This is a genomic window from Citrobacter sp. TBCS-15 (assembly GCF_005280815.1).
Lineage (GTDB): Bacteria > Pseudomonadota > Gammaproteobacteria > Enterobacterales > Enterobacteriaceae > Citrobacter > Citrobacter werkmanii.
In genome coordinates this window covers 341524-399194 of sequence record NZ_SZWK01000313.1, presented here as the reverse complement: position 1 = coordinate 399194, position 57671 = coordinate 341524, and the positions used below count along the sequence as shown (strand labels likewise).

The 57671-nt window shown below is 53.3% G+C and carries 48 protein-coding genes (2 of these 48 only partly in view); 26 read left to right on the top strand and 22 right to left on the bottom strand.

Annotation, left to right across the window (positions count from 1 at the left end; all coding sequences use genetic code 11):
• From mgtE to FDW96_RS24730, 6 genes are all read right to left on the bottom strand, one after another.
• Positions 1-653, bottom strand: the start of a protein-coding gene (mgtE, locus tag FDW96_RS24760; RefSeq protein ID WP_042307178.1) for a magnesium transporter. It extends 784 nt beyond the left edge of the window; only the first 653 of its 1437 coding nucleotides appear in the window; the start codon lies at positions 651-653; its stop codon lies off the left edge, out of view.
• 105 nt (positions 654-758) lie between these two features.
• Positions 759-2402, bottom strand: coding sequence for a multidrug ABC transporter permease/ATP-binding protein (locus FDW96_RS24755; protein ID WP_042307175.1), 1644 nt, complete (start codon positions 2400-2402; stop codon positions 759-761).
• A 75-nt stretch (positions 2403-2477) separates the two neighbouring features.
• Entirely contained in the window at positions 2478-3128 is a 651-nt protein-coding gene (alkB, locus tag FDW96_RS24750) for a DNA oxidative demethylase AlkB (protein ID WP_042307174.1), read from the bottom strand.
• Positions 3128-4192 (bottom strand): bifunctional DNA-binding transcriptional regulator/O6-methylguanine-DNA methyltransferase Ada, encoded by a 1065-nt coding sequence (gene ada, locus FDW96_RS24745; RefSeq protein ID WP_042307171.1) that lies wholly within the window; start codon positions 4190-4192, stop codon positions 3128-3130. The genes alkB and ada overlap by 1 nt, the downstream gene beginning before the upstream one ends.
• A 79-nt stretch (positions 4193-4271) precedes the next feature.
• On the bottom strand, positions 4272-5324 hold the full coding sequence (gene apbE, locus FDW96_RS24740) for an FAD:protein FMN transferase ApbE (RefSeq protein ID WP_137366487.1): 1053 nt from the start codon (positions 5322-5324) through the stop codon (positions 4272-4274).
• Positions 5325-5439: 115 nt separating this feature from the next.
• Positions 5440-6540 carry a porin OmpC gene (locus FDW96_RS24730; RefSeq protein WP_137366485.1) on the bottom strand — a complete coding sequence of 367 codons (1101 nt, stop codon included), beginning with the start codon at positions 6538-6540 and terminating at the stop codon, positions 5440-5442.
• A 742-nt stretch (positions 6541-7282) separates the two neighbouring features.
• On the opposite strand from FDW96_RS24730, the gene rcsD reads away from it, so the two are divergent.
• Both rcsD and rcsB read left to right on the top strand, forming a co-directional pair.
• The gene (gene rcsD, locus FDW96_RS24725; RefSeq protein ID WP_137366484.1) at positions 7283-9952 is read left to right on the top strand and encodes a phosphotransferase RcsD; all 2670 of its coding nucleotides are present in this window, start codon (positions 7283-7285) and stop codon (positions 9950-9952) included.
• Between the two features lie 16 nt (positions 9953-9968).
• Positions 9969-10619, top strand: a complete 651-nt coding sequence (gene rcsB / locus FDW96_RS24720; protein WP_003027592.1) for a response regulator transcription factor RcsB — start codon at positions 9969-9971, stop codon at positions 10617-10619.
• Between the two features lie 70 nt (positions 10620-10689).
• On the opposite strand, the gene rcsC is transcribed toward rcsB, so the two are convergent.
• Positions 10690-13536, bottom strand: a complete 2847-nt coding sequence (gene rcsC / locus FDW96_RS24715) for a two-component system sensor histidine kinase RcsC (protein WP_137366483.1) — start codon at positions 13534-13536, stop codon at positions 10690-10692.
• A 168-nt stretch (positions 13537-13704) separates the two neighbouring features.
• On the opposite strand from rcsC, the gene atoS reads away from it, so the two are divergent.
• From atoS to FDW96_RS24685, 6 genes are all read left to right on the top strand, one after another.
• A complete protein-coding gene (gene atoS / locus FDW96_RS24710; protein ID WP_137366482.1) occupies positions 13705-15543 on the top strand; it encodes a two-component system sensor histidine kinase AtoS in 1839 nt (612 codons plus the stop codon).
• A complete protein-coding gene (gene atoC, locus FDW96_RS24705; RefSeq protein ID WP_137366481.1) occupies positions 15540-16925 on the top strand; it encodes an acetoacetate metabolism transcriptional regulator AtoC in 1386 nt (461 codons plus the stop codon). The genes atoS and atoC overlap by 4 nt, the downstream gene beginning before the upstream one ends.
• 198 nt (positions 16926-17123) lie before the next feature.
• On the top strand, positions 17124-17783 hold the full coding sequence (atoD, locus tag FDW96_RS24700) for an acetate CoA-transferase subunit alpha (RefSeq protein ID WP_038642220.1): 660 nt from the start codon (positions 17124-17126) through the stop codon (positions 17781-17783).
• Positions 17784-17785: 2 nt separating this feature from the next.
• Entirely contained in the window at positions 17786-18436 is a 651-nt protein-coding gene (locus FDW96_RS24695; RefSeq protein ID WP_038642222.1) for a 3-oxoacid CoA-transferase subunit B, read from the top strand.
• Positions 18433-19755 (top strand): TIGR00366 family protein, encoded by a 1323-nt coding sequence (locus FDW96_RS24690; protein WP_137366480.1) that lies wholly within the window; start codon positions 18433-18435, stop codon positions 19753-19755. Before FDW96_RS24695 ends, FDW96_RS24690 begins: the two co-directional genes overlap by 4 nt.
• 30 nt (positions 19756-19785) lie before the next feature.
• Complete coding sequence (locus tag FDW96_RS24685) at positions 19786-20970, top strand: acetyl-CoA C-acetyltransferase (protein ID WP_042307156.1); 1185 nt, start codon at positions 19786-19788, stop codon at positions 20968-20970.
• Positions 20971-21012: 42 nt separating this feature from the next.
• Here FDW96_RS24685 and gyrA read toward each other — a convergent pair whose 3' ends face one another.
• Positions 21013-23649 carry a DNA topoisomerase (ATP-hydrolyzing) subunit A gene (gene gyrA / locus FDW96_RS24680; RefSeq protein WP_079223335.1) on the bottom strand — a complete coding sequence of 879 codons (2637 nt, stop codon included), beginning with the start codon at positions 23647-23649 and terminating at the stop codon, positions 21013-21015.
• A gap of 158 nt (positions 23650-23807) precedes the next feature.
• On the opposite strand from gyrA, the gene ubiG reads away from it, so the two are divergent.
• The 4 genes from ubiG (at position 23808) to yfaE (ending at position 28738) form a co-directional block, all read left to right on the top strand.
• The gene (ubiG, locus tag FDW96_RS24675) at positions 23808-24536 is read left to right on the top strand and encodes a bifunctional 2-polyprenyl-6-hydroxyphenol methylase/3-demethylubiquinol 3-O-methyltransferase UbiG (protein WP_038642230.1); all 729 of its coding nucleotides are present in this window, start codon (positions 23808-23810) and stop codon (positions 24534-24536) included.
• A gap of 420 nt (positions 24537-24956) precedes the next feature.
• Positions 24957-27242 (top strand): class 1a ribonucleoside-diphosphate reductase subunit alpha, encoded by a 2286-nt coding sequence (gene nrdA / locus FDW96_RS24670; RefSeq protein WP_137350039.1) that lies wholly within the window; start codon positions 24957-24959, stop codon positions 27240-27242.
• A 111-nt stretch (positions 27243-27353) separates the two neighbouring features.
• Positions 27354-28484: a class Ia ribonucleoside-diphosphate reductase subunit beta gene (gene nrdB, locus FDW96_RS24665; protein WP_003027605.1), complete on the top strand. Its 1131-nt coding sequence runs from the start codon at positions 27354-27356 to the stop codon at positions 28482-28484.
• Positions 28484-28738 carry a class I ribonucleotide reductase maintenance protein YfaE gene (gene yfaE, locus FDW96_RS24660; protein WP_042307150.1) on the top strand — a complete coding sequence of 85 codons (255 nt, stop codon included), beginning with the start codon at positions 28484-28486 and terminating at the stop codon, positions 28736-28738. Before nrdB ends, yfaE begins: the two co-directional genes overlap by 1 nt.
• A gap of 3 nt (positions 28739-28741) precedes the next feature.
• On the opposite strand, the gene FDW96_RS24655 is transcribed toward yfaE, so the two are convergent.
• Complete coding sequence (locus FDW96_RS24655) at positions 28742-29932, bottom strand: MFS transporter (protein ID WP_042307149.1); 1191 nt, start codon at positions 29930-29932, stop codon at positions 28742-28744.
• 161 nt (positions 29933-30093) lie between these two features.
• On the opposite strand from FDW96_RS24655, the gene FDW96_RS24650 reads away from it, so the two are divergent.
• On the top strand, positions 30094-30972 hold the full coding sequence (locus FDW96_RS24650; RefSeq protein WP_042307148.1) for a LysR family transcriptional regulator: 879 nt from the start codon (positions 30094-30096) through the stop codon (positions 30970-30972).
• A gap of 60 nt (positions 30973-31032) precedes the next feature.
• On the opposite strand, the gene glpQ is transcribed toward FDW96_RS24650, so the two are convergent.
• Both glpQ and glpT read right to left on the bottom strand, forming a co-directional pair.
• On the bottom strand, positions 31033-32100 hold the full coding sequence (glpQ, locus tag FDW96_RS24645) for a glycerophosphodiester phosphodiesterase (RefSeq protein WP_061382104.1): 1068 nt from the start codon (positions 32098-32100) through the stop codon (positions 31033-31035).
• A 3-nt stretch (positions 32101-32103) separates the two neighbouring features.
• Complete coding sequence (gene glpT, locus FDW96_RS24640; RefSeq protein ID WP_042307146.1) at positions 32104-33462, bottom strand: glycerol-3-phosphate transporter; 1359 nt, start codon at positions 33460-33462, stop codon at positions 32104-32106.
• A gap of 270 nt (positions 33463-33732) precedes the next feature.
• On the opposite strand from glpT, the gene glpA reads away from it, so the two are divergent.
• The 4 genes from glpA (at position 33733) to FDW96_RS24620 (ending at position 38392) form a co-directional block, all read left to right on the top strand.
• A complete protein-coding gene (gene glpA, locus FDW96_RS24635) occupies positions 33733-35361 on the top strand; it encodes an anaerobic glycerol-3-phosphate dehydrogenase subunit A (RefSeq protein ID WP_137366479.1) in 1629 nt (542 codons plus the stop codon).
• A complete protein-coding gene (gene glpB, locus FDW96_RS24630; RefSeq protein ID WP_137366478.1) occupies positions 35351-36610 on the top strand; it encodes a glycerol-3-phosphate dehydrogenase subunit GlpB in 1260 nt (419 codons plus the stop codon). The genes glpA and glpB overlap by 11 nt, the downstream gene beginning before the upstream one ends.
• Entirely contained in the window at positions 36607-37797 is a 1191-nt protein-coding gene (gene glpC / locus FDW96_RS24625) for an anaerobic glycerol-3-phosphate dehydrogenase subunit GlpC (protein WP_137366477.1), read from the top strand. Before glpB ends, glpC begins: the two co-directional genes overlap by 4 nt.
• 151 nt (positions 37798-37948) lie before the next feature.
• Complete coding sequence (locus FDW96_RS24620) at positions 37949-38392, top strand: hypothetical protein (protein ID WP_137366476.1); 444 nt, start codon at positions 37949-37951, stop codon at positions 38390-38392.
• Positions 38393-38430: 38 nt separating this feature from the next.
• Here the strand turns inward: FDW96_RS24620 and FDW96_RS24615 are convergent, their stop codons facing one another.
• Together FDW96_RS24615 and FDW96_RS24610 are read right to left on the bottom strand one after the other, a co-directional pair.
• Positions 38431-39627 (bottom strand): nicotinamide mononucleotide deamidase-related protein YfaY, encoded by a 1197-nt coding sequence (locus FDW96_RS24615; protein ID WP_137350044.1) that lies wholly within the window; start codon positions 39625-39627, stop codon positions 38431-38433.
• 79 nt (positions 39628-39706) lie between these two features.
• Complete coding sequence (locus FDW96_RS24610; RefSeq protein WP_038642254.1) at positions 39707-40249, bottom strand: YfaZ family outer membrane protein; 543 nt, start codon at positions 40247-40249, stop codon at positions 39707-39709.
• A 317-nt stretch (positions 40250-40566) separates the two neighbouring features.
• Here FDW96_RS24610 and nudI point away from each other — a divergent pair, with 317 nt between their 5' ends.
• From nudI to arnF, 8 genes are all read left to right on the top strand, one after another.
• Positions 40567-40992 (top strand): nucleoside triphosphatase NudI, encoded by a 426-nt coding sequence (nudI, locus tag FDW96_RS24605; RefSeq protein WP_042307139.1) that lies wholly within the window; start codon positions 40567-40569, stop codon positions 40990-40992.
• Positions 40993-41284: 292 nt separating this feature from the next.
• Positions 41285-42424 (top strand): UDP-4-amino-4-deoxy-L-arabinose aminotransferase, encoded by a 1140-nt coding sequence (arnB, locus tag FDW96_RS24600; protein WP_042307136.1) that lies wholly within the window; start codon positions 41285-41287, stop codon positions 42422-42424.
• Positions 42425-42426: 2 nt separating this feature from the next.
• Entirely contained in the window at positions 42427-43410 is a 984-nt protein-coding gene (gene arnC / locus FDW96_RS24595; protein ID WP_042307134.1) for an undecaprenyl-phosphate 4-deoxy-4-formamido-L-arabinose transferase, read from the top strand.
• Positions 43407-45389 carry a bifunctional UDP-4-amino-4-deoxy-L-arabinose formyltransferase/UDP-glucuronic acid oxidase ArnA gene (arnA, locus tag FDW96_RS24590; RefSeq protein WP_137366475.1) on the top strand — a complete coding sequence of 661 codons (1983 nt, stop codon included), beginning with the start codon at positions 43407-43409 and terminating at the stop codon, positions 45387-45389. Before arnC ends, arnA begins: the two co-directional genes overlap by 4 nt.
• Entirely contained in the window at positions 45386-46288 is a 903-nt protein-coding gene (arnD, locus tag FDW96_RS24585; protein ID WP_137350046.1) for a 4-deoxy-4-formamido-L-arabinose-phosphoundecaprenol deformylase, read from the top strand. The genes arnA and arnD overlap by 4 nt, the downstream gene beginning before the upstream one ends.
• Positions 46285-47940 carry a lipid IV(A) 4-amino-4-deoxy-L-arabinosyltransferase gene (arnT, locus tag FDW96_RS24580; protein ID WP_137366474.1) on the top strand — a complete coding sequence of 552 codons (1656 nt, stop codon included), beginning with the start codon at positions 46285-46287 and terminating at the stop codon, positions 47938-47940. The genes arnD and arnT overlap by 4 nt, the downstream gene beginning before the upstream one ends.
• Positions 47937-48272: a 4-amino-4-deoxy-L-arabinose-phosphoundecaprenol flippase subunit ArnE gene (arnE, locus tag FDW96_RS24575; protein WP_042307126.1), complete on the top strand. Its 336-nt coding sequence runs from the start codon at positions 47937-47939 to the stop codon at positions 48270-48272. Before arnT ends, arnE begins: the two co-directional genes overlap by 4 nt.
• Complete coding sequence (arnF, locus tag FDW96_RS24570; RefSeq protein WP_042307124.1) at positions 48272-48658, top strand: 4-amino-4-deoxy-L-arabinose-phosphoundecaprenol flippase subunit ArnF; 387 nt, start codon at positions 48272-48274, stop codon at positions 48656-48658. Before arnE ends, arnF begins: the two co-directional genes overlap by 1 nt.
• A gap of 2 nt (positions 48659-48660) precedes the next feature.
• Here arnF and pmrD read toward each other — a convergent pair whose 3' ends face one another.
• The 9 genes from pmrD to FDW96_RS24525 form a co-directional block, all read right to left on the bottom strand.
• The gene (gene pmrD / locus FDW96_RS24565) at positions 48661-48924 is read right to left on the bottom strand and encodes a signal transduction protein PmrD (RefSeq protein ID WP_042307121.1); all 264 of its coding nucleotides are present in this window, start codon (positions 48922-48924) and stop codon (positions 48661-48663) included.
• A gap of 95 nt (positions 48925-49019) precedes the next feature.
• On the bottom strand, positions 49020-50432 hold the full coding sequence (menE, locus tag FDW96_RS24560) for an o-succinylbenzoate--CoA ligase (RefSeq protein WP_042307119.1): 1413 nt from the start codon (positions 50430-50432) through the stop codon (positions 49020-49022).
• Positions 50429-51391, bottom strand: coding sequence for an o-succinylbenzoate synthase (menC, locus tag FDW96_RS24555; RefSeq protein ID WP_042307116.1), 963 nt, complete (start codon positions 51389-51391; stop codon positions 50429-50431). Before menC ends, menE begins: the two co-directional genes overlap by 4 nt.
• Entirely contained in the window at positions 51391-52248 is an 858-nt protein-coding gene (gene menB, locus FDW96_RS24550; RefSeq protein ID WP_038642278.1) for a 1,4-dihydroxy-2-naphthoyl-CoA synthase, read from the bottom strand. The genes menC and menB overlap by 1 nt, the downstream gene beginning before the upstream one ends.
• 14 nt (positions 52249-52262) lie before the next feature.
• Positions 52263-53021, bottom strand: a complete 759-nt coding sequence (menH, locus tag FDW96_RS24545) for a 2-succinyl-6-hydroxy-2,4-cyclohexadiene-1-carboxylate synthase (RefSeq protein WP_042307114.1) — start codon at positions 53019-53021, stop codon at positions 52263-52265.
• Entirely contained in the window at positions 53018-54688 is a 1671-nt protein-coding gene (gene menD, locus FDW96_RS24540) for a 2-succinyl-5-enolpyruvyl-6-hydroxy-3-cyclohexene-1-carboxylic-acid synthase (protein ID WP_042307111.1), read from the bottom strand. Before menD ends, menH begins: the two co-directional genes overlap by 4 nt.
• Before the next feature lie 84 nt (positions 54689-54772).
• The gene (gene menF / locus FDW96_RS24535) at positions 54773-56071 is read right to left on the bottom strand and encodes an isochorismate synthase MenF (protein WP_042307109.1); all 1299 of its coding nucleotides are present in this window, start codon (positions 56069-56071) and stop codon (positions 54773-54775) included.
• Between the two features lie 104 nt (positions 56072-56175).
• A complete protein-coding gene (gene elaB, locus FDW96_RS24530) occupies positions 56176-56481 on the bottom strand; it encodes a stress response protein ElaB (protein ID WP_006683669.1) in 306 nt (101 codons plus the stop codon).
• Between the two features lie 63 nt (positions 56482-56544).
• Positions 56545-57006, bottom strand: coding sequence for a GNAT family N-acetyltransferase (locus FDW96_RS24525; RefSeq protein WP_042307106.1), 462 nt, complete (start codon positions 57004-57006; stop codon positions 56545-56547).
• A gap of 67 nt (positions 57007-57073) precedes the next feature.
• On the opposite strand from FDW96_RS24525, the gene rbn reads away from it, so the two are divergent.
• Positions 57074-57671, top strand: partial view of a ribonuclease BN gene (gene rbn, locus FDW96_RS24520; RefSeq protein WP_137366473.1) — the 5' portion only. 320 nt of this gene lie beyond the right edge of the window; the window shows 598 of its 918 coding nt (coding positions 1-598); the start codon lies at positions 57074-57076; its stop codon lies beyond the right edge, outside the window.

The following is a 57671-nucleotide window of genomic DNA, read 5'->3' as shown; positions in this document are numbered from 1 at the left end:
GTTAGCGTCAGTTCGCCGACCAGCACCTTATTGCGATCGGTCACGAAAAGTTTATCGGTGTTCTCCGGCATCCTGCCCAGCCGCCGTAAATAGCGCTGCACCACTTCCAGCGTCACGTCCGGGCGCACGGTGATGACTTCGAACTCCATAATCGCACCGACGCGATTCTTCTCGTAGTGCAACACCTGGCGCACGCGCGCCCGCTCCTCGGCCGGTAACGTCGCCAGCAGTCGTCCCGTAAGGTTACGAGGGAGATGCTGGACCAGATAAATCTGTTCGTCGATATCAAGATATTGCAACGCATCCAGCAGCTCGCGGTCGCTCATCTCATCAATCAGGTCGTCCCAGACGTTTTCTGACGCCTCAAGCAGGACGTTACCGCGCTTTTCATTTTCGACCAGCCGCCACAGGGCGTGGCGCTCTTCAGAAGGTAATGCTTCGAGGGTATCGGCCAGATCCGGCGGCGGCAGATGCGCCACCAGCGCCCCTACCTCAGCAATATCGTCGGCTAAGGTACCGACGTCATATTGCTCAGCCAGGGTAAGCTTGCCCAACAGCGCGGAAATAATGGCTTTATCAGTGGTCAGCAACCAGATGAGGCGCGCACGCTCTTCATCACGCAGTCTGGCGCTGTTTTTGTTGAATGCGGACATTAATCATAAATCCATGATATGAAATATCATTAATCATGATGCCGATTTATGTAAATAACAATAAACGCAACCGCCGGGCGGATAAAAAACCGGCGGTTGCTGGGATTACGCAGTACGAGCGACGGCATCTCGCGAGGCGGCGTCACGCTCATCGCCCACGAGTTCACTTAACTGTCCGTTACGCATCTCCAACAGACGATCGGCGTGAATAAAATAGTGATCGTCATGGCTAATAGCGAAGATGGTTTTACCCATTTCCTGCATCAGCGGCAATAACACCTGATAGAACTCACGGCGGAAGTGCGGGTCCTGATCGGCAGCCCATTCATCCAGCAGAATAATGTCGCGCTCCTCCGCCAGCGCCAGCAGCAGCGCCACGCGTTTTTTCTGCCCTTTCGACAGCTTGAGATTGAGAATACGCCCATCGTTCAGCTCAAGCTTGTGACCCATCTTCAGATGTTCCAGCCACTTCGCCACCAGCGCCGGATCGGCCTCTTTACCTTCCGGACCGAGCAGTTTGTCGAATAGCCAGACGTCAGTAAACACGGCGGAGAACAGCTTGCGATAGTCCTCTGGTTTTTCGACAGCAACCGCTTTGCCGTCGAGCAGGATCTCGCCTGACTGCGGCTGATACAACCCGGTGAGTAACATAGCCAGTGTGGATTTCCCGCTACCATTGCCGCCAATCAGGAAGATCAGTTCCCCGCGACGAATAGTCAGATTTACCGGCCCGACAGAGAACGCATTATCCTGATAGTGGAAAACCACGTTACGTAATTCCAACGTTTGCCAGTCCGGAAACGCGGTTGGGCGCGGGAATTCGGCCTTAAAGGGCGCCAGTGAGAACTTATTCAGCTTGTTGAAAGCGACCTGTGCAGTGAGCAGCGTCGGCAATGCGCCAACAGCAGAAAGCAGTGGCGTACGCAGGAATAACAGCGTCAGCGAATAGGTCGCCGCCACGGCGGTATCCGCCCAGCCCAGATTGTTAGCCATCCAGAACACCAGGCCAATGGCGCCCAGCATCATAATGTTCGACCAGTTCACCGCGCTGAGGTGGAAGGTATCGGCGCGGATAATATGGTGACGATACTCTTTGGCATCCGGGACGTATAACTGATTAAAGATATGCTCGGCGCGCTCGCGGTTGAGCGTCAACTCTTTGCGCCCTTCCAACACCGTCTGGTAATCATTGTACAATTTGTCTTCTGTTTCGCGCAGGGTCGCCATATGTTTATATACCCGCGCAACCAGCACAAATCCGCCCCAGATGGTGATTGCCACCCAGATTGCCGTCACCAGCAGCATTTTGGTTGATAGCATCGCCAGATACGCCGCCGACCCGATGGTCAAGATAATCCCCTGCACCAGCTCAGGCAGACGGACAAAAGCGATGGTGATGTTGCGGATATCGCTGGTTAAACCGGCCAGCAACGAGGCGCTGCCAAGCTGTTCGATACGCTCGACGTGGGTGTCCAGAATACGCTTGATAAATTCACTACGCAGGCGGTAAACAAAGTGGTGTCCCAGCGTGGTTAACGCCAGCTGTGAGCCGAGGGTGACAACCATCAACAGCAGCAGCAGGCCAAGAAACTCCGGTAGCACCATCAACGTGGTGTCGACCGTTTCAATCAGGCGCTGGTTAATAAACGCAATCAAACCAATTCCCAACGCAGCGCTGGCGAGGCTGAGCGCCATGACGCTGATAAATGGCCAGCGATACTGCCGCCAGACAAGAAGTAAAAGTTCCATGCAAACAACCCGGACAAGTAATAACAGCCCGCAGTTTAAACATCTCTTTGCCGACAGCAATAATAATTCTTATTTTTATTCTTTTTTACCAGCCTGGCGAAACGTCAGATTGTAACGACAGTCACCGGTTAACGGATGATACCCTGTCTTAAGTGGCTGGATCCCATGATAAAACAACCGTGAGTTCCCACCCCATACCACGACATCGCCATGCTCCAGCAGTAAACGTTTTAAAGGGTCATTACGGCGCAAACCGCCAAACTGAAAGATGGCTGGTAACCCCAGCGAGACAGAAACGATAGGCGCCCGCAGGTCAGGTTCGTCTTTATCCTGATGTAATGACAGTTTCGCCCCTGGCGTGTAGCGGTTAATCAGGCAGGCATCGGGTTGAAAATCAGCATAGCCCGCTGCGGTTGACGCCAACTGGCACAGGTCCGCGAAAGTATCCGGCATCGGCGGCCAGGGCGTACCGGATAGCGGGTCAAACGGTGAATAAAGGTAGCCATGTTGATCCGTCGTCCAGCCCAAATGACCGCAGTTGGTCATCGCCACCGACATCGTGTAACCGCCGGGCGTCACCATCTGGCGAAACGGCGACTGTCTGGCGACAGCCGCGATCGCCTGCAGTAAAGACGGTGCGGACTCAAAGGCAAAACGTCGCAAAATTACCGCGCCGGATGCCAGCGGTTCTTGCCAGGGTTTCTCATCCGCAAAGAGATCAAGCATTACGTTTCCTCCCCAGTGGTTTCTCGTTGCAGTAACTGCGCTTTGCGCGCAATACCCCAGCGGTAGCCCGAAAGCGCACCATCATTGCGGATCACCCGGTGACACGGGATGACAATCGCCAGTTTGTTAGCTCCGCAGGCGCTGGCCACCGCGCGTACCGCTTTCGGTTTGCCGATGGCGCTGGCTAACTGCTGGTAGCTAACCGTCTTACCACATGGGATTGCGCGCAGCGCTTGCCACACCTGCAGCTGGAATGCGGTCCCGCGAATATCCAGCGGCAGAGACAACGACGTATTGCGCGTATTAATCACGGCGATGACTTCACGCACATGCTGCTGGAAATCGGCATCGGCTGCTTCATCCTGAGCGGCGGGAAACAGCTCATGCAGTTCCGCAACCAATGTAGCATCATCATCACCCAACAAGATCGCGCAGATACCGCGTTCGCTTTCCGCCACCAGGCAACGACCCAGGGCGCAATCTGCCAGGGTATAGCGCACAGAAACGTTGTCGCCGCCTTTGCGAAATTGCCTGGCGGTCATCCCTAGTGCCTGATCCGCTTGTCGGTAATAGCTGCTGCTGTCGGGGAATCCGGCGTTCAGAATCGCCTGGGTTACTGGTGCCCCTTTTGCCAGGGCATCGCGCAGACGACGAGCGCGCCAGGACTGCTGCCACGCTTTCGGGGTCATGCCCGTCGTGGCTTTAAACAAGCGATGTAAATGATACGGACTCATCGCCACCTGCTGCGCCAGGTCATCCAGCGTGAGAGGCGACTCCTGCTCCAGCAACTGACAGGCGTGGGCTATTTTGTCCAGCCGATGCTGCTGCGCACTATCTTTATCCGGCTGGCAGCGTTTACAGGGCCGAAACCCGGCGGCCTGCGCCTGCTCGGCATCAGCAAAGAAACTGACATTTTTGCGCAGCGCATGCCTCGCCCGACAGGACGGACGGCAGAAAATACCGGTGGTGTGGACGGCGAAAACAAACTGACCGTCGGCGTCAGCATCACGATCCACAACAGACTGCCAGCGGTCATCATCAGTTATGCGTAAACGACTTTTCATTATGGACTCCTTTGTTAAGCATAGCGCTTAGCCTCAGTGTGTCCTGATAGCCAGGTATAAAAACCCGCAATCTTGCTTTTTAATTTTTTTCGCTGAGCAGAAAGCTTTTAAACTGCGGCGACATCCAGGTTTTAAACCCTTGCCCCTCTTTCACAATCATATACACCGCCAGCCCTTCACGACGCACCACTTCTTTGGCCTTTTCCGGGCCGAGCACCATCAAACCGGTATCCCAGCCGTCAGCCTCCAGCGCCGTAGGGGCTATCACCGTCACAGACACCAGATTATGTTCGATCGGTCGACCGGTTTGCGGATCGATAACATGCGACAGGCGTTTACCGTCCAGCTCGTAATAGTTACGGTAGCTACCGGAGGTGCTGATGCCGTGCCCGTTAATGTCGACAACCGCTTGCACCGCGTTTTCACTATCGGTGGGTTTCTGGATCGCCACCCGCCATGGATGTCCTTCCGCATTCATACCACGACTGTTTAGCGCACCGCCAACGGAAACCAGATAACGGGCGATTCCCTCTTGCTCCATCAGTCGCGCCAGATGATCGGCGGCATAACCTTCACCAACGGTAGACAGATCCACATACAGATCCGGCAAGTCTTTTTGCAGGTAGTTGCGTTGCGCCTCATTCACTACCTTCAGATGTGAAAGTCCGGTTTGCGCTTTTGCGGCATCAATTTGCGCCTGAGTAGGAATGTGCACGGGTTGCTGATCCGGACCGAAACCCCACAGGTTGACCAACGGTCCCACGGTGATATCCATCGCCCCATCGGTTTTCGCGCCAATTCTCAGCGCCGACGTGACGATATCCGCCATAGCGTCATTGACCGGCCACGGCGACAGGCTTTTCGACAGATTAAAGCGCATCAGGGCAGAATCATTTTTATAGGTTGAAAGAAGCTGATCGTCAGCATCCAGCTGAGTCTGGATCTTCTCCTGCAACTCCCTGGCGCGTTTGGCATCCACGCCCACCGCGCTGACCCGCCAGAAGGTGCCCATCGTTTTACCTTCCAGAACGGTGGCGGATTGTGTGGTCTGAGCCGGTTTCGGGGCCTCATCGCACCCGACAAAAAAGATCGTCACAGCCAGTAGCGCTGCGCGATAAAAATTCATTTCCATACGTAATTATCCTCATGCGAACGGGCGCAAGAGTACACCAAAAATCGTTGTTTGTACGGCGAAAAAAAAGCATTAAAAAAGGCCCCGCAGGGCCTTTTAACAACATGAACGCAGATTAGAACTGGTAAACCAGGCCCAGTGCTACGATGTCATCGGTAGAGATACCGGCACGTTGGGTGAAGTTATTGTCATCCAGCAGGTTGATTTTGTAATCAACATAGGTGGACATGTTTTTGTTGAAGTAGTAGGTTGCGCCAACATCAACATATTTCACGATGTCCTGGTCACCATAACCATTGTTCAGGTCTTTACCTTTAGACTGCAGGTAAGCCACGGATGGACGCAGACCGAAGTCGAACTGGTACTGCGCAACGGCTTCGAAGTTCTGCGCTTTGTTAGCCCAGCCCAGGTTACCCGCACGCGTTGCGTTGTAGGTCTGGGTGTACTGTGCTGCCAGGTACACATTGTTCGCGTCGTATTTCAGACCACCAGTGTAAGTTTCAGCACGATCGCCAGTACCGAAGTTCAGCTTGTTCTGCTCGTCAGTACGTTTAGAGCTGGTGACTGCAGTACCCAGGGAGAAGCCTTCACCGATATCATAAGTGATAGATCCGCCAACGCCGTCGCCGTTCTGATTCAGTGCATCACGACCGTTGCCGGTCACACCAGTCATACCTTCACCTTCCGGGCTACCGTTTTTACCCTGGTACTGAATGGCAAAGTTCAGGCCATCAACCAGACCGAAGAAATCGGTGTTACGGTAGGTCGCGAAGCCGTTACCACGCTGCTGCATGAAGTTGTCCGCACCATAGGTGTCGCCGCCGAATTCCGGCAGAACGTCGGTCCAGGACGTTACGTCGTAAACCACGCCGTAGTTACGACCGTAGTCGAAAGAACCTGCATCAGCGAATTTCAGACCAGCAAACGCCACACGGGTCCAGGCGTTGTTTTCGTTTTCAGAGGAGTTACCCTGAATCTGGTATTCCCACTGGCCGTAACCGGTCAGTTGGTCATTAACCTGGGTTTCGCCTTTGAAGCCGATACGCATATAGGTCTTGTCACCATCATCACCTTTGTTGTCGGAGAAATAGTGCAGACCATCGACTTTACCGTACAGGTCTAATTTGTTGCCGTCTTTGTTGTAAATTTCAGCCGCATTTGCTGCGCCTGCTACCAGCAGAGCCGGTACCAGGAGGGACAGTACTTTAACTTTCATGTTATTAACCCTCTGTTATATGCCTTTATTGCTTTTTTATGCCACTGCTCACTGGCTAACCCTCATTAACCAGTCGGCAACTTCATTCTCCGCAAAAACACAGAATAATCCAACACGAATATGATACTAATACTTTAAAGATGTTTCATTTATCTATGTAGATGTTTCAAAATATTAACAAAAGGGAACTTTTTTTTAATTAAAAAAATGGAGAGAATAAGCACAAATAGTCAAGAACTATTACAAAATACATATAAATCAATTAATTAAACAAAACACAACCATAGCACTGAATGATAAAAAAAAATCTTCACTCGCAACTAAAATAGACTCGCTATCATCATTAACTTTATTTATTACCGTCATTCATTCATGAATGTCTGTTTACCCCTATTTCAACCGAATGCTCTGCGTTCGGTTTTTTTTTACTCTTCTTTACACAAAGCTGACTGTTCTGTGCTACCGATGAACAACTATCACGTCTATTAACCATCCCGTCACGTTGAGATCAGAAATAAACCTTATTATTAATTTCTTGTTATTTAATGCTAAATGTATACATTCACTACAAAATATTTGTACCCGCTATTCTTCGCTGTACATCTTTGCATCATCTGGGGTTACAGCAAAATGCGGCGCAGACAATGCAAACTCTGTCGCATGCTCCAGGTATGGCAATTCATACATTACCCTTTATACTGCCCCTTCATGTTTCGCGTCGTTTAACAGGTCATAAACACGAATGAGTCAGTCTGACACAACGGCTTCTACCCGATTCTCTCTCCTACCGGGAAATATTACCCGTTACTTCTTATTACTGATCGTGGTGCTGTTGGTGATGATGGGCGTCATGGTCCAGAGCGCCGTCAATACCTGGCTAAAGGATAAGAGCTATCAGATTGTCGATATCACCCATGCCATTCATAAAAGGGTCGATACCTGGCGATACGTGACCTGGCAAATTTATGACAATATTGCTGCCACGCCCAGCTCGCCTGGCGCAGAAGGGCTGCAGGAAACTCGCCTGAAACAAGATGTCTACTATCTTGAAAAACCTCGCAGAAAAACCGAGGCGCTGATTTTCGGCTCACATGACAGCTCTACGCTGGAGATGACCCAACGAATCTCAACCTATCTGGATACGCTGTGGGGCGCGGAAAATATTCCATGGTCAATGTATTACCTTAATGGTCAGGACAATAGCCTGATCCTTATCTCAACATTGCCGCTGAAAGATCTGACTTCCGGCTTTAAGGAATCGACGATCGGTAATATTGTCGACTCCCGGCGCGCTGAAATGCTGCAGCAGGCCAATGCGCTGGATGAGCGCGAAAGCTTCTCGTCGCTGCGCCGTCTGGTCTGGCAAAACGGACATTACTTCACGCTGCGCACGACCTTTAATCAGCCGGGACATCTGGCAACGGTTGTCGCCTTTGACCTGCCGATTAATGACCTGATCCCTGCCGGCATGCCGCTGGACAGTTTCCATCTGGTCCCTGATGCCAGTTCAACGACTGAACACGTCAATGAAAAAGAGTCGCCTGACAGCGTCAGTATTAGCTTCAACAACAGTAAAATTGAGATCTCATCGGCGCTGGACTCAACGGATATGCGGCTGGTCTGGCAGGTTCCGTTTGGCTCATTGTTACTTGATACGCTGCAAAACATTCTTCTGCCGCTGTTACTGAACATCGCGTTGCTGGCTCTGGCGCTGTTTGGTTATACCACCTTTCGTCACCTCCCTGCCCGTTCAACCGAAGTGGCGCCAAATCTTGCGGCAAATAATGAACTGCGGATCCTGCGTGCGATCAATGAAGAGATTGTTTCCCTGCTGCCGCTGGGATTACTGGTGCACGATCAAGAAGCCAACCGCACGGTAATTAGCAATAAAATTGCCGACCACCTGCTGCCGCATTTAAATCTGCAAAACATTACCAATATGGCGGAGCAGCATCAGGGCGTCATTCAGGCCACTATCAATAATGAGCTATATGAAATCAGGCTATTTCGCAGCCAGATCTCATCGCGAACGCAGATCTTTATCATTCGTGACCAGGACCGTGAAGTACTGGTTAATAAAAAGTTGAAGCAAGCGCAACGGCTGTATGAGAAAAACCAACAGGCTCGCGCAGCCTTTATGCAGAATATTGGTAATGCGCTGAAAGACCCGGCTAAAACACTGGCTGCTAATGCCGCCGCGCTCAATACCCCCGACAGCCAAAAACTGGCCAATCAGGCTGACGTTTTGGTTCGCATGGTGGATGAAATCCAGTTGGCTAACTTGCTGGAAAGCGACGCCTGGAAAGGTGAATCAACGCTGTTTTCCGTACAGGCGTTGATTGACGACGTGGTCCCGGAGGTGTTGCCGGCCATTAAGCGTAAAGGGCTGCAGCTACTGATTAAAAATCATCTTAGCGCTCATGACGAACGCCGTGGCGACCGCGATGCCCTGCGTCGTATTTTGCTGCTGCTGATTCAATATGCGGTAACCACCACGCAGATTGGTAAAATCACGCTGGAAGTCGACCAGGATGAATCGGAGGCTGAACGTCTGACCTTCCGCATTCTCGATACCGGGGAAGGCGTCACGTTACAGGAAGTTGATAACCTGCATTTTCCGTTCATTAATGACACACAAGGCGATCATTATGGCAAAGCCAACCCGTTGACGTTTTGGCTGTGCGATCAGTTAGCCCGTAAGCTGGGTGGACACCTGAACATTAAAGCGCGGGAAGAGCTTGGAACACGTTATATAGTCCATGTTAAAATGCCACTGCACGATCAACATGCTGATAGTGAAGAGCGCCTGTTAGATGACGTCTGCGTGATGGTTGATGTGACCTCTAATGACGTACGGAGCATCGTATTACGTCAACTGGAAAACTGGGGAGCAACCTGCATCACGCCCGACGAACGGTTGAATAGTCAAGAATATGATCTCTTTTTAACAGATAATCCGTCTAATCTTACTGCCTCGGGCTTGCTTTTAAGCGATGATGAGTCTGGCGTACGGAAAATTGGCCCCGGTCAGCTGCGCGTCAACTTTAATATGAGCAATGCTATGCAGGAAGCTGTCCTCGAGCTGATAGAAGAGCAGTTGGCACAAGAAGAGCTCCAGGAGCTCCCCCTCGGCGGAGATGAAAACGCCGAACTTCATGCCAGCGGTTACTATGCACTCTTTGTAGACACAGTACCGGATGATGTTAAGAGGTTGTATACTGAGGCAGCAATCAGTGATTTCGCTGCGTTAGCCCAAACGGCTCATCGCCTGAAAGGCGTGTTTGCCATGCTTAATCTGGTACCCGGCAAGCAGTTATGTGAAGCGCTGGAACATCTTATTCAAGAGAAAGATGCTCCAGGTATAGAAAAATACATCAGCGACATTGACGCATACGTCAAGAGCTTGCTGTAGCAAGGTAGCCCAATACATGAACACTATGAACGTAATTATTGCCGATGACCACCCGATTGTACTGTTCGGTATTCGTAAATCACTTGAACAGATCGAGTGGGTAAATGTTGTCGGCGAATTTGAAGACTCCACAGCACTGATCAACAATTTGCCTAAGTTAGATGCTCATGTGTTGATTACCGACCTCTCCATGCCGGGAGATAAATACGGTGATGGGATCACGTTAATTAAATACATCAAGCGCCATTTCCCGAGCCTGTCGATTATTGTTCTGACCATGAACAATAACCCGGCCATCCTGAGCGCGGTACTGGATCTCGATATTGAAGGGATTGTCCTGAAGCAAGGCGCGCCAACAGACCTGCCGAAAGCGCTGGCCGCGCTGCAAAAAGGGAAGAAATTTACTCCGGAAAGCGTTTCTCGTCTGCTGGAGAAAATCAGCGCCAGTGGCTATGGCGACAAACGTCTGTCACCGAAAGAGAGTGAAGTTCTGCGTCTGTTTGCCGAAGGTTTTCTGGTTACGGAAATTGCCAAAAAGCTCAACCGCAGTATTAAAACCATCAGCAGCCAGAAAAAATCGGCGATGATGAAACTCGGTGTGGAAAACGATATCGCACTGTTGAATTACCTCTCTTCCGTGACGCTGAGTCCTTCAGATAAAGAGTAAGTAACTGCCGATGGCACTGCGTTTATCAGACCTACGAACAACTTGTTTCGTAGGTCTGATAAGAGATCTCTTATCCCCGCGCATTCCTCACTCTTTCCGCATAGACCGTCAGAGTTTGCTTCAATACATCCAATGTCACTGGCTTGGAAAGACAGCTATCCATACCGGATTCCAGACAACGCTGCTTCTCTTCAGCCAGCGCGTTTGCCGTCACGCCCACAACCGGCAACGTTAAACCTAACTGGCGGATGCGCTGAGTCAGGCGATAACCATCCATATTTGGCATGTTGACGTCGCTCAGCACGATGTCGATATGGTTTTTACTCAGTACATTGAGCGCATCGACACCGTCATTCGCCGTTTTACACTGATATCCCAACGATCCCAGTTGATCGGCCAGTAAACGCCGGTTGATAGGATGATCGTCGACCACCAGTATCATCATGTCATCATTGGTCGCGCCGACTTTATCCGGGGCGGGGAGCGCCGTGGAGAGTTCTTCACTCCCCAGATCAACGCTGTAAATATGCGCCAGCAACGCGGGCAGTTCGTGCGGCGACGCCACGCTGTGCATCCACTCCCCTGGCCCCCTTTCCAACGGAATCCCAATATGTCGACGGCAGAAAATCACCGCGGCACGTCCTTGCCACGCCTGTTCCAGCACATCGTCGGCAACCAACAAGTCATCAGCGTCCGGGTGCTGCCCCTCATAACGCAGCACCGTCACCCCGTTACGCGTCAGACTGGATTCGACAAAGCGATACAGCGATGCGTTACGCACCGCCAGCCAGCAACGGGTACCTGCCAGTCCTTCTACGCCTTTTTTCTGCGGATACTGGGCGCCATAAAGAGGAATACGGAGCGTAAACTGGCTGCCCATTCCCGGTTCTGAATCAACGGAAATATCGCCATCCATCATGCTGATCAGTTTTTCACAGATAGCCAAACCGAGCCCGGTTCCCTGGAAATTACGCTGTACGCCAGTGCCCACCTGAAAGAAAGGATCGAACAAACGGACCACTTCTTTGGCGGGGATCCCCACCCCGGTATCACGCACACGGATACTGAGGTAATCACCGTCACACTGCACATGCAGCACAATGCAGCCGGTATCGGTAAACTTGATCGCGTTACTCAGCAGATTGGAGATCACCTGCTGTAAACGCATAGGATCGCCATTCAACGCGACGGGCACATCCGGGTCGATAAAACAGTACAATCCCAACTGCTTACGCACCACCAGCGGCAGATAGTTTGCCGTAATATGGCTCATCACTTCACGCGGTGAGAACTCGCGCGGTTCAATCTTCAACTGTTCAGATTCAATTTTCGAGAAATCGAGAATATCGCTGATAATTTTTAACAGCAGGCTGGAAGAGTTATTCATCGCCGTCACCAGGCGATCCACCCCGTTGGGTAACTCTTTGGTTTGCAACAAATCGAGGTTACCGATAATGCCATACAGCGGCGTGCGCAGCTCATGGCTCACTGTCGCAAGGAACATCGATTTGGACTGACTCGCCTGTTCCGCCGCCTGGGCCATCTCCTGCAACGACTCTTCCATTTTAACGCGCGCGCTGACGTCAACCAGGACGCAAATTGCCACGTTTTCATTGCGATAGCGCGAATGCACAAAGCTGATTTGAAGATTGGTATTGTTACTGGTCAGCACATCGACAAAATTGACCTGCTGGCCGCAGATGATTTGCGTTAACCGTTGCCGGTCTTCATGCGTCAGCATATTCAGATAGGTATGCGCCAGTTCATTACTCAGGATGTTAATGCCATCCAGCGTGCGCAAAATACAAATCCCCACCGGCGCGGAAGCCACGATTTTACGGTTAAATTGCTCGTGTTCCTCCAGGCGCTGAGCATCGCTTTCCGCAGGAATAAAAATGCGCCGCTCATACATACGCGTGAGCATAAATAATGCCGCGCCGACCAGCACATTCAGCAGGATAGCGTTCAGGATCATCATGCGGATCCGCTCCAGTACCAGATCCACCGGAACAGAGTACACAATGCTCAGCGATGACGGCGGCAGATTTTTCTTCAGCACCAGATCGCGAAAACCCGGCGTATAGCCAAACCAGGAACGCTCCTGCATCCAGCGTGGTTCAGCCTTAATATTCCCCTCAGGGCCGGTGAGCGAAATCAGCGCATGGCCATTTTCATCGAGAATGGTCACCCCCATCGGCAAACTGCCCGGCGTGAAGAAGTTCTCCATGCGAATAGGTTGTTCCACGCCCAGCAGCGCCTGCAGACGGTTGGCAAGATAAACCGGCGTCAGCGCATAGAAATAGCCCACTCCAGGACGCGGCCCCTGGCTAATCCAGAACAGGTTATTACCGTTTTCATCCTGCGGCGCATTGCGATACTTAATAATACGCTCATGCAGCGCTTTCAGGGCCTGGTCACGTTCGACGGGCATCTCACGCAGACCAAAATTCGCCATACAGAGATTATCGCTGCCGATCAGGAATACGCGATTCAAATCATAGGCTGCAGAAAAATTGTCGCGCCAGTAGCGCATAAACCACGCCAGCGACTCCAGAGAACCTCGCCAGGCATTGCCCATCACCGAACAGTCGGAGTCGGCAAACAGCGGCTCAAAGTTAGGTACGACGGTTTTGTCATCCCGCGCCCGCAGCGACATCACGCCGTTTTCCGCCGTTAAGCGATTCTCAGCAATATATTTCAGCTCTTTGATAACATCTGATGTGCGCTGGATATAACGCTGGGCCTGATCGGAGCTGAGGTTAAGCTCCTGATGGATCTCAGACTCTCTCTGGTGCAGCGCGTTCACAATGTAGAACACGGAGGCAAAAGCGATCAGACACCAGATGAGGAGCGCCAACGCTCTGAACAGGTAGCGTGAGACTTTTAGGGTTGAATGAACGGAAGCAAGGTATTTCAAAGGGGCGAAGCTCCGCCTCAGGGCATTAATAGAGTGTGGTTAAGGTAGCGGTAAATGTCCGGCGTCGCAATGCCCTCTCTTTACGGGAATATGATACACCGCGCTGAAACCATTGTCCTAACCCGTGATAATCGTCGTTTGCCTGAAAAACACTGCATGGATGTCAGAATGCGCGACCTGAGATGGCTGGCTCGTCGGTTATATCCGCGACGATTACGCAACCAAATGATCATGATGGCCATTCTGATGGTCATCATTCCGACGATATCCATAGGTTATATCGTAGAAACTGAAGGCCGTTCAGCAGTCTTATCTGAAAAAGAGAAAAAACTGTCATCAGTCATAGCCCTGCTAAACGATGCGCTGGGCGACAGCTTTAACAACTACGACAACCTGCCGCGCGAAGAGCGCATTCGGGCGCTTAATCATGAGTTAGCCCCCGTTACCGAGCGAATTACCCGGGCGTTTCCCGGCGTTGGCGCAGGGTATTACCACAAAGCGCTGGATGCCATTATCACCTACGCGCCCTCTGCGCTGTATCAGAGTAATGTAGGTATCACTATCACCGACGATCATCCGGGACGCGAAGTGATGAGTAGCAATGCGCCAGTGGTCTATTCTGGGCGACAGGTGCGCGGCGACATACTCAACTCTATGATCCCAATAGAGCGCCAGGGAGAGGTTATTGGGTATATCTGGGCCAATGAGCTAACCCAAGATATCCGCCAGCAGGCCTGGAGAATGGACGTCAGGATAATTGCCGTGCTGGTTACCGGGCTCATCTTTAGTCTGCTGCTGATCGTGCATTTTTCACGCCGACTCAGTGCGAATATCGACATTATCACTGATGGGCTTTCAACGCTGGCACAAAAAACGCCCGCCCGACTGCCTGAACTCCCCGGCGAGCTGGGACAAATCAGCCGTAGTGTTAATGCACTGGCGCAAACGCTACGGGAAACCAAAACCCTCAACGATCTGATTATTGAAAATGCCGCAGATGGTGTGATCGCCATCGACAGACAAGGTGACGTCACCACCATGAACCCGGCGGCAGAGCAGATAACTGGCTACACGCTGCATGAACTGGTCGGACAATCCTATGCTACGCTGTTTGCCAACACGCAGTTTCATAGCCCGGTACTGGATACTCTTGAGCACGGTACTGAGCACGTGGCTCAGGAGATTAGCTTTCCGGGACGTGAACGCACCATTGAGATAAGTGTTACCACCAGTCGGATCCATAATGCACACGGTGAGCTGATTGGCGCGCTGGTTATTTTCTCCGATTTAACCGCCCGGAAAGAGACCCAGCGTCGGTTGGCGCAAACCGAAAGGCTCGCCACTCTGGGTGAACTGATGGCCGGGGTCGCGCATGAAGTGAGAAACCCGCTGACCGCAATCCGTGGCTACGTCCAGATCATCCGCCAGCAAACCTCCCTGCCGGAACATCAGGAGTATTTATCTGTTGTGCTTAACGAAATTGATTCCATCAATAAAGTTATTCAACAACTGTTAGATTTTTCACGCCCGCGACAAAGCCAGTGGCAGCAGATTCAGCTCAATGCGTTGATTGAAGAGACGCTAATCCTGGTGCAAACCGCCGGCCTTCAGGCACGGATTGGTTTTACCACGGAATTAGATCCCAGCCTGCCGCCGATCGTCGCCGATCGCGAACTCCTCAAGCAGGTGATCCTCAACATTTTAATCAATGCAGTACAGGCGATCGCTGCGCGAGGCGAAATTCGCATTCGCACCTGGCAATACTCGGCCTCACAACAGGCCGTGATGATTGAAGATAATGGCAATGGTATCGATCTCGCCATCCAGAAGAAAATATTCGATCCCTTTTTTACGACAAAAGCATCAGGCACTGGTCTTGGACTGGCGCTGAGCCAGCGCATCATCAATGCGCATCAGGGGGATATCCACGTGACCAGCCAACCTGGCTGTGGGGCGATATTCACTCTGATTTTACCTCTTAACCCGCAGGGAAATCCGTCAGAATGAAAACGACATACCGTATTCTCATCGTTGATGATGAAGAAAATGTTCGCCGTATGCTTGCCACCGCATTTTCCCTGCAAGGGCATGAAACGCATTGCGCCAGCGACGGGAAAGCCGCGCTGAACCTGTTTAGCGAAATGCAGCCAGACGTCGTGCTGATGGATATTCGCATGCCGGAGATGGACGGCATCGACGCGCTGAAAGTGATGCGCGCGCAACAACCACGCATCCCCGTCATTCTGATGACCGCTTACGCCGAAGTCGAAACCGCAGTAGAAGCGCTACGTAGCGGAGCATTTGATTACGTGATTAAGCCCTTTGATCTCGACGAGCTAAGCATGGTGATTCAACGCGCATTGCAACTGCAGGAGATGAAACAGGAAATCCGCAATCTACACAAAGCGTTGAGTACCAGCTGGCAGTGGGGGCATATTCTGACCAACAGTCCGCGTATGATGGATATCTGTAAAGACACGGCGAAAATCGCCCTCTCACAGGCAAATGTCCTGATAAGCGGTGAAAGCGGCACAGGAAAAGAGCTGATCGCCCGCGCCATTCACTACAACAGCAAACGCGCCAATGGCCCATTTATCAAAGTTAACTGCGCGGCTCTGCCGGAGTCGCTGCTGGAAAGCGAGCTATTTGGTCATGAAAAAGGCGCTTTCACCGGGGCGCAGACGTTGCGTCAAGGGTTGTTCGAGCGCGCTCATCAGGGAACGTTGTTGCTTGATGAAATTGGTGAGATGCCGCTGGTGTTACAAGCCAAACTGCTGCGTATTTTGCAGGAGAGAGAGTTTGAACGCATCGGCGGGCACCAGACCATTCGCGTTGATATTCGTATCGTCGCCGCCACCAACCGCTGCCTGCAAACCATGGTGAAGGAAGGAACGTTTCGCGAAGACCTGTTTTACCGGCTCAACGTTATCCATTTGACTTTGCCTCCCTTACGCGAGCGTCGTGAAGACATTGCCTTACTCGCCAACCACTTTTTACAAAAATTCAGCACTGAAAATCAGCGCGATATCATCGAGATCGACCCGACGGCAATGTCGATGCTCACCGCCTGGCCCTGGCCAGGTAACATTCGTGAACTGTCAAACGTCATCGAACGTGCCGTCATTATGAATACTGGCGCGATAATTTTTGCCGACGATCTCCCCGACGCTTTCCGCAACCCGGTGAGCGCCACGACAGAGACAAAACCGACTCACTCCGGGGAGCGCAATCTGAAAGAAGAGATTAAGCGTGAGGAAAAACGCATTATCCTAGAAGTCCTCGACAGTCAGGACGGCAACCGCACCCGCACGGCGTTGATGCTGGGGATTAGCCGACGCGCCCTGATGTATAAATTACAAGAGTACGGCATCGACCCTTCGGGTTCCTGATACGCAAATTTGCTATGCAGAATTTTGCACACTGCGCAAAATTCTGCATAGCCCCTCGCTTTCCCTCCCCGTTAGAAATATATAAATACATTAATAAATTCAAACAACTAAAGATTAATGCGTCTTTTAAAGCATCCTGGCATTCTGCTTGCACTTCCCTGAGCGTACCCAAAATGGAGTATGCAAAAGGGAAACATAATGAAAACAAAACTGATTACCTTACAAGACGCTGCAGGCTTCTTTCGTGACGGCATGACCATCATGGTCGGTGGTTTTATGGGGGTTGGCACACCGCCTCGCCTGGTTGAAGCCCTGCTGGAATCCGGCGTCAGAGATCTGACGCTGATTGCTAACGATACTGCATTTGTCGATACCGGTATCGGGCCACTGATCGTCAATGGGCGGGTGAGCAAAGTCATTGCCTCGCACATTGGCACCAACCCGGAAACCGGTCGTCGCATGATTGCCGGCGAGATGGACGTACAGTTGGTTCCGCAAGGTACCCTGATCGAGCAAATTCGCTGCGGCGGCGCGGGTCTTGGTGGTTTTCTGACGCCTACCGGCGTTGGCACCATCGTGGAGGATGGTAAGCAGACCATCACGCTCGAGGGCAAAACCTGGCTGCTTGAACGCCCATTGCGCGCCGATTTAGCGCTTATTCGCGCCCATCGCTCTGACATGCTTGGCAACCTCACCTACCAGCTCAGCGCCCGAAACTTTAACCCTCTGATTGCTCTCGCCGCTGACATCACGCTGGTTGAACCGGATGAAATGGTTGAAACAGGCGAACTACAGCCTGACCAGATTGTTACCCCCGGCGCCGTTATCGACCATATCGTCATTCCACAGGAGAGCTAATCATGGATGCTAAACAACGTATTGCGCGCCGGGTGGCGCAAGAGCTTCGCGATGGCGATATCGTCAACTTAGGTATTGGCCTGCCAACCATGGTAGCCAACTACTTGCCTGCAGATATTCACATTACGCTGCAATCTGAGAATGGTTTTCTGGGACTGGGCCCGGTGACCACCGCGCATCCTGACCTGGTAAACGCGGGCGGCCAACCGTGCGGTATTTTGCCAGGCGCGGCGATGTTTGATAGCGCCATGTCGTTCGCGTTGATTCGCGGCGGTCACGTTGATGCCTGTGTGCTGGGTGGATTACAGGTCGATGAACAGGCAAACCTTGCCAACTGGGTGGTTCCGGGAAAAATGGTGCCTGGTATGGGTGGCGCAATGGATCTGGTGACCGGTGCGCGGAAAGTCATTATCGCCATGGAGCATTGCGCGAAAGACGGCTCAGCAAAAATCCTGCGGCAATGCACCATGCCGCTCACCGCGCAGCATGCTGTGCACATGCTGGTCACTGAACTTGCCGTATTCCGCTTTATTGACGGCAAAATGTGGCTAACTGAAATTGTCGAAGGATGTGATATCGCCACGCTGCGTGAAAAAACCGAAGCGCAGTTTGCTATTGCCGACGATCTGCTCATTCTGCGAGGTGACGCATGATTGGCCGCATCGCTCGCTTTATGACACGGGTGGTCAGCCGCTGGCTGCCCGACCCGCTGATTTTCGCCATGTTGCTAACATTGCTGACCTTCGGCATCGCGCTATGGTTAACGCCACAGACGCCCATCAGCATGGTGAAATTCTGGGGTGACGGTTTCTGGAACCTGCTGGCGTTTGGTATGCAGATGGCGCTAATCATCGTGACCGGCCATGCGTTAGCCAGTTCCGGGCCGGTGAAAAGCCTGCTGCGTACGGCGGCATCCGCTGCCAAAACCCCCGCCCAGGGCGTAATGCTGGTCACTTTTTTTGGTTCGGTTGCCTGCGTTATCAACTGGGGATTCGGTCTGGTGGTCGGGGCGATGTTCGCCCGCGAAGTCGCTCGTCGGGTACCGGGTTCCGATTATCCGTTACTGATTGCCTGCGCCTACATCGGCTTCCTGACCTGGGGCGGTGGTTTTTCCGGCTCAATGCCTTTGTTGGCGGCAACGCCTGGCAACCCGGTCGAGCACGTAGCGGGGTTAATTCCTGTCGCGGATACCCTGTTCACCGGCTTCAATATCTTCATCACCGTGGCGCTGATTGTGGTAATGCCGTTCATCACGCGCATGATGACGCCAAAACCTGCAGATGTGGTGAGCATCGATCCGAAACTATTACTGGAAGAAGCTGATTTTCAGAAGACGCTGCCGCCAGACGCGCCGCCATCGGAAAAACTGGAAGAAAGCCGTATTCTGGCACTGATCATCGGTGCATTAGGTATTGCCTATCTGGGCATCTACTTTGCCGAGAAAGGTTTCAACATCACCATCAATACCGTCAACCTGATGTTTATGATTGCCGGTCTGCTGCTGCATAAAACACCGATGGCCTATATGCGTGCCGTCAGCGCTGCCACACGTAGCACCGCCGGGATTCTGGTGCAATTCCCCTTCTACGCCGGTATTCAGTTGATGATGGAGCACTCCGGTCTCGGCGGGCTTATTACCGAGTTTTTCATTAACGTCGCCAACAAAGATACCTTCCCGCTGATGACCTTCTTCAGTTCAGCGCTGATTAACTTTGCCGTGCCGTCCGGCGGCGGCCATTGGGTTATTCAGGGACCGTTCGTCATGCCTGCGGCGCAGGCGCTGGGTGCCGATCTTGGCAAATCAGTGATGGCCATCGCCTACGGGGAGCAGTGGATGAACATGGCACAACCATTCTGGGCGCTACCGGCTCTGGCCATCGCCGGGCTGGGCGTGCGCGACATTATGGGGTACTGCATCACCGCCCTGCTCTTCTCCGGCGTCATTTTTGTTATTGGATTGACCCTGTTCTGACGGCAACAACTTATTAAAAGGAACTGAAAAATGAAAAACTGTGTCATCGTCAGCGCGGCACGTACCGCAATCGGCAGTTTTAACGGCGCACTGGCAACAACGGGTGCCGTCGAGCTTGGAGCCACCGTCATTAGAGCCGCCCTTGAGCGTGCTCACCTTGACCCTCAACGCGTGGACGAGGTGATTATGGGCAACGTGTTGCAGTCAGGACTCGGACAAAATCCGGCGCGTCAGGCATTGTTAAAAAGCGGCCTGTCCGACACCGTTTGCGGCTTTACCGTCAACAAAGTGTGCGGCTCGGGCCTGAAAAGCGTAGCGCTTGCCGCCCTCGCAATTAAGGCAGGACAAGCTCAGGCGATCGTGGCGGGAGGGATGGAAAACATGAGCCAGGCCCCCTACCTGTTAGACGCAAAGGCCCGCTGGGGATATCGTCTTGGTGATGGGCAATTGTCAGACGTTATTCTGCGCGACGGCCTGATCTGCGCCGAGCATGGGTACCACATGGGGATCACCGCAGAAAATGTCGCCAAAGAGTACGGCATCAGCCGCGAAATGCAGGATGAACTGGCACTGCAGTCGCAGCGTAAAGCCGTGGCTGCCATCGCGTCCGGCGCATTCGAGGCTGAAATCGTGCCCGTCAGCGTGTCGTCCCGTAAAAAAACCATCATCTTTGAGCGCGACGAGTTCCCCAAAGCTGACTCAACGGCGGAAGGGCTCGCCGCCTTACGCCCGGCCTTTGATAAAACAGGAACCGTCACCGCAGGCAACGCTTCGGGGATCAACGACGGTGCGGCGGCATTAGTGGTAATGGAAGAGTCTGCGGCGCTGGCGGCAGGGCTAAAACCACTGGCACGGATCAAAGCCTGGGCCAGCGGTGGCGTGGCACCGGCGATGATGGGGATGGGGCCGGTTCCGGCCACGCAAAAAGCGCTACAGCTGAGCGGGCTGCAGCTGTCCGATATCGATCTTATCGAAGCCAACGAGGCATTTGCCGCGCAGTTTCTTGCCGTCGGCAAAACGCTGGGGTTCGATCCGCAAAAGGTTAACGTCAACGGCGGGGCTATTGCGCTGGGACATCCTATTGGCGCCAGCGGCGCACGAATTCTGGTTACGCTGCTGCATGCGCTACAGGCACGCGATCAAACGCTTGGGCTTGCCACGCTGTGCATCGGCGGCGGTCAGGGAATCGCAATGATTGTGGAACGCATGAATTAAAAAAAGGGCCGGATTTCTCCGGCCCTTTTCATAACATCTCAATTACTCGTCAGCGTCATCCGCTGCATCATCATCAGTTTCTGCTTCAGGCGCGATATCATCGTCGCCCTCAGCGGCACTTCCGTCGATGGAGTCGAGTTCTTCATCATCAACCGGCTCAGCAACGCGTTGCAGACCCACGACGTTTTCATCTTCCGCAGTACGGATGAGGATCACGCCCTGGGTATTACGCCCTACTACGCTGATTTCCGACACGCGAGTACGCACCAGCGTACCTGCATCGGTGATCATCATGATCTGGTCGGTATCTTCAACCTGCACCGCGCCAACAACAGAGCCGTTGCGCTCGGTCACTTTGATGGAGATAACGCCCTGAGTCGCACGAGACTTGGTCGGATACTCTTCTGCCGCGGTACGCTTACCGTAGCCGTTTTGCGTTACGGTCAGGATAGCGCCTTCGCCGCGCGGAATAATCAGAGAAACGACTTTGTCTTCGCCTGCCAGTTTGATACCGCGTACGCCGGTCGCGGTACGCCCCATCGCACGAACGGCATCTTCTTTAAAGCGCACCACTTTACCCGCGGCAGAGAACAGCATAACTTCGTCACTACCGGACGTCAGGTCAACGCCAATCAGTTCGTCGCCTTCGTTCAGGTTAACCGCAATGATACCGGCGGAACGCGGACGGCTGAACTCAGTCAGCGCGGTTTTCTTCACCGTACCGCTGGCGGTCGCCATGAAGACGTTCACACCTTCTTCGTACTCGCGTACCGGCAGAATAGCGGTGATACGTTCGTTCGCTTCCAACGGCAGCAGGTTGACGATTGGACGTCCACGCGCGCCACGGCTGGCTTCCGGCAACTGATAAACCTTCATCCAGTACAAACGACCACGGCTGGAGAAGCAGAGGATCGTGTCATGGGTGTTAGCCACCAGCAGGCGGTCAATAAAGTCTTCTTCTTTAATACGTGCTGCTGATTTGCCTTTACCGCCACGACGCTGTGCTTCGTAATCGGTTAACGGCTGATATTTCACGTAGCCCTGATGAGACAAGGTTACGACAACATCTTCCTGGCTAATCAGATCTTCGATGTTGATGTCAGCACTGTTCGCGGTGATTTCGGTACGACGTTCGTCGCCGAACTGCTCGCGAATCAGCTCCATCTCTTCACGGATAACTTCCATCAGACGATCTGCGCTGCCCAGAATGTGCAGCAGTTCAGCGATCTGCTCCAGCAGCTCTTTGTATTCGTCGAGCAGTTTTTCATGCTCAAGGCCAGTCAGTTTCTGCAAACGCAGATCCAGAATCGCCTGGGCCTGCTGTTCAGTCAGGTAGTACTGACCGTCACGCACACCAAATTCCGGCTCCAGCCATTCAGGACGCGCGGCGTCATCACCGGCACGTTCCAGCATGGCGGACACGTTGCCCAGTTCCCACGAACGCGCAACCAACGCAGCTTTCGCTTCTGCCGGGGTCGGCGCGCGGCGGATCAGTTCGATGATGGGGTCAATGTTCGCCAGCGCAATCGCCAGCGCTTCAAGGATATGCGCGCGGTCGCGGGCTTTACGCAGTTCAAAGATAGTACGGCGCGTTACGACTTCACGACGGTGACGTACAAACGCGGCAATAATATCTTTCAGGTTCATGATCTTCGGCTGACCATGGTGCAGCGCAACCATGTTGATACCGAAAGAAACCTGCAGTTGGGTCTGGGAGTAAAGGTTGTTCAGAACCACTTCCCCGACCGCATCGCGTTTCACTTCAATCACGATGCGCATACCGTCTTTATCTGACTCGTCACGCAGCGCGCTGATGCCTTCAACACGTTTGTCTTTTACCAGCTCGGCGATTTTCTCGATCAGGCGCGCTTTGTTCACCTGATACGGAATTTCATGGACGATGATGGTTTCACGGCCGGTTTTGGCGTCAGCTTCGACTTCCGCGCGGGCGCGAATGTACACTTTGCCACGACCAGTACGGTAGGCTTCTTCGATACCACGACGACCGTTAATGATCGCGGCGGTCGGGAAGTCCGGACCCGGAATATGTTCCATCAGCCCTTCAATGCTGATGTCTTCATCGTCAATGTATGCCAGACAGCCGTTGATCACTTCCGTCAGGTTGTGCGGCGGAATGTTGGTTGCCATACCTACCGCGATACCGGACGAACCGTTCACCAGCAGGTTAGGAATTTTGGTCGGCATGACGTCAGGAATTTGTTCGGTGCCGTCGTAGTTATCGACGAAATCAACCGTTTCTTTTTCCAGGTCAGCCATCAGCTCATGGGCGATTTTCGACATACGGATTTCCGTATAACGCATCGCCGCTGCGGAGTCGCCATCGACAGAACCAAAGTTACCCTGACCATCTACCAGCATGTAACGCAAGGAGAATGGCTGCGCCATACGAACAATGGTGTCGTAAACGGCGGTATCACCATGAGGGTGGTATTTACCGATTACGTCACCAACGACACGGGCAGATTTTTTATAGGCTTTATTCCAGTCGTTGCCCAATACGTTCATGGCGTAAAGTACGCGACGGTGAACCGGTTTCAGGCCATCTCGGACGTCTGGCAGCGCACGGCCAACAATGACCGACATCGCATAATCCAGATATGAGCTCTTCAGCTCTTCCTCAATGTTGACCGGTGTAATTTCTCTCGCAAGGTCGCTCATCTAACCGCTATCCCTCTACTGTATCCCGGATTCAAAGGTCGCAAATTATAACACATTCGCACAGATTCAGGTAAATGGATTCCCCCTGACAGAGGCTTTATTCATCCCGTCAGGCTGATATACTCATTTGCATCGCAAATTTAGGAGTAGAAGCCCCAATGAATGCCGAAAAACCCCCGGTAAGCCACAACGTTGACCATGAAGAAATTGCCAAGTTTGAAGCAGTCGCGTCACGCTGGTGGGACCTTGAGGGTGAATTTAAGCCACTGCACCGCATTAACCCGCTGCGTCTGGGCTACATCACGGAGCGCTCAGGCGGCCTGTTTGGTAAAAAGGTACTCGACGTAGGCTGCGGCGGCGGCATTCTGGCAGAAAGTATGGCGCGCGAAGGCGCAACCGTCACGGGCCTGGATATGGGCTTTGAACCGTTACAGGTAGCAAAACTGCATGCGCTGGAGAGCGGTATCCAGGTCGAGTACGTCCAGGAAACCGTCGAAGAGCACGCGGAAAAACATGCGCACCAGTATGACGTGGTGACCTGCATGGAAATGCTGGAGCACGTGCCGGACCCGCAGTCGGTGGTCAGCGCCTGCGCCAGGCTGGTTAAACCGGGCGGCGAAGTGTTTTTCTCCACGCTTAACCGCAACGGCAAATCCTGGCTGATGGCCGTGGTCGGAGCGGAATATATTTTGCGCATGGTGCCGAAAGGCACGCATGATGTGAAAAAATTTATTAAGCCTGCAGAGTTATTACAGTGGGTAGATCAGACCGTGCTGAAAGAGCGTCATATGACCGGCTTGCATTACAACCCAATCACCAACAGCTTTAAACTCGGTCCGGGCGTTGATGTGAACTATATGGTCCATACCACCGCCAGTGTTGATTAACCACTTTCTGTAGGCCGGATAAGGCGTCTAACGCCGCCATCCGGTATGCTGACAGGAACAGGGCCTGATGGCGCTTCGCTTATCGGGCCTACAAATCCTGTGCCAGATCATAAGAACTTTCTTCGCCTTAGATGAAGAAATCAGCACTCGATCAAATTTTCTATTTTTTTTCTCAATTATTGACATCCCCGCCAGGCCTTATAAGACGCGCACTTAGCGATTCTTACCCTTTTGCAACCTCAATTTAACGTCAAAATCAACTCTTGTGCTGAAAAGAATCCCTACTAGAATACTCACCATATAGCGTCTATTTTATCAAACAACCCCTACATATAGTATTTATCCACAGACTTAGTCACAACATGACTCTGTGGATAATATGGGGGATATTTTTTCTTTCACGGACAGGTAAAAAACCACATGAATCAGAGTCTGCTGGTGACAAAGCGTGATGGTAGTACAGAGCGCATCAATCTCGACAAAATCCACCGAGTTCTGGATTGGGCGGCAGAAGGACTGAATAACGTATCGATTTCTCAGGTCGAGCTGCGCTCTCATATTCAGTTTTATGACGGTATCAAAACTTCCGATATCCATGAGACGATCATCAAAGCAGCCGCCGACCTGATCTCCCGCGAGGCGCCGGATTATCAGTACCTGGCTGCCCGCCTGGCTATTTTCCACCTGCGCAAAAAAGCCTACGGCGAGTTTGAACCGCCTGCACTTTACGACCATGTCGTGAAAATGGTTGAAATGGGCAAATACGACAATCATCTGCTGGAAGACTACACGGAAGAAGAGTTCAAGCAGATGGACTCGTTCATCGTACACGACCGTGATATGACCTTCTCCTACGCTGCGGTGAAGCAGTTAGAAGGTAAATATCTGGTGCAAAACCGTGTCACCGGTGAGATTTATGAAAGCGCGCAGTTCCTCTACATTCTGGTAGCGGCCTGCCTGTTCTCTAACTATCCACGTGAAACGCGTCTGCAATATGTAAAACGTTTCTACGATGCCGTTTCAACATTCAAAATTTCTCTGCCGACGCCAATTATGTCCGGCGTGCGTACCCCAACCCGTCAGTTCAGCTCCTGCGTACTGATCGAGTGCGGCGACAGTCTGGATTCCATCAACGCCACCTCCAGCGCTATCGTGAAATACGTTTCTCAGCGCGCCGGTATCGGTATCAACGCCGGCCGCATCCGTGCGCTGGGCAGCCCGATTCGCGGCGGTGAAGCGTTCCACACTGGATGTATTCCGTTTTACAAGCACTTCCAGACCGCGGTGAAATCCTGCTCGCAAGGCGGCGTGCGCGGCGGTGCGGCCACCCTGTTCTACCCAATGTGGCATCTGGAAGTCGAAAGCCTGCTGGTGTTGAAAAACAACCGTGGCGTTGAAGGCAACCGCGTGCGTCATATGGACTACGGCGTACAAATCAACAAGCTGATGTACACCCGTCTGCTGAAAGGCGGCGACATTACCCTGTTCAGCCCGTCCGACGTGCCGGGGCTGTACGACGCGTTCTTCGCCGATCAGGACGAGTTCGAACGTCTGTACACCCAATATGAAAACGACGACAGCATCCGTAAACAGCGCGTGAAAGCGGTCGAACTGTTCTCCCTGATGATGCAGGAACGTGCCTCTACAGGCCGTATCTATATCCAGAACGTGGACCACTGCAACACCCACAGCCCGTTCGATCCGGTAGTCGCTCCGGTGCGCCAGTCCAACCTGTGTCTGGAAATCGCCCTGCCGACCAAACCGCTGACCGACGTTAACGACGAAAACGGCGAAATCGCGCTGTGTACGCTGTCCGCTTTCAACCTCGGTGCGATTAAGAGTCTGGACGAGCTGGAAGAACTGGCCGTACTGGCGGTGCGCGCGCTGGATGCGTTGCTGGATTATCAGGATTATCCAATCCCGGCCGCCAAACGCGGCGCGATGGGCCGTCGTACGCTGGGTATTGGCGTCATCAACTACGCCTACTGGCTGGCGAAAAACGGTAAGCGTTATTCTGACGGTAGCGCCAATAACCTGACCCACAAAACCTTCGAAGCCATTCAGTATTACCTGCTGAAAGCTTCTAACGAGCTGGCAAAAGAGCAAGGCGCGTGCCCGTGGTTTAACGAAACAACTTACTCCCAGGGTATCTTGCCGATCGATACCTATAAGAAAGACCTTGATGCTATCTCTGACGAGCCGCTGCACCTGGACTGGGAAGCGTTGCGTGAGTCCATCAAAACTCACGGCCTGCGTAACTCCACGCTGTCTGCGCTGATGCCATCGGAAACCTCTTCGCAGATCTCTAACGCGACTAACGGTATTGAACCACCGCGCGGCTACGTGAGCATCAAAGCGTCTAAAGATGGGATTCTGCGTCAGGTCGTGCCGGACTACGAACACCTGCACGACGCCTACGAACTGCTGTGGGAAATGCCGAACAACGACGGCTATCTGCAACTGGTAGGTATCATGCAGAAGTTTATCGACCAGTCGATTTCTGCCAACACCAACTATGATCCGACGCGTTTCCCATCAGGAAAAGTGCCGATGCAGCAGTTGCTGAAAGACCTGCTCACCGCCTACAAATTTGGCGTCAAAACGCTGTATTATCAGAACACCCGCGATGGTGCGGAAGATACTCAGGACGATCTGGTACCGTCCATTCAGGACGATGGCTGCGAAAGCGGCGCATGTAAGATCTGATGAATGTTGCCGGGTAGCGCTACGCTTACCCGGCCTACGATTGCACGGTTTGTAGGCCGGATAAGGTGTTTATACCGCATCCGGCGCTCATCCCACAAAGGATTCACATCAATGGCATACACCACTTTTTCACAGACGAAAAATGATCAGCTTCTGGAACCGATGTTCTTCGGCCAGCCGGTGAACGTCGCCCGCTACGATCAGCAAAAATATGACATCTTCGAAAAACTGATCGAAAAGCAGCTCTCTTTCTTCTGGCGTCCGGAAGAGGTCGATGTTTCCCGCGATCGCATCGACTTCCAGGCGCTGCCGGAGCATGAAAAGCATATCTTCATCAGCAACCTGAAGTATCAGACGTTACTGGACTCCATTCAGGGTCGTAGCCCGAACGTCGCGCTGCTGCCGTTAATCTCGATTCCTGAACTGGAAACCTGGGTCGAAACGTGGGCGTTTTCTGAAACTATCCACTCGCGCTCTTACACCCATATTATCCGTAACATCGTGAACGATCCGGCGGTGGTGTTTGATGATATCGTTACCAACGAGCAGATCCAGAAGCGCGCGGAAGGCATTTCCAGCTACTATGACGAATTGATCGAGATGACCAGCTATTGGCATCTGCTAGGGGAAGGCACCCATACCGTTAATGGCAAAACGGTTGTCGTGAACCTGCGTGAGCTGAAGAAAAAGCTGTACCTGTGTCTGATGAGCGTGAACGCGCTGGAAGCCATTCGCTTCTACGTGAGCTTCGCCTGCTCCTTCGCCTTCGCCGAACGTGAACTGATGGAAGGCAATGCGAAAATTATTCGTCTGATCGCCCGCGACGAAGCCCTGCACCTGACCGGTACGCAGCACATGCTGAACCTGCTGCGCAGCGGTGTAGACGACCCAGAGATGGCGGAAATCGCAGAAGAGTGTAAGCAAGAGTGCTACGACCTGTTCGTGCAGGCCGCGCTGCAAGAGAAAGAGTGGGCGGACTATCTGTTCCGTGACGGTTCGATGATCGGCCTGAACAAAGATATTCTGTGCCAGTACGTTGAGTACATCACCAACATTCGTATGCAGGCTGTTGGGCTGGATCTGCCGTTCCAGACGCGCTCTAACCCGATCCCGTGGATCAACACCTGGCTGGTGTCCGATAACGTACAGGTTGCGCCGCAGGAAGTGGAAGTCAGCTCCTATCTGGTCGGCCAGATCGATTCCGAAGTTGATACCGACGATCTGAGTAACTTCCAACTCTGATGAGCCGCGTTACTCTGCGCATCTCTGGCACACAGCTGCTGTGCCAGGATGAACACCCTTCCCTGCTGGTCGCACTCGAATCGCACAATGTTGAAGTCGAATACCAGTGTCGTGAGGGTTACTGCGGTTCCTGCCGTACCCGCCTGGTAGCGGGACAGGTGGACTGGATTGCAGAACCTCTGGCCTTTATTCAGCCGGGAGAAATATTGCCCTGCTGTTGCCGGGCAAAAGGCGATATTGAACTTGAGCTGTAACGGTTAGTGCACTTCATGTGCGCTAACCAGCGGCATCGCCCCGCGGCGTTTCATCTGCGCGATATACAGCGCCCCGGCTAAAACCACCAGCAGCGCCCCTACCAGATAAATCGCCCGATAGCCCACGCCCTCGACCATCATCCCCATAATGAACGCGCCAATCGCCATTCCCGCATCCATCGCATTAAAGAATAGCGAATTGGCGATGCCAATTTTATGCGGCTCCACCGAGCTAATAATTTGTGTCTGGAATACCGGCGTGACCGAACCGTAACCAATGCCGATTAATCCCCCGGCAATAATCATCATGATGCTGCCGTTGGTGTAGCCAAGCGCCACCAGTCCCACTGTAAAGGCCAGCAAACACGGATATACCACGTATTTCGGCCCTTTTTTATCACAAATGTTGCCGGTAAAGGTTCGACAGATCATCAGGCAAATAGCGTAGCACAACAGGAAATTACTGGCGGCGGCCATCAGATCCAACTCGCGCGCATACAGCGCGAGGAAAGCAGAAACGCCCGCATAGGAGAAGGTCATGAAAAACGTCACCATCGCGAAAGGCAGCGCGGCACGGTCAAACATTGCCGCAAATCCCAGCTTCGGTTTTGAGCCGTCGGCATGACGGATGACCGGCGGTACGGCGACGATCAATGACAGGATAATACCCAGCGCGGCAACCGCGCTACACAGCCAGAAAGCGGTGGTAAAAGCGCCCCAGCGTGCCATATTCAGCCCCACCCAGGGCCCCACAACCATTGCCAGTCCCATGGCCAACGAGAAAAAACTGATGCCCTCCCCACGTCGGGAGGCCGGTATCAGCCGCGCGGAAATCGTTCCTTTTACCGTGGTAATGACGCCAAACGTCACCCCATGAAGCACCCGAATAAACAGCAGCGATTCAATTGAGTGGCAAACAGGATACAGCGCAGTGACAACCAAAAAGGCCAGAGAAGAGAGCACCAGAATCGTTTTATTCGAATATTTTCCCACCCATTGCCCGGCGAACGGACGCACAACAATTGCGGCACCTAAAAAGAAGGTGACCAATAAGCCGGCTTTATCCGGCGTGGCGTGCAGGCGATCCGAAATATAGATCGGTAATAACGTAAGCAGGACATAAAACACAAAGAATATAATGAAGCTAATTATCGTGATTGCCCAAAAATCCTTCGTCCACAGTTTTTCTTTCATATTCGACAACCTGTCCAGACGGCGCACGCAGGCAACGCTCAGCTCAACTGAGCAACGGAGAGGTGCGTCAAAATGTGATTTATACGGTAGACCGCAAGTGTAAACAGGTTCATCATATTAGAGAAATTAATCGTTTTAATATTGTTAATTAGAGGGAACTAATGACATTAACCCAAATCCACGCCCTGCTTGCGGTGCTTGAATGCGGCGGTTTTACCGAAGCCAGTAAGCGGCTGTATATGACCCAATCCGCTGTAAGCCAGGCAATTTCGGCGCTTGAAGAAGAGCTGGGAGTCGAATGTCTTATCCGCGAGCGCCGCAAAGACATTCAGCTCACCCCCGTTGGAAGACGGATCGTACCGCACCTGCGCATGATCGTTTCAGAAACCAACGCGGTGAAAGAGATTGCCGAGCAGGAGCGAAAAAACCCAGCCCGAACCCTGCGCATCGGCTGCTTTCCCAGCGCCTGCGCCTGCATTTTACCGGGCATTATCCACCACTTCGAGCAGCACCATCCGCACATCAAAATCATTCCCTTCGAAGAGAACAGCACGGCGATCGTGGATTCCCTGCGCAGCGGGGATATTGATGCTGGATTTGTGCATTTTCCGGTGACTGGCATGTACTGCGTACCGATCTATCGCGACAAATTTACCGTCGTGGTTCCCGAAAACCATCCTCTGGCAGCCAATACCGCGGTTACGGTTGAACAGTTGGTGGGAGAACCGCTGATTATCAGTAAAGGGCGCTATGAATTAAGCATCATGACGCTATTTAAAGAGAAAGGTATCGAGCCGGTTATTAAATACGAATTTAACCATCCGGATACCGCGATGAGCTTTATTCGGCAGGGGCTGGGTATTGCATTATTACCGGAATTGACGCTGAAAGCCGCTGGCGGGGAGATTCGCTCGGTGGCGCTGGAGCCGACGTTCTATCGACAGATATCGTTACTGGCAAAAGAGCCGCCGGTGGACGGCAGCCCTTTATTTCTCCTGCAGGCTTGTATGGAAACGTTGACAGCAGACGGCCTTATCTAACAGTTACTAACGTTATCCAATAAGGCCTGTGACCGGAGGTGCATCACAGGCCTTGTGCCATTACTCTTTATTCAGGAATTTCACTGCTTTGTCGGGGAAGTCGGTGAACAACCCGTCAACGCCCGCCTTGTTATACAGAATGTCATACAGCTGGTTTACGTCAGTAGTGTAATCCGGTAGCTGATCGGCACGAACCGTATAAGGATGCACCACCATCTTGTTCTGATGCGCGTCCTGAACCATACCAGTTAACGAGATATTGCCTTTTTTCGACTTCTCATCAACCAGCATGTGGTAGTCCGGCCCAATGCCGTCCGCATACTGCGCCACCTGTTTCATGGCACCCGGTTTGAACATCCAATCGTAGTTGTAATTAACCCAACTACCGTCCGGCTTTTTCTCCTGGGTTTCATTCCAGTCAGTGTACGCAATTAACTGCACCAGATTGAGATCCATCCCCATCTTTGGTTCCAGTTCATTTTTAATGCGCTTTAACTCCGCGACATCAAAACACTGCAGATAAACCTTGTCGTTTTTGCTGGTATACCCGTACTTTTTCAGCACTTCCAGCGTTTTCGCTGCGATGTCCTTCCCTTCCTGGTGATGGAACCACGGCGCTTTCATTTCCGGATAAATACCGATGTTTTTACCAGTTGAGTGATTCAGTCCCTGAACGAACTCAATCTCTTCTTCGAAGGTGTGCACGCGGAAATCAGATTTACCCATTGGGAAGCGCCCAGGGTAGGTCTGTACCTTTTTGCCATTTTCGATATCAAAGCCTTCGGTAAATTTCAGCGATTTGATCTCATCCAGAGTAAAGTCGATAGCGTAATAACGTCCATCTTTACGCGCACGATCCGGAAAACGCTCAGCGACATCGGTGACGCGGTCCAGATAGTGGTCATGCAGGACGACCAGATGGTCATCCTTGGTCATCACCAAATCCTGCTCCAGATAATCCGCGCCCTGAGCATAGGCCATCGCTTTCGCGGGCAGCGTATGCTCAGGTAAATAACCGCTTGCCCCACGGTGCGCAATAACGATTTTATCGGCGGCGACCGCCGCGCTGCTAACAACCATACCAGCCAGCATCAGCGCCACGCTGAGACTTTTCAATGTGGTTTTCATAAATTAGCCCCCGTTACGTTTCTGCAGCATTTCTTCGTGATGACGTTTTTCGCCAATCATGACGACCACCAGCAGAATCACCGCCAGCACGCTACCGCCAATCATCACCATAAAGCCGCCGTCCCAGCCGAAGAAGTCAACGGTGTAGCCGACAATGGCGCTCGCCGCCACAGAACCGCCGAGATAACCGAACAGCCCGGTAAAGCCTGCCGCCGTGCCCGCCGCTTTTTTCGGCGCCAGTTCCAGCGCGTGCAGACCAATCAACATGACCGGGCCGTAGATCAGGAAGCCGATGATAATCATACAAGCCATATCAACGTTCGGGTTCCCTGCCGGGTTCATCCAGTAAACGATGGTCGCGATAGTCACCAGCGTCATAAAGAACACGCCGGTCGCGCCACGGTTGCCGCGGAAGACTTTATCCGACATCCAACCACACAGCAGCGTGCCCGGAATACCCGCGTATTCATACAGGAAGTAAGCCCAGGATGATTTATCGAGTGCGAAATGCTTCACTTCTTTCAGGTAGGTCGGTGACCAGTCCAGGATGCCGTAGCGCAGCAGATAAACAAACACGTTAGCGATAGCGATGTACCACAACAGTTTGTTTGGCAGTACATACTGCATGAAGATCTGCTTCGCAGTCAGCTCTTCTTCCGCTTTCTCGTTGTAATCGTCCGGATAGTCGTTCTTATACTCTTCGATAGGCGGCAGGCCGCAGGACTGCGGCGTATCACGCATCATCGCAAAGGCGAACAGCGCAACCACAATCGCACCGAAAGCAGGCATATACAGCGCCGCTTTCCAGTCATTGAACCAGGCCATACCGAGCAGGAACAGCAGAGGAGGCAGACCGCCGCCCACGTTGTGCGCACAGTTCCAGACGGAAACAATACCGCCACGTTCTTTCTGCGACCACCAGTGCACCATGGTACGGCCACACGGCGGCCACCCCATCCCCTGGAACCATCCGCAGAGGAACAGCAGCACAAACATAATCGCAATGCTCGATGTCGCCCACGGCACAAAGCCCATAAACAACATCACTGCGGCAGCCAGAATCAAACCTGCTGGCAGGAAAACGCGCGGATTCGAGCGATCCGAAACGGACCCCATGATGAATTTCGAAAATCCGTAAGCGATGGAGATACCAGATAAGGCAAAACCCAGATCGCCGCGAGAGAAACCCTGCTCAACCAGATATGGCATCGCCAGGGCGAAGTTCTTACGTACCAGATAGTACGCGGCATAACCAAAGAAAATCCCTAGGAAAATCTGCCAACGCAATCGACGATATGTCGGATCGATCTCCGTAGCAGGCAAACGCGCCTTATGTGGCGCTGGTTTAAAAATACTCAACATAGTGTAGCCTCCGTGGCCGTCTTTCATTCGAAGTAAACACTGCAGTTCGTCATTACTACCCTACCGCTTCCAGTGTGGCCGCGATGTTAAGGAAAGATACCTAACAAAAATGTGAAACGCAGCACATATTGTTACAGATTTATGACAAATGTTCATAAAGGCGCACGGAATCACGTTTCATTTTCGAATAATGAGCGATTATGCGCGAAATCAAACAATCCATGTTTTTTATGTGGCTAAATGATAAAAAACGAACTGTGAGGAAAAACAATGAAAACTCGCGACTCGCAAACAAGTGACGTGATTATCATTGGTGGAGGAGCAACAGGTGCAGGGATCGCACGCGACTGTGCGCTGCGCGGGTTGCGCGTCATCTTAGTGGAACGCCACGATATCGCCACGGGCGCGACCGGACGTAACCACGGCCTGCTGCATAGCGGTGCGCGCTACGCCGTCACCGACGCTGAATCTGCCCGTGAGTGCATCAGCGAAAACCAAATTCTGAAACGTATCGCCCGTCATTGCGTTGAGCCGACGGACGGTCTGTTTATTACCCTGCCGGAGGATGAGCTCTCCTTCCAGGCTACCTTTATTCGCGCCTGTGAAGAGGCCGGTATTCGCGCAGAAGCGATTGACCCTAAGCAGGCGCGCATTATCGAACCTTCCGTCAACCCACAGTTGATTGGCGCAGTTAAAGTGCCGGACGGTACGGTCGATCCCTTCCGCTTAACCGCCGCCAACATGCTGGATGCGCGTGAGCATGGCGCGGTTATCTTAACGGCCCATGAAGTGACGGGGCTGATTCGCGAAGGGGCAACGGTTTGCGGCGTTAACGTTCGCAATCATCTGACGGGTGAGATGCAGTCCCTGCATGCGCCGGTGGTGGTGAATGCCGCCGGGATCTGGGGCCAGCGCATTGCAGAATATGCCGATCTGAGTATCCGGATGTTCCCGGCCAAAGGTTCGCTGCTGATTATGGATCATCGTATAAACCAGCATGTCATTAATCGCTGCCGTAAACCTTCTGACGCCGATATTCTGGTGCCTGGTGATACCATTTCGCTCATTGGTACCACCTCGCAGCACATTGATTACGACGATATTGACAGCAACCGCGTCACCGCAGAAGAGGTCGATATTCTGCTGCGCGAAGGCGAGAAACTGGCGCCGATTATGGCGAAAACACGCATTTTACGTGCCTACTCAGGTGTGCGACCGCTGGTCGCCAGCGACGACGATCCAAGCGGTCGTAACGTCAGCCGCGGTATTGTGCTGTTCGATCACGCTGAACGTGACGGACTGGATGGGTTTATCACCATTACCGGCGGTAAGCTGATGACCTACCGTCTGATGGCGGAATGGGCCACCGATGCCGTTTGCCGCAAGCTGGGCAATTCTCAACCTTGCACCACGGCAGACACCGCGCTGCCAGGCTCGCAGGAATCCACCGAGCACACGCTGAAACGCGTAATTTCATTGCCTGCGCCGTTGCGCGGTTCGGCGGTCTACCGTCACGGCGATCGCACCCCGGCGTGGCTTAGCGAAGGTCGTCAGCACCGTAGCCTGGTCTGTGAATGTGAAGCGGTCACCGCGGGCGAAGTGCAATACGCCGTCGAGAATTTAACCGTCAACAACCTGCTCGATTTACGTCGCCGTACCCGCGTTGGTATGGGGACCTGCCAGGGCGAATTGTGCGCCTGCCGCGCCGCAGGTTTACTGCAACGTTTTAATGTCACCACTGCTGCGCAATCTATCACCCAGCTTTCCGATTTCCTCAATGAGCGCTGGAAAGGCGTGCAGCCTATCGCCTGGGGAGATGCGCTGCGCGAAAGCGAATTCACGCGCTGGGTCTATCAGGGATTGTGCGGTCTGGAAAAGGAGCACCAGGATGAAATTTGATACCGTCATTATCGGCGGCGGCCTGGCCGGACTGCTGTGCGGCCTGCAGCTGCAAAAAAGCGGGTTGCGCTGTACGATTGTCACGCGCGGCCAAAGCGCCTTGCATTTTTCCTCCGGCTCACTGGATTTGCTCAGCAACTTACCCGATGGTCAACCGGTGGTAGAGATAGAAGCAGGTCTGAATGCGCTGCGTACTCAGGTGCCCACGCATCCGTATAGCACCATCGGAACACAGAACGTCCTGGAGCTGGCCCAGCAGGCGCAGGATCTACTGGATGAATGCGGAACGCATTTGCAGGGCAAGGTACGCCAGTCACATCAACGCGTAACCCCGTTGGGAACTCTGCGCTCAACCTGGTTAAGTTCCCCAGAAGTTCCGGTGTGGCCACTGTCCGCACAGCGTATCTGCGTTGTCGGTATCAGCGGTTTACTGGATTTTCAGGCGCATCTCGCCGCGGCCTCACTGCGCCAGCGTAATCTCAGCGTCGAGACAGCCGAAATCGATCTGCCCGAGCTGGATGTCCTGCGTGACAACCCGACCGAGTTTCGCGCCGTCAATATTGCGCGCCTGCTGGACAACGAAGATAAATGGTCGCTGCTCTATGATGCTTTACTGCCACAGGCAAAAACCTGCGACATGATCATTATGCCAGCCTGTTTCGGCCTGGTGGATGAGCGCCTCTGGCACTGGCTTAACGAGCGCCTTCCCTGCTCGTTAACGTTGCTACCAACTCTACCGCCTTCAGTAATGGGTATGCGTCTGCACAACAAATTACAACGCCAGTTTGTGCGCCAGGGCGGCGTCTGGATGCCGGGTGATGAAGTGAAGAAAATCACCTGTCAGGACGGCGTAGTCAGTGAAATCTGGACCCGTAACCATGCCGATATCCCGTTGCGTCCACGCTTCGCCGTGCTCGCCAGCGGCAGCTTTTTCAGCAGCGGACTGATCGCCACGAGAGAGGCCATCCACGAACCGATCCTCGGGCTGGATGTACAGCAAACCACCACCCGCGCCGAGTGGTATCAACGCGACGTCTTCGATCCGCAACCGTGGCAAAAGTTTGGCGTCACAACCGACGCTACGCTGCGCCCGTCACTGGCGGGTAAAACGGTAGAAAATATGTATGCCATCGGTTCTGTTCTCGGTGGTTTCGACCCTATTGCCGAGGGTTGCGGAGGCGGCGTATGCGCAGTCAGTGCCTTACACGCCGCACATGACATTGCGAAACGTGCAGGAGGACAGCAATGAGCGACACACGTTTTGAAAGTTGTATCAAATGCACGGTGTGCACCACCGCCTGCCCGGTAAGCCGCGTCAATCCGGGCTACCCTGGCCCAAAACAGGCCGGACCGGACGGCGAGCGTCTGCGCCTGAAAGATGGCGCGTTATACGACGACGCGCTGAAATACTGCATCAACTGTAAGCGCTGCGAAGTGGCGTGTCCGTCAGATGTGAAAATTGGCGATATCATCCAGCGTGCGCGCGCCAAATATGACACTACGCGTCCATCGCTGCGTAATTTTGTTTTAAGCCATACGGATTTAATGGGAAGTGTATCCACCCCGTTCGCGCCGATAGTGAATACCGCCACCTCGCTGAAACCGATACGCCAGTTGCTGGACTACGCGCTGAAAATCGACCATCGCCGTACGCTGCCGAAATACTCCTTTGGTACGTTCCGCCGCTGGTATCGCAGCGTTGCTGCCCAGCAGGCACAGTATCCGGAGCAGGTCGCCTTTTTCCACGGCTGTTTTGTTAATTACAACCATCCGCAACTCGGCAAAGACCTGATCAAGGTCCTGAACGCCATGGGAACCGGCGTTCAGCTGCTGAGCAAAGAAAAATGCTGCGGCGTACCGCTGATCGCCAACGGTTTTACCGATAAAGCCCGCAAGCAGGCGGTGAGCAACGTGGCCTCGCTCAGGGAAGCGATTGACGGGAAAGGCATTCCGGTGATCGCCACCTCATCAACCTGTACCTTTGCACTCCGCGATGAGTACCCGGAAGTGCTGGACGTCGACAACACGGGCCTGCGCGAACATATTGAGCTGGCGACCCGCTGGCTGTGGCGCAAGCTGGATGAAGGCAAAACGTTGCCGCTGAAGACGCTGCCGCTGAAAGTGGTCTATCACACGCCTTGCCATATGGAGAAAATGGGCTGGACGCTCTACACGCTGGAGCTGCTGCGCCAAATTCCGGGACTGGAGCTGACGGTGTTAGATTCTCAGTGTTGCGGAATCGCCGGGACATACGGCTTTAAAAAGGAAAACTACCCGACATCACAATCGATTGGCGCACCGTTATTCCGCCAAATTGAAGAAAGCGGTGCCGATATCGTTGTCACCGACTGTGAAACCTGTAAATGGCAGATAGAGATGTCTACAAGCAAACGCTGCGAACATCCTATCACCCTGCTTGCCAAAGCATTGGGTTAACTCTGTTGCCCGGTGGCGTTTGTTACCGGGCATTTTTGCGTACTCTGTTCCGCTTAATTGAATACGTTGCAATCGGCCGTATTTATCTCTGATTCACCCGCGCAAATAGCCAAATCCTCCCATGCAGCCCTTGTTAAAAGTAGGTACCGTCATGCCAACTTCCCCTTCAGGTGACGGACTACCATGGATAAATCAACCACCTCTACACCGCATGATGCAGCGTGATTTGATGGGGCTGGTGGACCGTCAGGTCTCGCTTTTAGTTACAAGCACCGCTAATGACAGCCAGTTGCAAACGCTATTTAATTACCTGCTACGATACGGCAATGTTTCTCACGTCAGCGCATTTATCCATGAGGTTGCCGAACGTTCCACCCATCACAAGGAGAGGTTGATGACAATCGCAGAGAGGCTAAGACAAGAAGGCCACCACCATGGCCTACAAGAAGGGATACAGCAAGGATTAGAACAGGGAGTGCAAAAAGGTACGCAAGAAGAAGCCTTACGTATCGCTCGCATGATGCTGGAAAATGGAATTGATCATAATTTGGTTCAGTTAATTACCGGGCTATTGCCTGGCGATGTTACAGAGTGAGTCAGGTTGGGAAGGTTTGTAGCCTTCCCAATCAATGCTTAAATCGTCAGCGATTCAACCACTTCAATCCAGCCGTGTTCGCTGGCAATATCCTGGCCGTTTAGCCAACGACGCAGCATATTGAGCGCCATCATCGCGCACACTTCCTGGCGAATCGGCAAGCTGTAGCGATTAGCGTTCAACCGTACGCGTAAGGCATGCGTCCCGTTAGGCGTGGCCAACGCAAAGTTAATATGTTCGTTTTCGAAAGCCGATATCGCCAGTGCCAGCCCGGCATAGTGTTTGCCGCGTCGCTCGGTAATCCAGTGCGCCGTTTGCGCCAGCGTTTCTTCCTGGGGAGGAACCACTTCACTTGCCAACAAAGGAGCATTTGCACGCGAAAGCTGTAGCGCCACCAAGCCACCGGTGAACTGTTCGCTCAGCGTCAGACTGTATTGCCGCTCCTGCAACGTGCGGGCGATTTGCGCAGGCAAACCTTCCGTACCTTCGAAAATCATATTCTGCCCGGCAACCCGCTTCACCTCAGGCCACAGCGCCAGCATGGCGTCTCGTTGGGAATCCGGCCCGGTCAGCTTCAGCTCAATAATCGGCATCGACGAGCGGTAGCCCATTGTTACTCCCGGCGGCAAAGGCAGCGGATCCAGACTCTGCGCCAGGTCACTTTCAGAACGGCCAAAGGTGGTTAATCGCAGGCAGAGAGGTGGTTGAGGCAGAGAAAAACGCTCACGCAAACGCGGCAGAATCTCATGCTCAACCATGACTTTAAATTCCGATGGCACGCCAGGCGTAAAGAACATCAGGCAACGGTTTAGCTTCACTGCGAATCCGCACGCGGTGCCGACAGGATTATTGATAAATTCAGCGCTGGCAGGAAGCTCAGCCTGTTTTCGGTTGCTCGGCGCCATCACGCGGCCACGGTCGCGGAAATAACGCTCCATCTCGGCCAGCCATGCTTCATGCAGTACCAGCCCTTCGCCTTTCGCCGTTGCCGCCGCCTGCGCGCTTAAATCATCGCTGGTTGGCCCCAGACCGCCATTAACGATCAGCACATCGGCGTGTTCGCTACGTTCACGTAGAATAGCGACCAAATCGTCAAGATTGTCCCCTACCGTATTGCGGCGGGTTAACGGTAATCCCTGATTAAAGAAAAAATCAGCCAGCCAGGCGGCATTGGTGTCGACGATTTGTCCGTGCAACACTTCATCCCCGGTGGATAGCATCTCCACGTTTAACATCGTGTTCTCCTGCTTTTATGATGAAAACACTATAGCGCATGGAGAGGGGAAGGCGCGACTGAACGCCGCGCCAGAAATATCAGAAGCTGGCGTTAACCCCAACGTACGGACCATCAGCAATCGCGTTATCGCGGTTGCCATCTTTACCCGCCAGGTTCAGGTAGCGATAACCGGCTTCAATGCTCAGCGGGCGCATAATTGTCAGACGCGCACCGGCATTGGCTTCTTCATAACTGTCGATACCGCTGGAAAGCGAATCAGGAGAGTAATAGTACTCACCAAACAGGCGGAAGCTATCGCCAATCGGCCACTGCAGACCGCCACCAACTGCCGCCGCGTAGCCTTCATCACCATCATTAGGATTAGTATAAATACCTTTTCCTCCAACGGTTGCCAGCAACGGACCAAGCGGAATATTCAGACCCAGTCCCAGACCGGCTGCATCGCCGTCGTCATCGTTATGCATCCAGTTACCGCTGACCGCCAGTCCGGTAGACTCAGTTCCCATACCAAACCCAAGGTTGGTGTAATCTTCGCCCGCCTGGCCACTAATGCTAATTGCGCTCGCCGACGCGGAAACAAACAGCATTCCGGCAAAACCCAACATTAAACTTTTTTTCATTTTCTATCCTTTCCAGCAAGAATCAAAACATAGCCCCAAAACCGAGGAATTGTACTGCCAGATGACAAGGAATCAATGAGCTAAAAAAGCGATGCAATGGCATATTGTAACCAAATACTACTTGCAAGTTTGAGTTAAGGTTAAATTCTGCGGCTAATTGCAGAATCGAACGTAGCTACCCCTCGTTTTCAACAAACATCCCTTTCTCCTCAGTTAAAGAAGGGTTAATCGTCACGGAAGCGTTTTTTCTGCCGCCAGCAAAAGGTAAGATGGGCACACGATGGAATTCTCAGTATTCCCCTACAAGGATCCGACTTATGCGCCAAAGAACGATTGTTTGTCCATTAATACAAAATAATGGCTGTTATTTACTGTGCAAAATGGCTGATGACCGTGGCGTGTTCCCCGGCCAGTGGGCGCTTTCTGGCGGCGGTGTTGAAGCGGGCGAACGCATCGAAGAAGCATTGCGTCGGGAAGTGAGGGAAGAACTGGGCGAACAGCTCGTGTTATCAGAAATTACCCCATGGACCTTCAGTGATGATATTCGCACCAAAACCTATGCCGATGGCAGCCAGGAAGAGATTTACATGATCTATCTTATCTTTGATTGTGTCGCGGAGAATCGTGAAGTGAACATTAACGAAGAGTTTCAGGCGTTCGCCTGGGTTAAACCGGAAGATCTTGGCACGTACGACTTAAATGTCGCCACGCGTAAGACGTTAACCCTGAAAGGATTACTCTAAGTTATCATTCTAATAGTGGCATAAAATAAACCCTCTGAATTGCGGCATTGCATTGACCTGTCTACGGTAAACAGCAATGCCGTTTACGCCACGCAATTTCTGTAAAATTCATTTGATTTCAAAACAATAAATTAAAAACACCGTTATTTTCCTTTATATCTCGAACCTTAAACTCTTAAGGATAAATTAACCTTCAGTCATTAACCTTTGAAGCCTGATAAATAATTAACGACGCCCCTGTTTATCGCTAAAAATAAAACGTCGGTGCGTTAAATGGCTTGAAGGAATAATGATGTCTGACTTTTTGCCTTTCTCTCGCCCGGCTATGGGAGCTGAAGAGCTTGCCGCAGTGAAGGCGGTTCTGGATTCTGGCTGGATAACCACCGGCCCGCAAAATCAACAGTTGGAAGAAGCCTTCTGCCAGCTCACGGGAAATAAGCATGCCGTTGCCGTCTGCTCCGCCACTGCTGGAATGCACATCACGCTGATGGCGCTGGGCATCGGTGCGGGCGATGAGGTCATCACGCCATCGATGACGTGGGTTTCTACCCTCAATATGATTGTCCTGCTGGGTGCCACACCAATCATGGTCGATGTTGATCGCGATACGCTCATGGTCACACCGGAGCAGATTGAAGCGGCCATCACGCCACGAACCAAAGCGATTATTCCGGTACATTACGCTGGCGCCCCTGCTGACCTTGACGCGATTTATGCCATTGGCGAACGCTATGGCATTCCGATCATCGAAGATGCGGCGCACGCCGTAGGGACGTTATATAAGGGTCGTCATGTTGGCGCGCGCGGCACCGCTATTTTCTCGTTTCATGCCATCAAAAATATCACCTGTGCGGAGGGTGGGCTGATTGTTACCGATGACGGCCAGCTTGCCCAGCGGCTTCGCAGTCTGAAGTTTCACGGCCTGGGCGTTGATGCTTTCGATCGACAAACCTACGGCCGTGCACCGCAGGCCGAAGTGTTGGCGCCAGGATACAAATACAACCTCACAGATATCAATGCCGCCATCGCGCTGGTACAGCTGAAGAAGCTGGAACAACTGAACTCGCGCCGCGCACAAATTGCCCAGGAATATCAACAGGCGCTGGCCGATACGCCATTTCAACCGTTGAGCCTGCCCCAGTGGTCCCACGTTCACGCCTGGCACCTGTTTATCATTCGTGTTGACGAAGCGCGCTGCGGCCTGAACAGAGATGCCTTAATGGAAGCGCTGAAGGCCAGAAATATCGGCACCGGTCTGCATTTTCGTGCAGCCCATACGCAAAAATATTACCGCGAACGCTTCACCACGCTTTCGCTGCCAAATACAGAATGGAATAGCGCACGCATCTGCTCGCTGCCATTGTTCCCCGATATGACCGCCACCGACACCCAGCGGGTCATTACGGCGCTTCGCGAGATTGCAGGACAATAACTATGTTTGAAGCCACACCGATCAAGAAAGTCTCAGTGGTCATTCCTGTTTTTAACGAACAGGAAAGCCTGCCAGAATTAATCAGACGCACCAGCGCCGCCTGCGAAAAATTGGGCAAAGATTATGAAATCTTGCTGATCGATGACGGCAGCAGCGACCGTTCCGCGCAACTGATGATGGACGCTTCACAGGCACCGAACAGCCATATCGTTTCTATTCTGCTGAACCGCAATTACGGCCAGCACTCGGCAATTATGGCCGGTTTCAGCCATGTCACCGGTGACTTGATCATCACGCTGGATGCCGATTTGCAAAACCCGCCGGAAGAGATCCCCCGGCTGGTTGCCACCGCAGATGAAGGTTTCGATGTGGTCGGAACGGTACGCCAGAACCGACAGGACAGCGTATTTCGTAAAACCGCCTCGCGTATGATCAACCACCTGATTCAGCGCACTACCGGTAAAGCGATGGGCGACTACGGCTGCATGCTACGCGCCTATCGTCGCCATATTGTCGATGCCATGCTGCATTGCCAGGAACGCAGCACCTTTATTCCGATTCTGGCCAACATTTTTGCCCGTCGCGCCACGGAGATCCCGGTGCACCATGCAGAGCGTGAATTTGGTGACTCTAAATACAGCTTCATGCGTCTGATCAACCTGATGTATGACCTGGTGACCTGTCTGACCACCACGCCGTTACGTATGTTGAGCCTGCTCGGCAGCGTGATTGCCGCCACGGGCTTTACGCTGTCCGTTCTGCTTGTTGTGTTACGCCTGACGCTCGGCCCGCAGTGGGCCGCGGAAGGGGTATTCATGCTGTTTGCCGTCCTGTTTACCTTTATCGGCGCACAGTTCATTGGCATGGGTTTACTCGGCGAATATATCGGTCGCATCTATAACGATGTCCGCGCCCGCCCCCGCTATTTTGTTCAACACGTTATCCGCCCACAAACCACGCAGTCAACCGAGGAAAACCGCGCATGAAAGCCGTCGTATTTGCCTATCACGATATGGGATGTCAGGGTGTCCAGGCCTTGTTGGATGCAGGTTATGAAATCGCCGCAATTTTTACGCACACCGACAACCCGGGTGAAAAAGCGTTTTTTGGCTCTGTTTCCCGCCTCGCCGCCAGCGCCGGTATTCCGGTTTACGCCCCGGACGAGGTTAATCATCCTTTGTGGATCGAGCGCATTAGCCAACTGGCACCCGATGTTATCTTCTCGTTCTACTATCGCCATTTACTGAGTGAGGAGATCCTCAGTCTTGCGCCTAAGGGGGCATTTAATCTGCACGGCTCGCTGCTGCCAAAATACCGCGGCCGCGCGCCGCTGAACTGGGTATTGGTCAATGGCGAAACCGAAACCGGCGTCACGCTTCATCGCATGGTCAAACGTGCAGACGCTGGCGCTATTATCGCCCAGCAGTCTGTCGCTATCTCTTCGGATGATGTGGCGTTAACGCTGCACCATAAATTGTGCCAGGCTGCGCGTCACCTGCTGGAACAGGCGCTGCCCGCGATTAAAGCGGGTGATTACGCAGAACGCCCGCAACAGGAAGCAGAGGCTACCTGTTTTGGCCGCCGCACGCCGGAAGATAGCTTCCTGGACTGGAACAAACCTGCCGCAGAGCTGCATAACCAGGTCCGCGCCGTCAGCGATCCGTGGCCGGGTGCATTTAGCTATGTTGGCACGCAAAAGTTCACCGTCTGGTCGTCGCGTGTTTGCACAAATGACCTTGCAGCCCAATCGGGCACCGTCATCTCCGTGTCGCCTTTGCTGATCGCCTGTGCCGATGGCGCACTGGAGATTATTACCGGACAAGCTGGCGATGGTATTGCGATGCAAGGCTCACAGCTGGCGCAGGTTCTGGGCCTGGTACCCGGTTCTCGTCTGAACAGCCAGTCCGTTACCACCAGCAAACGTCGTACTCGCGTGCTGATCCTTGGCGTTAACGGCTTCATTGGTAACCACCTGACCGAGCGCCTGCTGCAAGAAGACAATTACGAAGTATATGGACTCGATATTGGCAGCGACGCAATTGGGCGTTTCCTGCAACATCCGCGTTTCCATTTCGTCGAAGGCGACATTAGCATTCACTCCGAATGGATTGAATATCATGTGAAAAAATGCGACGTCGTATTGCCGCTGGTGGCGATCGCCACGCCAATCGAATATACCCGCAACCCACTGCGCGTGTTTGAACTCGATTTTGAAGAGAACCTGAAAATCATTCGCTACTGCGTGAAGTACCGTAAGCGCATCATTTTCCCGTCAACCTCCGAAGTCTACGGCATGTGTACCGATAAAGTCTTCGATGAGGACAGCTCGAATCTGATCGTCGGCCCGGTGAATAAACCACGTTGGATCTACTCCGTTTCCAAGCAGTTGCTGGACCGCGTAATCTGGGCATACGGCGAAAAAGAGGGGTTGCGCTTCACCCTGTTCCGTCCGTTTAACTGGATGGGACCGCGTCTGGACAGTCTTAACGCCGCGCGTATCGGCAGCTCACGCGCCATCACCCAATTGATTCTCAATCTGGTGGAAGGCTCACCGATTAAGCTGATTGAAGGCGGCAAGCAAAAGCGCTGTTTTACCGATATTCGCGATGGTATCGAAGCCCTGTACCGCATTATTGAAAATGAAGGCGGACGCTGTGACGGCGAGATTATCAACATCGGTAACCCGGAAAACGAAGCGAGTATTCAGGAACTGGCAGAAATGCTGCTAACCTGCTTTGAAAAACATCCATTACGTCAGCATTTTCCGCCGTTTGCCGGTTTCCGCGACGTCGAAAGCAGCACCTACTATGGTAAAGGTTATCAGGACGTTGAGCACCGTAAGCCCAATATTCGCAACGCAAAACGTTGCCTGAACTGGGAACCCACCATTGAGATGCAGGAAACGGTAGAAGAGACGCTGGACTTCTTCTTACGCAGTGTGGATATCACGGAACACACATCATGACCAAAGTTGGCTTGCGCATTGATGTCGACACATTCAGGGGGACACGCGAAGGCGTGCCCCGCCTGCTGGAGACATTGAACCGACATAACGTTCGGGCAAGTTTTTTCTTTAGCATGGGACCTGACAACATGGGACGCCATCTCTGGCGTCTGGTGAAGCCACAATTTCTGTGGAAGATGCTGCGCTCAAACGCAGCATCGCTCTACGGGTGGGATATTTTGCTGGCGGGTACAGCATGGCCGGGAAAAGAGATCGGCCAGGCCAATGCGGCCATTATTGCGCAAACCGCCCTGCTTCATGAAACCGGTTTGCATGCCTGGGATCACCATGCCTGGCAGGCGCGAAGCGGAAACTGGAATGACAAAGAGCTAATTGATGATATTTCACGTGGCATTACCGCCCTTGAAGCTATCATCAATCAGCCCGTTACCTGCTCCGCCGTTGCCGGATGGCGTGCCGACGACCGCGTCGTCCATGCCAAAGAAACGTTCCATCTGCGCTATAACAGCGACTGTCGGGGAACGTCGTTATTCCGTCCTGTGCTGGCATCCGGGAAAACAGGTACGCCGCAAATTCCTGTCACATTACCCACATGGGATGAAGTGGTGGGTCAGGAGGTTCAGGCGGTGGACTTTAACGCTTATATTCTCTCCCACATCCAGATGAGCAGAGAGACACCGGTGTACACCATTCATGCAGAAGTGGAAGGTATTGCCTTTCAGCAGAATTTTGACGAACTGCTCACTCGTGCTGCCGACATGGGGATTACGTTTTGCCCGCTCGGGGATCTGCTACCGGACGATATCAGTACGCTGCCAACCGGGCGGATCGTGCGTGGGAAAATTCCCGGCAGAGAGGGATGGCTCGGCTGTCAGCAACCCGTGGATATGACACAATGAAATCGGTACGTAACGCCCTGGCATTTATCGCTTTTATCGCGCTGTATTTTATTTTACCTATTAATAGTCGTCTGCTGTGGCAGCCTGATGAAACGCGCTATGCCGAAATCAGTCGGGAGACGCTGACCTCTGGCGACTGGATCGTTCCGCACTTTTTAGGGCTGCGTTATTTTGAAAAACCGATTGCCGGATACTGGTTGAACAGCATCGGGCAATGGCTGTTTGGCGCCAATAATTTTGGCGTCAGAGCGGGGGCGATTTTTGCCACCTTGCTGACGGCGCTGCTGGTAGCCTGGCTTGCCATGCGGATGTGGCAGGATAAGCGTACCGCCGTACTCTCTTCAGTTATCTTTTTAACCTTTTTTTCGGTCTATAGCATCGGTACCTACGCGGTACTCGATCCTATGATCGCACTCTGGCTGATGGCGGGCATGTGCTGCTTTTGGGAGGGGATGCAGGCCACTACCAGAACACGCAAAATCGTTGCCTTTCTGCTGTTAGGGCTAACCTGCGGCATGGGCGTAATGACCAAGGGTTTCCTGGCGCTTGCCGTTCCTGTGCTCAGCGTACTGCCGTGGGTTTTCGTGCAAAAACGCTGGAAAGACCTGATCGTCTACGGCCTGCTGGCAGTCGTCGGCTGCGTCGTGATTGTGCTGCCGTGGGGTGTAGCGATTGCTCAGCGTGAGCCGGACTTCTGGCATTACTTCTTCTGGGTCGAACACATTCAACGCTTCGCCCAGGATGATGCCCAACATAAGGCCCCTGTCTGGTACTACATTCCCGTGCTTTTGGCTGGCGCGTTACCGTGGCTCGGGCTGCTTCCCGGCGCACTGCGTACGGGCTGGCGGGAACGAGATGTTCCGCGCAGCACACTATACCTGCTAAGCTGGATTATCATGCCGATCCTGTTTTTCAGCATCGCAAAAGGAAAACTGCCGACCTATATTCTTTCCTGCTTCGCGCCGCTGGCGATATTAACGGCGCGTTTTGGCCTGCAGGCTGCGCAAAAAGGTTCAGCCGCGCTGCGTGTGAATGGCTGGATCAACGTTCTGTTTGGTGTGGTAGGCATTATCGCCACGTTTATTGTTTCCACGCTGGGACCGTTGAAAATGCCTATCTGGTCGCATATCGAAACCTATAAGGTTTTTTGTGCATGGGGTATTTTTCTCATCTGGACGCTCTTTGGCTGGTATACGTTAAATAACCGCGAGAAGAACTGGCAATTTGCCGCGTTTTGCCCATTAGGACTGGCGCTGTTGTTTGGCTTCTCCATTCCCGATCGGGTCATGGAATCTAAACAACCGCAGTTTTTTGTCGAGATGACCAAAGAGTCGCTGGAATCCAGCCGCTATATTCTCACCGACAGCGTTGGCGTCGCTGCGGGGCTGGCCTGGAGCCTGAAGCGTGACGACATCATGCTATACGGACAAACAGGCGAGTTGAAATACGGCCTCAGCTATCCGGATGCCCAAGGGCGCTTTGTCAGTCGGACGGACTTTGTCGACTGGTTAGCCCAACACCGTCAGCAAGGAAATATTACCCTCGTGCTCTCGATTGATAAGAATGAAGATATTAATCAACTAGCCATTCCTCCCGCTGATTATATCGATAATCAGGGGCGTCTGGTCCTGATTCAGTATCGGCCGAAATGATCTGGATAGTATTAATTTTCGCCAGCCTGCTCAGCGTATGCGGACAGTTATGCCAGAAGCAAGCAACGCGTCCGGTACCTTCAGGCAGGCGAAAACGCCATATTACGCAATGGATTGGGCTGGCCCTGGCAAGCCTCGGCCTGGCTATGCTGCTCTGGCTGGTGGTGTTGCAGAATATCCCTGTTGGCATCGCCTATCCCATGCTGAGCCTGAATTTTGTCTGGGTGACGCTGGCCGCCTGGAAAATCTGGCGCGAACCGGTCGCAACGCGCCACTGGCTGGGTGTGGGGCTGATAATCGCCGGCATATTCATTCTTGGGAGCGCGGTGTAATGGGCATTTTTTGGGGATTATGTAGCGTTATTATCACCTCGGCTGCCCAACTGAGTCTCGGCTTTGCGATGGATAACCTGCCGCCGATGCTGCAACCGTTGAAATTTCTATCCGCCGTATTCGCCCTCAACGCTGGCGCATTGGCTCTTTTTAGTGGGCTGGCGGGATATTTACTGTCGGTAATTTGCTGGCATAAGGCCCTGCACCAGCTCGCCCTGAGCAAGGCTTATGCCTTGCTCAGCCTCAGCTATGTTCTGGTTTGGGTCGCATCAATGATTCTGCCCGGCTGGCAGGGAACATTTTCAGTGAAGGCGCTGGTTGGGGTACTGTGCATCATGGCGGGTTTAATGACGATTTTTCTGCCTGCTGACAAGCACCGGCGCTGAGCTCATTTATCTGCCGACAGTCGTAACAGGCGCTCCCATTCGTCACAAATGTACTGTCTGGCATCGATTATTTTAATCACACGGGATGCATCACGATTAACACAATACTGTGCGTCTTTCAGCGGTGAAAGGAGATCCCCGGGCTTAACCCGTTCGGAAGATTGCGCCTCAGCAAGCATCTTAAGCGAACCACCGCTATCGCAAAGTACGATATAGAGCCTCCCTGCTTTCTTGTGACAGCAAGACTTCTTCACATGCCATTCCATAGCGCACCTTTTGTTAATGAATTTCACATCAGGTTACACTTTAGCTGATAAACAAAACGACAATAGCGACGGAATGGCAAAAATGAGAAATGTAATTAATATTTTCTTAATGTTAATGATGAAGCACTTACCCAATCCGCCAACGCGCGACGAGATATTTTAATCCCTCCGGCTTTCAGTTCAGGTGGCAACGTCAGCCAACATACCGGTTGCTGAAAACGGGCCAGCTTATCTTTAACCCACTCTGCAAGATTGGCATCACCAGCGTTGGTGTCATACTCAACGACCGCCACCGGACGATGACCAAACTCTTTATCTTCTAACGGGACAATAAAGGCCTGCAGAACCTGCGGATGCGCTGCAATCACGCGTTCCACTTCTTCTGGCTGTATGCCTTCCCCACCGCTAAAAAACAGATTGTCCATGCGACCGATAATGGTTAACTTGCCGTCCTTTAACACCCCACGATCGCGGGTAGCAAACCACCCTTCCGCGTTCACTAAAGGAATAAGCTGTCCGTTACGCCAGTAACCTTGCGCCATGCTGGCCGCACGCAGCCAGACTTCGTCATCCACGATTCTGACTTCTCTGCCCGCTAAGGCTGAACCGACATCAGCCAGACCATCCGCCTCTTTCGCACAAACGGTGGAAGCGAATTCCGTCAGTCCATAACCGCACCAGCAGCGAATCCCCTGATCGCGCGCCTGCTCCGTCAACTCAACAGGAATAGCTGCGCCGCCCAGCAGCACCGCTTTGAGCGTGACCGGCGTTTTATTGACCAACAAGCGCCACAACTGTGTGGGGACCAACGAGGCATGGGTGCAGCCGACCAGCATTTGCTCCAGCGGCTGCTTGTCGCGCACGGTCATTCGCGCCCCGGCAAACAACCAGCGCCATAAAATACCCTGGCCGGAAACATGAAACAGCGGCAATGAAAGCAGCCAGTCATCTTCAGCGCCAAACGGCATTAATGACAGCACGCCCTGCGCGCTTGCCAGATGTGCCTGACAGGTGTGAACCGCCGCTTTCGGCAATCCGGTGGAACCTGAGGTTAACGTCATTGTGCTCAAGCGCTGAGGCGACCACGCGGCGGCATGTGCGCCTGGCAGCGCCTGCATCTGCAACGGTTCCAGCCCGGGAAACGCGTTAGCGGCCTCCAGATCCAGGGCAAAACGTAGCGTTAAGTCCGGGACCAGCACATCAAGCAGCGATTGAGGCAACTGCGGGTTCACAGGTAAAACCCGCGCCCCACATTGCAGCAATGCCAGCCAGGTCAGTAAAGAACGCGGATGATTCCATGCGCGGAGCAGGACGCCATCGCCCTCTTTCACGCCCTGAGCGGCAAAGCCGCTGGCCAGATGATCGACGCGGGTACAGAGCTCACTCCAGCTTAATACTTCATCGTTGAGGCGCAGCGCTGGCGCCTGCGCACGAACCTGCCGCCAGTCGCGCCAGGGCCAGTCAGTGCCCGCTAAGCTTGCGCTAGCGGGCGTTTCCCATGAAGTCATAGCAGGCGTTCCAGCGCATCAACGGCAATACACGGCAACGCGCTACCCGGCCAGGTGCGTACCTGCTGGCACTGCATCAGACTCAGCGTGTCCAGACCCGGAATGGTCTGCGGCGTCAGCCAGGCGGCAATTCTCGCCAGTTGGGTTAAACCAAGACTCGACTCAATAGATGAACTGATAACGGCGGTGAGACCAAGCGCATGCGCCGCCGCAACCTGTTCACGCACTTTGTCGAGACTACCGGTCAGAGTAGGTTTGATAACCACAGCCTTGACGCCCTCTTCGGCTTCAAAGGTGAAATCCGCTTCGCGCAGACTTTCGTCCCAGGCGATAGCGATGCCGGTTTCACGTGCGAATGCGCGTGAGTCATCGCGCGTTTTACATGGTTCTTCAAGGAAGGCAATGCGTCCGCGATACTCTGGATTGACGTATTTCGCGAACTGTTGGGCTTTCAACGGCGTCCAGGCGCGGTTGGCGTCGAGTCGCAGATGCAGCTCCGGAATCGCCTCGAGCAGCAGATTGGCTACCATTCCGTCACGAACCGCTTCATACAGCCCAACCTTGATCTTGGCAACTTTTTCGCCCGGCATATCCGCCAGTTGCAGCACCAAATCGTCAGGATCGCCCGTACACAGAGGCGCAGCACGATAGTCTGCTGCCTCCGGCAGAGCGTCAGCCAGTTCGGCCAGCGCACAGCTTGCGCCAAAAGCGACAGAAGGCAGCTGTGGTAAAGAATCATCCCCTTGCAGCCAGCCTTGCACCCAGGACAGCAGTTCGGTTTGCGCCTCTTCCCAGCTTTCCTGACTGAAGCCCGGCAGCGGGGAGATCTCTCCCCACCCTTCATGCTCGCCGTCACGCAGACAAACATACAACCCGTCACGCGTTTTTAACCGCCTGTCGCGCAGAATCACCCCCGCGTCCATGGGGATCTGCCAGCGGTATACCTGCGCGCTACGCATTACGGATTCCGTTTGAATTTGCTGAAATCAGGCTGACGTTTCTGGTTAAAGGCGTTACGACCTTCCTGACCTTCTTCCGTCATGTAGAACAGCATGGTGGCGTTACCGGCCAGTTCTTGCAGACCTGCCTGTCCATCGCAGTCGGCGTTCAGTGCCGCTTTCAGGCAACGCAGCGCCATCGGGCTGTTTTGCAGCATCTCACGGCACCAGCGTACGGTCTCTTTCTCCAGATCCGCCAGCGGAACCACGGTGTTGACCAGGCCCATGTCCAGCGCCTGCTGCGCATCGTACTGACGGCACAGGAACCAGATTTCACGCGCTTTTTTCTGACCCACGATACGGGCCATATAAGAGGCACCCCAACCACCGTCGAAGGAACCCACTTTCGGGCCGGTCTGACCAAAGATGGCGTTTTCCGCCGCAATGGTCAGGTCACACATCATGTGCAGCACGTGGCCGCCGCCGATGGAGTACCCTGCTACCATCGCCACGACCGGTTTCGGACAGGTACGAATCTGACGCTGGAAGTCCAGCACGTTCAGGTGATGCACACCGGAGTCATCCTGGTATCCGCCGTAATCGCCACGCACTTTCTGATCGCCGCCTGAGCAAAACGCTTTGTCACCCGCACCGGTCAGAATGATCACACCGATGTTGTCGTCATAGCGGGCATCCGCCAGCGCCTGGATCATCTCTTTTACGGTAACAGGACGGAAAGCATTGCGTACCTGTGGACGATTAATGGTGATTTTGGCGATACCGTCGGTGGATTTCTCGTAGAGAATGTCGGTATAGCCTGCAGAGCAATCGTGCCATTCTACCGGTGCGTAAAGCATTGTTTCATCAGGATAGATCATAAAATGTCCTATAGTCAGCGACGTAGAATCTGAGCCAGACAGTCCACCACGCCAGCGGGATTGTCCCGATGCGCGTTGTGTCCGGCATTACGAATCACATGGTTTGGTACTGACATTTCCGTCGCCAGCGCGCGGAATTTATCGTCACGTTCACCACATAAATAATAAAACGGAAATGTGCGCGCAGTGAGTTGCGCACGTAAATCAGGTTGTACGGCAAGCGAGGTGGCCTCCAGCATCGCCGCCAGCGTATGCCCGTTATTCTGGCTACGCAGATCGACCAGCGCCTCTCTTTGCGCCGCATTCAGCGAGGAAAATACCGGCTGTTGATACCAGTCATAAAATACCTCACGCAGAGGCTCTGCGCGAAAACGCGCGGCCCAGCGGCCATCTGAAAGACGACGTTGAACGCGCGCCTCCTCGCTTTGCAAGCCAGGATGGCCACCTTCTACGACCAGACCGCAAAGTCCGGGCATCTCCTGACAGGCCGCCATCATCGCGACTCTGCCGCCAAGAGAGTATCCCACCAGCCAGTAGCTAGGTATGTTGTAACTAAGCAAGGTGTTACGCAATAACGCACAAACATCATTGAACCCGCTCACCTTGATCTCGGCGGAACCGCCGTGTCCCGGCAGGTCGATATATAGCCGTGAATAATCCTGAAACGCTTCGCCGACCGTGTGCCATTCCCGACAGTCGCCGGAGAACCCGTGCAGGAAAACCAGCCAGGGTGATCCACTCTGGCTAACGGTCGCCTGGGCGTGCAGGATCATAGATGGCTTACCTGCGCCAGCAGTTGCTGCAGGGTTTGCGCCCCGTCAGTTTCGTTCACCACCAGCTCAATAACCGTTGCCGCAGGAGTACGCCAGGCATTTGTCAACGCGTTCTCCAGTTGCTCCCAGTTTTCTGGGCGCTGATATTTAAGGTTAAACATGGCTGCGGCATGCTCAAAGTGCACGTTCTGCGGCATCAGATAGAACCGTTCACGTTCACTTGCCGGCGTCGGTAGCAGGGAAAATATCTGCCCACCGTTATTATTGACCACTATCAGGACAAACGGCGCGGAAACCTGACGCAATAACGCCAGCGCATTGAGATCATACAGTGCAGATAAATCGCCGACGATAGCCAACGTTGATTTTGCGCTGGCGCGCTGTACGCCCGCCGCCGTTGACAGCAGACCGTCAATGCCGCTCGCGCCACGGTTGCTATAGACCGGGAAACCAGCCGGAAGCTGCGACAGTGCATCAATCAGGCGCACCACCAGACTGTTACCCACGAACAGTTGCCCTTGTTCGGGCAGATATTCGTGAATACGATGGGCTAATTGCGCTTCACCAAACACGTTGCGACGGGCTTCCACCGCCTGCCATGCCAGTTGCGCCAGGCGCGGGATTTCCACGCACCAGGGTTGGCGTTTTTCCGCCGGATGCAGATCCAGCCAGTCACCAACCTTCGCCACCAGCCTGCGTCCACGATGATGCGCCGGATCGAGGCGACCTTCGATATTATCGACAATCCAGTATTCCTGCGGATCGCAACTGGCCTGCCATTGCAGGAGTCGTTTTCCGGTCAGGCTACTGCCAAGCTGCACCACTATCTGCGCCTGCTGTAACTCAGTCACCGCCTTCGCATTCCCCAACCACAGGTCAGCACACGGCAGGGGTTGTCCGGTTTGCGACAACACATCGCCAATCAGCGGCCAGCCAAGCATCTGCGCCCATTGCGCAACTTTCTTGCCCTCTTCCGCGCTCATACGGCCTGCAATGACTACGCCGCGCTTTTGTCGCCAGAAAAACCAGTCACGTTGTTTGTCGCTTTCCAGCCGACGCGCTTCACGTAGCCAGGGTTTATCATCCTGCCACCAGTCGCCGAGGCGCTGCTGCCAGGCGATCCCCGTTTCGTCCATGTCGCCATACAGCGGTTCGGCAAACGGACAATTAATATGAACCGCTCCGCTATGCAGCGCGGCCAGGGCATTATCAATGGTGGACACCAGCCAGCTTGCCGGAATGTCCTGAGTTGGACGCGGTAAGGAGAGCGTTTGCGACGGATGAGAAGCAAACATGCCGGCCTGACGAATCGCCTGATTAGCGCCACAGTCGATAAGTTCTGGCGGTCGGTCAGCCGTGAGTAAAATCAGTTTTTCACCGGTCAGGCCCGCTTCAATCAATGCGGGATACAGGTTCGCCACCGCCGTACCGGACGTGACAATCACGGCGACAGGCTGGCGACTCACTTTTGCCAGACCTAAGGCCAGATGCCCAAGACCACGCTCATCAAAATGGGTATGGTGGATGAAAGCAGGATTTTCCGCGGCTGCCAGCGTCAACGGTGTAGAACGAGAGCCAGGGGCAATGCAGATATGCCTGACGCCGTGGCGAGTGAGTGCTTCCAGTATGACCGCCGCCCAGCGTCGGTTAAATGCGCTTACTGACATGAGATTGTCCGGTATCAATATTGCGACACAGTATAAAGAATCGAATAAATGGATTTTTGATATGAGTCGGTAATATACAACTCATTACCCTTCCATCTGTAATAAAGTGCGCAGTCCTGCCGCTTTATTGTCTATTTCTTGCCATTCTTGCTCAGGATCTGAACCACGTACAATCCCCGCGCCGGCATACAGGCGGACCACGTTGGCGTTAATTTTCGCCGAACGCAATGATACGCAGAATTCACTTTGGCGCAGAGAAAGATAACCCGCAGAGCCGGCATACCACTCGCGTTCAAAGGGTTCATTTTGCTGGATGAATTCGCGCGCCAGCTCACGCGGAATGCCTGCAACGGCCGCCGTAGGCTGGAGTTGCATCAGGCAAAGCGTATCGTCGGCCTGATTCAGTTCCGTCCAGATACAACGGCGTAGATGCTGCACCTTACGCAGTCTGAGCACCTGCGGGGGGAGCACATCAAGGGTTTGCGTACAGCCTTGCAGCCGCTGGCAAATATCTTCGACCACCAGCATATTCTCGCGCTGGTTTTTATCATCTTTCATCAACCAGTCGCCTAACTGCCAGGCGCGATGATCCTCAGCGTGGTTGGCAACGGTTCCGGCCAGCGCTTCGGTGCGCAGCGCCGTATCACGCCGCCGATACAAACGTTCAGGGGAAGAACCAAGAAAAGCGGAGTCGGCAGAGAATGCCATAAAGAAATGGTAGCAGTTGAGGTTCAGGCGACGGCTGGAAGCCATCACCGCAGCGGCATTCACCGACTGTGAAAACTGTAAATCTGTCGCTCGCGCCAGCACAACTTTGTCGAGTTCTTCGCCATTGATGGTGTGCGTGGCAAGTTTTATCAGGTCTGTCCAGCCGGCCTTATCTGGCCAGTGTTGTTCTCCCGTCAAACTCAAACGCAACGCGGGCAACGGCTTAACGTTGGCCAGCGTGGAAATAAATTCGACCGCGCGTACGGCGTCTTCACGCAGCGAAACATCGCTGTACAGGTGTAGCCGTAAGCTTGCCACCCCGGCGCAGCGTCGCCATTCCAGTCGCGGTAACAACAAATTGCCGTGCCGGGGCTCGAACGCATTAAGGCCCCAGATACGCAGGTCAGGTTGGTTGTCGTGCTGACGTAAAAACTGTTGAGCGGATGCCAGCGAGGAAAACGTGGCAACGGCACCCAGCACAGCGGCTTCTTCGTCGCCGTTACGCTGCTGCCAGTAAAACTGGGGCCAGACGGGTTGACTGGCCAGCCATCCTAAAGCGTCAAACGCATCGTTCAGAGGGAAAGGTATGTCGTAAATACGAATTCCAGGTGCTGCCGGTATCTCTTGCGACAAATGACGCATCAGACCTTCCAGCGCAGTAGTGATTGATTGCACGCGGACCTCTCCCTGTTAAAAACCTCTTATTATACGGGGTACTGAACAGAAAAAGCAGTACCCCCAGTTAGGGAGTACGAACAAATGCGCTGACGGAGCGGAATTTATCGCCGTGCTAACAACAATCCCATCACTAAACCGACCGTGGCGCCAACGCCGATTCCACGCCAGGGTTTTTCATGCACATAGTCATCTGCACGGCAAACGGCCTTTTTCGCGCGGAAATAATAATTGTCAGAGGCATGGCTGACGCGATTTCTCACCTCTTCTAACGCCCGCTCTGCCCGCGCTTTTAACTCAAGATATTTTTGATCGGCCGGATCGCCGGAAGAACGCAGCACCTCTTCCAGCGTTTCGCTCAAGAGCTCCAGATCATCATCGATACGTGATTCATAAGATTGAAAAGACATTGTATTCTCCCTTTCTATTGACGTATCCGCTAACTATAGACAACCTGGACCGTTTGCGCCTGTTTATGCCTGATGTGCTTCTCGCGCCATCCCGATGTGCGGAATCCCGTCTTCGTCATAAATATCCGTCACCGGTATAAAACCAAAGCGCGCATAAAACGATTGCAGATGCGCCTGCGCCCCCAGATACAGCGCCTTGTGCGGCCAGTGTTGCGCACAGGATGCCAGCGTCTGGGTCATCAGCTGTTGCCCAAGTTTTGCGCCGCGTAGCGCTTCGCTGACAATCACCCGGCCAATGACCACCGGCTCCAGATCGTCATCGCTTTTCAGAATCCTCGCATACGCCACCAACTCATCATTGTGCCAGCCCAGAATGTGCCGATTTTCTCCAACCAGATCGTCGCCATCCACATCCTGATATGGACACTGTTGTTCAACAACAAACACCGCGCAGCGAAGCTGAAGAATGGCATACAGTTCTTGTGTACTCAGCTTTGCATGGTGGAGATCTTGCCAGTGAATCATTGTCTGCCCCTTTGTTGTGATAACCTGAACACCCTGCCTTATTGATGGCGAAAAGTGTAACGCAAAGATGGAATTACTATTTTTAGGCACGTCAGCGGGAGTTCCTACCCGCTCACGCAATGTAACGGCAATTTTACTCAATCTGCAACACCCGACTCAGCCGGGGCTGTGGCTTTTTGATTGCGGCGAAGGAACACAGCATCAGATGCTCGCCACGCCGTTCAATCCGGGAAAACTCGACCGTATTTTTATCAGCCACCTGCATGGCGACCACCTGTTTGGTTTACCTGGTCTGCTATGCAGTCGTTCGATGGCCGGGAACGTGAAGCCACTGACGCTTTACGGACCAAAAGGATTACGGGAATTTACCGAAACCGCATTGCGTCTGAGCGGTTCATGGACTGATTATCCTCTGGATATTGTGGAAATCACCGCAGGTGAAATCGTGGATGACGGCCTGCGTAAGGTAACGGCATATCCACTAGAACATCCTCTGGAATGCTATGGTTTTCGCATTGAAGAGCACGACAAACCCGGTGCACTTGACGCCAGTGCTCTAAAGGCGGCTGGTGTTAAATCCGGCCCGTGGTTTCAGGATTTGAAAGCCGGGAAAACCATCGTACTGGAAGATGGTCGCGCGATTAACGGTGCCGACTTTCTTGCCC

Bases quoted from the DNA above. Each gene is read 5' to 3' on its own strand.
- FDW96_RS24755 (WP_042307175.1), bottom strand. From the start codon at position 2,402: ATGGAACTTTTACTTCTTGTCTGGCGGCAGTATCGCTGGCCATTTATC.
- alkB (WP_042307174.1), bottom strand. From the start codon at position 3,128: ATGCTTGATCTCTTTGCGGATGAGAAACCCTGGCAAGAACCGCTGGCA.
- ada (WP_042307171.1), bottom strand. From the start codon at position 4,192: ATGAAAAGTCGTTTACGCATAACTGATGATGACCGCTGGCAGTCTGTT.
- apbE (WP_137366487.1), bottom strand. From the start codon at position 5,324: ATGGAAATGAATTTTTATCGCGCAGCGCTACTGGCTGTGACGATCTTT.
- FDW96_RS24730 (WP_137366485.1), bottom strand. From the start codon at position 6,540: ATGAAAGTTAAAGTACTGTCCCTCCTGGTACCGGCTCTGCTGGTAGCA.
- rcsD (WP_137366484.1), top strand. From the start codon at position 7,283: ATGAGTCAGTCTGACACAACGGCTTCTACCCGATTCTCTCTCCTACCG.
- rcsB (WP_003027592.1), top strand. From the start codon at position 9,969: ATGAACACTATGAACGTAATTATTGCCGATGACCACCCGATTGTACTG.
- atoS (WP_137366482.1), top strand. From the start codon at position 13,705: ATGCGCGACCTGAGATGGCTGGCTCGTCGGTTATATCCGCGACGATTA.
- atoC (WP_137366481.1), top strand. From the start codon at position 15,540: ATGAAAACGACATACCGTATTCTCATCGTTGATGATGAAGAAAATGTT.
- atoD (WP_038642220.1), top strand. From the start codon at position 17,124: ATGAAAACAAAACTGATTACCTTACAAGACGCTGCAGGCTTCTTTCGT.
- FDW96_RS24695 (WP_038642222.1), top strand. From the start codon at position 17,786: ATGGATGCTAAACAACGTATTGCGCGCCGGGTGGCGCAAGAGCTTCGC.
- FDW96_RS24690 (WP_137366480.1), top strand. From the start codon at position 18,433: ATGATTGGCCGCATCGCTCGCTTTATGACACGGGTGGTCAGCCGCTGG.
- FDW96_RS24685 (WP_042307156.1), top strand. From the start codon at position 19,786: ATGAAAAACTGTGTCATCGTCAGCGCGGCACGTACCGCAATCGGCAGT.
- gyrA (WP_079223335.1), bottom strand. From the start codon at position 23,649: ATGAGCGACCTTGCGAGAGAAATTACACCGGTCAACATTGAGGAAGAG.
- ubiG (WP_038642230.1), top strand. From the start codon at position 23,808: ATGAATGCCGAAAAACCCCCGGTAAGCCACAACGTTGACCATGAAGAA.
- nrdA (WP_137350039.1), top strand. From the start codon at position 24,957: ATGAATCAGAGTCTGCTGGTGACAAAGCGTGATGGTAGTACAGAGCGC.
- nrdB (WP_003027605.1), top strand. From the start codon at position 27,354: ATGGCATACACCACTTTTTCACAGACGAAAAATGATCAGCTTCTGGAA.
- yfaE (WP_042307150.1), top strand. From the start codon at position 28,484: ATGAGCCGCGTTACTCTGCGCATCTCTGGCACACAGCTGCTGTGCCAG.
- FDW96_RS24655 (WP_042307149.1), bottom strand. From the start codon at position 29,932: ATGAAAGAAAAACTGTGGACGAAGGATTTTTGGGCAATCACGATAATT.
- FDW96_RS24650 (WP_042307148.1), top strand. From the start codon at position 30,094: ATGACATTAACCCAAATCCACGCCCTGCTTGCGGTGCTTGAATGCGGC.
- glpQ (WP_061382104.1), bottom strand. From the start codon at position 32,100: ATGAAAACCACATTGAAAAGTCTCAGCGTGGCGCTGATGCTGGCTGGT.
- glpT (WP_042307146.1), bottom strand. From the start codon at position 33,462: ATGTTGAGTATTTTTAAACCAGCGCCACATAAGGCGCGTTTGCCTGCT.
- glpA (WP_137366479.1), top strand. From the start codon at position 33,733: ATGAAAACTCGCGACTCGCAAACAAGTGACGTGATTATCATTGGTGGA.
- glpB (WP_137366478.1), top strand. From the start codon at position 35,351: ATGAAATTTGATACCGTCATTATCGGCGGCGGCCTGGCCGGACTGCTG.
- glpC (WP_137366477.1), top strand. From the start codon at position 36,607: ATGAGCGACACACGTTTTGAAAGTTGTATCAAATGCACGGTGTGCACC.
- FDW96_RS24620 (WP_137366476.1), top strand. From the start codon at position 37,949: ATGCCAACTTCCCCTTCAGGTGACGGACTACCATGGATAAATCAACCA.
- FDW96_RS24615 (WP_137350044.1), bottom strand. From the start codon at position 39,627: ATGTTAAACGTGGAGATGCTATCCACCGGGGATGAAGTGTTGCACGGA.
- FDW96_RS24610 (WP_038642254.1), bottom strand. From the start codon at position 40,249: ATGAAAAAAAGTTTAATGTTGGGTTTTGCCGGAATGCTGTTTGTTTCC.
- nudI (WP_042307139.1), top strand. From the start codon at position 40,567: ATGCGCCAAAGAACGATTGTTTGTCCATTAATACAAAATAATGGCTGT.
- arnB (WP_042307136.1), top strand. From the start codon at position 41,285: ATGTCTGACTTTTTGCCTTTCTCTCGCCCGGCTATGGGAGCTGAAGAG.
- arnC (WP_042307134.1), top strand. From the start codon at position 42,427: ATGTTTGAAGCCACACCGATCAAGAAAGTCTCAGTGGTCATTCCTGTT.
- arnA (WP_137366475.1), top strand. From the start codon at position 43,407: ATGAAAGCCGTCGTATTTGCCTATCACGATATGGGATGTCAGGGTGTC.
- arnD (WP_137350046.1), top strand. From the start codon at position 45,386: ATGACCAAAGTTGGCTTGCGCATTGATGTCGACACATTCAGGGGGACA.
- arnT (WP_137366474.1), top strand. From the start codon at position 46,285: ATGAAATCGGTACGTAACGCCCTGGCATTTATCGCTTTTATCGCGCTG.
- arnE (WP_042307126.1), top strand. From the start codon at position 47,937: ATGATCTGGATAGTATTAATTTTCGCCAGCCTGCTCAGCGTATGCGGA.
- arnF (WP_042307124.1), top strand. From the start codon at position 48,272: ATGGGCATTTTTTGGGGATTATGTAGCGTTATTATCACCTCGGCTGCC.
- pmrD (WP_042307121.1), bottom strand. From the start codon at position 48,924: ATGGAATGGCATGTGAAGAAGTCTTGCTGTCACAAGAAAGCAGGGAGG.
- menE (WP_042307119.1), bottom strand. From the start codon at position 50,432: ATGACTTCATGGGAAACGCCCGCTAGCGCAAGCTTAGCGGGCACTGAC.
- menC (WP_042307116.1), bottom strand. From the start codon at position 51,391: ATGCGTAGCGCGCAGGTATACCGCTGGCAGATCCCCATGGACGCGGGG.
- menB (WP_038642278.1), bottom strand. From the start codon at position 52,248: ATGATCTATCCTGATGAAACAATGCTTTACGCACCGGTAGAATGGCAC.
- menH (WP_042307114.1), bottom strand. From the start codon at position 53,021: ATGATCCTGCACGCCCAGGCGACCGTTAGCCAGAGTGGATCACCCTGG.
- menD (WP_042307111.1), bottom strand. From the start codon at position 54,688: ATGTCAGTAAGCGCATTTAACCGACGCTGGGCGGCGGTCATACTGGAA.
- elaB (WP_006683669.1), bottom strand. From the start codon at position 56,481: ATGTCTTTTCAATCTTATGAATCACGTATCGATGATGATCTGGAGCTC.
- FDW96_RS24525 (WP_042307106.1), bottom strand. From the start codon at position 57,006: ATGATTCACTGGCAAGATCTCCACCATGCAAAGCTGAGTACACAAGAA.